The sequence below is a fragment of the Pseudomonas sp. CC11G genome, from assembly GCF_056174845.1.
Window position 1 is genome coordinate 56,443 of sequence record NZ_JBWBZC010000018.1, and the last position, 57,053, is coordinate 113,495.

The 57,053-nt window shown below is 61.9% G+C and carries 44 protein-coding genes and 9 pseudogenes (2 of these 53 only partly in view); 36 read left to right on the top strand and 17 right to left on the bottom strand.

The window, feature by feature from the left end:
* Positions 1 to 393: the 5' end (the start) of a LysR substrate-binding domain-containing protein gene (locus AC0V2S_RS19705; protein WP_475511198.1), read on the bottom strand. 456 nt of this gene lie to the left of the window's left edge; the window shows 393 of its 849 coding nt (coding positions 1–393); the start codon lies at positions 391 to 393; its stop codon lies beyond the left edge, outside the window.
* Positions 394 to 527: 134 nt separating this feature from the next.
* On the opposite strand from AC0V2S_RS19705, the gene AC0V2S_RS19710 reads away from it, so the two are divergent.
* From AC0V2S_RS19710 to hrpA, 6 genes and pseudogenes are all read left to right on the top strand, one after another.
* Positions 528 to 1,577: an agmatine deiminase family protein gene (locus AC0V2S_RS19710; RefSeq protein WP_475511199.1), complete on the top strand. Its 1,050-nt coding sequence runs from the start codon at positions 528 to 530 to the stop codon at positions 1,575 to 1,577.
* Positions 1,574 to 2,482, top strand: a complete 909-nt coding sequence (aguB, locus tag AC0V2S_RS19715; RefSeq protein WP_475511200.1) for an N-carbamoylputrescine amidase — start codon at positions 1,574 to 1,576, stop codon at positions 2,480 to 2,482. The genes AC0V2S_RS19710 and aguB overlap by 4 nt, the downstream gene beginning before the upstream one ends.
* 2 nt (positions 2,483 to 2,484) lie before the next feature.
* Positions 2,485 to 3,570 (top strand): extracellular solute-binding protein, encoded by a 1,086-nt coding sequence (locus tag AC0V2S_RS19720; RefSeq protein WP_475511201.1) that lies wholly within the window; start codon positions 2,485 to 2,487, stop codon positions 3,568 to 3,570.
* 17 nt (positions 3,571 to 3,587) lie between these two features.
* Positions 3,588 to 4,711: pseudogene (locus tag AC0V2S_RS19725) on the top strand (agmatine deiminase family protein).
* A gap of 149 nt (positions 4,712 to 4,860) precedes the next feature.
* Positions 4,861 to 6,177 carry a hypothetical protein gene (locus tag AC0V2S_RS19730; protein ID WP_475511202.1) on the top strand — a complete coding sequence of 439 codons (1,317 nt, stop codon included), beginning with the start codon at positions 4,861 to 4,863 and terminating at the stop codon, positions 6,175 to 6,177.
* Positions 6,178 to 6,319: 142 nt separating this feature from the next.
* Positions 6,320 to 10,354, top strand: coding sequence for an ATP-dependent RNA helicase HrpA (gene hrpA / locus AC0V2S_RS19735; RefSeq protein WP_475511203.1), 4,035 nt, complete (start codon positions 6,320 to 6,322; stop codon positions 10,352 to 10,354).
* Here hrpA and AC0V2S_RS19740 read toward each other — a convergent pair.
* On the bottom strand, positions 10,351 to 10,746 hold the full coding sequence (locus AC0V2S_RS19740; protein ID WP_475511204.1) for a winged helix-turn-helix transcriptional regulator: 396 nt from the start codon (positions 10,744 to 10,746) through the stop codon (positions 10,351 to 10,353). The two genes, hrpA and AC0V2S_RS19740, sit on opposite strands and share 4 nt — an antisense overlap.
* A 137-nt stretch (positions 10,747 to 10,883) precedes the next feature.
* Here AC0V2S_RS19740 and gstA point away from each other — a divergent pair, with 137 nt between their 5' ends.
* A complete protein-coding gene (gene gstA, locus AC0V2S_RS19745) occupies positions 10,884 to 11,489 on the top strand; it encodes a glutathione transferase GstA (RefSeq protein ID WP_475511205.1) in 606 nt (201 codons plus the stop codon).
* A gap of 166 nt (positions 11,490 to 11,655) precedes the next feature.
* On the opposite strand, the pseudogene AC0V2S_RS19750 reads toward gstA, so the two are convergent.
* Both AC0V2S_RS19750 and mnmC read right to left on the bottom strand, forming a co-directional pair.
* Positions 11,656 to 13,202: pseudogene (locus tag AC0V2S_RS19750) on the bottom strand (sensor domain-containing diguanylate cyclase); the annotation flags it as partial.
* A 33-nt stretch (positions 13,203 to 13,235) separates the two neighbouring features.
* Positions 13,236 to 15,236 (bottom strand): bifunctional tRNA (5-methylaminomethyl-2-thiouridine)(34)-methyltransferase MnmC2/FAD-dependent 5-carboxymethylaminomethyl-2-thiouridine(34) oxidoreductase MnmC1, encoded by a 2,001-nt coding sequence (gene mnmC / locus AC0V2S_RS19755; RefSeq protein ID WP_475511206.1) that lies wholly within the window; start codon positions 15,234 to 15,236, stop codon positions 13,236 to 13,238.
* A 115-nt stretch (positions 15,237 to 15,351) separates the two neighbouring features.
* Here mnmC and pap point away from each other — a divergent pair, with 115 nt between their 5' ends.
* Both pap and AC0V2S_RS19765 read left to right on the top strand, forming a co-directional pair.
* On the top strand, positions 15,352 to 16,839 hold the full coding sequence (gene pap / locus AC0V2S_RS19760) for a polyphosphate:AMP phosphotransferase (RefSeq protein WP_475511207.1): 1,488 nt from the start codon (positions 15,352 to 15,354) through the stop codon (positions 16,837 to 16,839).
* A 131-nt stretch (positions 16,840 to 16,970) separates the two neighbouring features.
* A complete protein-coding gene (locus AC0V2S_RS19765; RefSeq protein WP_475511208.1) occupies positions 16,971 to 18,155 on the top strand; it encodes a thiolase family protein in 1,185 nt (394 codons plus the stop codon).
* Positions 18,156 to 18,274: 119 nt separating this feature from the next.
* Here AC0V2S_RS19765 and AC0V2S_RS19770 read toward each other — a convergent pair whose 3' ends face one another.
* Positions 18,275 to 18,511, bottom strand: coding sequence for a DUF6316 family protein (locus tag AC0V2S_RS19770; RefSeq protein ID WP_475511209.1), 237 nt, complete (start codon positions 18,509 to 18,511; stop codon positions 18,275 to 18,277).
* A 266-nt stretch (positions 18,512 to 18,777) separates the two neighbouring features.
* Here AC0V2S_RS19770 and AC0V2S_RS19775 point away from each other — a divergent pair, with 266 nt between their 5' ends.
* Positions 18,778 to 19,737: a DMT family transporter gene (locus tag AC0V2S_RS19775; protein WP_475511210.1), complete on the top strand. Its 960-nt coding sequence runs from the start codon at positions 18,778 to 18,780 to the stop codon at positions 19,735 to 19,737.
* Between the two features lie 43 nt (positions 19,738 to 19,780).
* On the opposite strand, the gene AC0V2S_RS19780 is transcribed toward AC0V2S_RS19775, so the two are convergent.
* From AC0V2S_RS19780 to AC0V2S_RS19790, 3 genes are all read right to left on the bottom strand, one after another.
* On the bottom strand, positions 19,781 to 20,401 hold the full coding sequence (locus tag AC0V2S_RS19780) for an NAD(P)H-dependent oxidoreductase (protein WP_475511211.1): 621 nt from the start codon (positions 20,399 to 20,401) through the stop codon (positions 19,781 to 19,783).
* Positions 20,394 to 21,788 (bottom strand): class II fumarate hydratase, encoded by a 1,395-nt coding sequence (locus AC0V2S_RS19785; RefSeq protein WP_475511212.1) that lies wholly within the window; start codon positions 21,786 to 21,788, stop codon positions 20,394 to 20,396. The genes AC0V2S_RS19780 and AC0V2S_RS19785 overlap by 8 nt, the downstream gene beginning before the upstream one ends.
* Positions 21,789 to 21,886: 98 nt before the next feature.
* Entirely contained in the window at positions 21,887 to 22,900 is a 1,014-nt protein-coding gene (locus AC0V2S_RS19790) for a DUF2804 domain-containing protein (RefSeq protein ID WP_475511213.1), read from the bottom strand.
* 321 nt (positions 22,901 to 23,221) lie between these two features.
* Between AC0V2S_RS19790 and AC0V2S_RS19795 the strand changes: the two genes are divergently transcribed.
* The 5 genes and pseudogenes from AC0V2S_RS19795 (at position 23,222) to AC0V2S_RS19815 (ending at position 27,769) form a co-directional block, all read left to right on the top strand.
* Positions 23,222 to 23,752: a DUF2059 domain-containing protein gene (locus tag AC0V2S_RS19795; protein ID WP_475511214.1), complete on the top strand. Its 531-nt coding sequence runs from the start codon at positions 23,222 to 23,224 to the stop codon at positions 23,750 to 23,752.
* Between the two features lie 12 nt (positions 23,753 to 23,764).
* Entirely contained in the window at positions 23,765 to 24,058 is a 294-nt protein-coding gene (locus AC0V2S_RS19800; protein WP_475511215.1) for a BolA family protein, read from the top strand.
* A 311-nt stretch (positions 24,059 to 24,369) separates the two neighbouring features.
* Positions 24,370 to 25,308 carry an oxygen-dependent tRNA uridine(34) hydroxylase TrhO gene (trhO, locus tag AC0V2S_RS19805; RefSeq protein ID WP_475511216.1) on the top strand — a complete coding sequence of 313 codons (939 nt, stop codon included), beginning with the start codon at positions 24,370 to 24,372 and terminating at the stop codon, positions 25,306 to 25,308.
* Between the two features lie 55 nt (positions 25,309 to 25,363).
* On the top strand, positions 25,364 to 25,999 hold the full coding sequence (locus AC0V2S_RS19810) for a DsbA family protein (RefSeq protein ID WP_475511217.1): 636 nt from the start codon (positions 25,364 to 25,366) through the stop codon (positions 25,997 to 25,999).
* Positions 25,992 to 27,769 (top strand): annotated as a pseudogene (locus AC0V2S_RS19815) (ABC transporter ATP-binding protein). The gene AC0V2S_RS19810 and the pseudogene AC0V2S_RS19815 overlap by 8 nt, the downstream one beginning before the upstream one ends.
* Positions 27,770 to 27,881: 112 nt before the next feature.
* Here AC0V2S_RS19815 and AC0V2S_RS19820 read toward each other — a convergent pair.
* Positions 27,882 to 28,754, bottom strand: coding sequence for a pseudouridine synthase (locus AC0V2S_RS19820; RefSeq protein ID WP_475511218.1), 873 nt, complete (start codon positions 28,752 to 28,754; stop codon positions 27,882 to 27,884).
* Positions 28,755 to 28,844: 90 nt separating this feature from the next.
* On the bottom strand, positions 28,845 to 29,843 hold the full coding sequence (locus AC0V2S_RS19825) for an AraC family transcriptional regulator (protein WP_475511219.1): 999 nt from the start codon (positions 29,841 to 29,843) through the stop codon (positions 28,845 to 28,847).
* A 361-nt stretch (positions 29,844 to 30,204) separates the two neighbouring features.
* Between AC0V2S_RS19825 and AC0V2S_RS19830 the strand changes: the two are divergent.
* The 10 genes and pseudogenes from AC0V2S_RS19830 (at position 30,205) to greB (ending at position 39,806) form a co-directional block, all read left to right on the top strand.
* Positions 30,205 to 31,508, top strand: a pseudogene (locus tag AC0V2S_RS19830) (dicarboxylate/amino acid:cation symporter).
* A 338-nt stretch (positions 31,509 to 31,846) separates the two neighbouring features.
* Positions 31,847 to 32,596: a GntR family transcriptional regulator gene (locus AC0V2S_RS19835; RefSeq protein WP_475511220.1), complete on the top strand. Its 750-nt coding sequence runs from the start codon at positions 31,847 to 31,849 to the stop codon at positions 32,594 to 32,596.
* Positions 32,593 to 34,329: a fumarate reductase/succinate dehydrogenase flavoprotein subunit gene (locus AC0V2S_RS19840; RefSeq protein ID WP_475511221.1), complete on the top strand. Its 1,737-nt coding sequence runs from the start codon at positions 32,593 to 32,595 to the stop codon at positions 34,327 to 34,329. The genes AC0V2S_RS19835 and AC0V2S_RS19840 overlap by 4 nt, the downstream gene beginning before the upstream one ends.
* 49 nt (positions 34,330 to 34,378) lie before the next feature.
* A complete protein-coding gene (locus AC0V2S_RS19845; protein WP_108096737.1) occupies positions 34,379 to 34,624 on the top strand; it encodes a 4Fe-4S dicluster domain-containing protein in 246 nt (81 codons plus the stop codon).
* A gap of 245 nt (positions 34,625 to 34,869) precedes the next feature.
* On the top strand, positions 34,870 to 36,282 hold the full coding sequence (locus AC0V2S_RS19850) for an ABC transporter substrate-binding protein (RefSeq protein WP_475511222.1): 1,413 nt from the start codon (positions 34,870 to 34,872) through the stop codon (positions 36,280 to 36,282).
* Between the two features lie 132 nt (positions 36,283 to 36,414).
* On the top strand, positions 36,415 to 37,179 hold the full coding sequence (locus AC0V2S_RS19855; protein ID WP_475511244.1) for an ABC transporter permease: 765 nt from the start codon (positions 36,415 to 36,417) through the stop codon (positions 37,177 to 37,179).
* Between the two features lie 31 nt (positions 37,180 to 37,210).
* A complete protein-coding gene (locus AC0V2S_RS19860) occupies positions 37,211 to 38,029 on the top strand; it encodes an ABC transporter ATP-binding protein (RefSeq protein ID WP_475511245.1) in 819 nt (272 codons plus the stop codon).
* Positions 38,026 to 39,003, top strand: coding sequence for a HEAT repeat domain-containing protein (locus tag AC0V2S_RS19865; protein WP_475511223.1), 978 nt, complete (start codon positions 38,026 to 38,028; stop codon positions 39,001 to 39,003). Before AC0V2S_RS19860 ends, AC0V2S_RS19865 begins: the two co-directional genes overlap by 4 nt.
* The gene (locus AC0V2S_RS19870; RefSeq protein WP_475511224.1) at positions 39,003 to 39,290 is read left to right on the top strand and encodes a DUF971 domain-containing protein; all 288 of its coding nucleotides are present in this window, start codon (positions 39,003 to 39,005) and stop codon (positions 39,288 to 39,290) included. Before AC0V2S_RS19865 ends, AC0V2S_RS19870 begins: the two co-directional genes overlap by 1 nt.
* A gap of 36 nt (positions 39,291 to 39,326) precedes the next feature.
* Entirely contained in the window at positions 39,327 to 39,806 is a 480-nt protein-coding gene (gene greB, locus AC0V2S_RS19875; RefSeq protein ID WP_475511225.1) for a transcription elongation factor GreB, read from the top strand.
* A 105-nt stretch (positions 39,807 to 39,911) separates the two neighbouring features.
* Here the strand turns inward: greB and AC0V2S_RS19880 are convergent.
* Positions 39,912 to 42,415, bottom strand: a pseudogene (locus AC0V2S_RS19880) (ABC transporter permease).
* Positions 42,415 to 43,098: an ABC transporter ATP-binding protein gene (locus AC0V2S_RS19885; RefSeq protein ID WP_475511226.1), complete on the bottom strand. Its 684-nt coding sequence runs from the start codon at positions 43,096 to 43,098 to the stop codon at positions 42,415 to 42,417. Before AC0V2S_RS19885 ends, AC0V2S_RS19880 begins: the two are co-directional and overlap by 1 nt.
* A 10-nt stretch (positions 43,099 to 43,108) precedes the next feature.
* Between AC0V2S_RS19885 and AC0V2S_RS19890 the strand changes: the two genes are divergently transcribed.
* From AC0V2S_RS19890 to AC0V2S_RS19900, 3 genes are all read left to right on the top strand, one after another.
* Positions 43,109 to 43,714, top strand: a complete 606-nt coding sequence (locus tag AC0V2S_RS19890) for an arylesterase (protein ID WP_475511227.1) — start codon at positions 43,109 to 43,111, stop codon at positions 43,712 to 43,714.
* A 58-nt stretch (positions 43,715 to 43,772) separates the two neighbouring features.
* Positions 43,773 to 44,054, top strand: a complete 282-nt coding sequence (locus tag AC0V2S_RS19895; RefSeq protein ID WP_475511228.1) for a hypothetical protein — start codon at positions 43,773 to 43,775, stop codon at positions 44,052 to 44,054.
* 77 nt (positions 44,055 to 44,131) lie between these two features.
* Positions 44,132 to 45,091 (top strand): L,D-transpeptidase family protein, encoded by a 960-nt coding sequence (locus AC0V2S_RS19900; RefSeq protein ID WP_475511229.1) that lies wholly within the window; start codon positions 44,132 to 44,134, stop codon positions 45,089 to 45,091.
* A gap of 268 nt (positions 45,092 to 45,359) precedes the next feature.
* On the opposite strand, the gene AC0V2S_RS19905 is transcribed toward AC0V2S_RS19900, so the two are convergent.
* A complete protein-coding gene (locus AC0V2S_RS19905) occupies positions 45,360 to 45,611 on the bottom strand; it encodes an Lpp/OprI family alanine-zipper lipoprotein (protein WP_122450457.1) in 252 nt (83 codons plus the stop codon).
* A gap of 450 nt (positions 45,612 to 46,061) precedes the next feature.
* On the opposite strand from AC0V2S_RS19905, the gene AC0V2S_RS19910 reads away from it, so the two are divergent.
* Complete coding sequence (locus tag AC0V2S_RS19910; protein ID WP_475511230.1) at positions 46,062 to 47,327, top strand: hypothetical protein; 1,266 nt, start codon at positions 46,062 to 46,064, stop codon at positions 47,325 to 47,327.
* Positions 47,328 to 47,346: 19 nt separating this feature from the next.
* Complete coding sequence (locus tag AC0V2S_RS19915) at positions 47,347 to 47,616, top strand: GNAT family N-acetyltransferase (RefSeq protein ID WP_108096718.1); 270 nt, start codon at positions 47,347 to 47,349, stop codon at positions 47,614 to 47,616.
* Between the two features lie 59 nt (positions 47,617 to 47,675).
* Here AC0V2S_RS19915 and AC0V2S_RS19920 read toward each other — a convergent pair whose 3' ends face one another.
* Positions 47,676 to 48,749: a 3-deoxy-7-phosphoheptulonate synthase gene (locus AC0V2S_RS19920; RefSeq protein ID WP_475511231.1), complete on the bottom strand. Its 1,074-nt coding sequence runs from the start codon at positions 48,747 to 48,749 to the stop codon at positions 47,676 to 47,678.
* Between the two features lie 172 nt (positions 48,750 to 48,921).
* The gene (locus AC0V2S_RS19925; protein ID WP_475511232.1) at positions 48,922 to 49,344 is read right to left on the bottom strand and encodes a PilZ domain-containing protein; all 423 of its coding nucleotides are present in this window, start codon (positions 49,342 to 49,344) and stop codon (positions 48,922 to 48,924) included.
* A 34-nt stretch (positions 49,345 to 49,378) separates the two neighbouring features.
* Between AC0V2S_RS19925 and AC0V2S_RS19930 the strand changes: the two are divergent.
* From AC0V2S_RS19930 to cysB, 5 genes and pseudogenes are all read left to right on the top strand, one after another.
* Positions 49,379 to 49,737, top strand: a pseudogene (locus AC0V2S_RS19930) (YbbN family protein).
* Complete coding sequence (locus tag AC0V2S_RS19935) at positions 49,737 to 50,705, top strand: putative 2-dehydropantoate 2-reductase (RefSeq protein WP_475511233.1); 969 nt, start codon at positions 49,737 to 49,739, stop codon at positions 50,703 to 50,705. The pseudogene AC0V2S_RS19930 and the gene AC0V2S_RS19935 overlap by 1 nt, the downstream one beginning before the upstream one ends.
* A 7-nt stretch (positions 50,706 to 50,712) precedes the next feature.
* The gene (locus AC0V2S_RS19940; RefSeq protein ID WP_475511234.1) at positions 50,713 to 51,618 is read left to right on the top strand and encodes a 5'-nucleotidase; all 906 of its coding nucleotides are present in this window, start codon (positions 50,713 to 50,715) and stop codon (positions 51,616 to 51,618) included.
* Positions 51,619 to 51,731: 113 nt separating this feature from the next.
* Positions 51,732 to 52,235, top strand: coding sequence for a universal stress protein (locus AC0V2S_RS19945; protein ID WP_475511235.1), 504 nt, complete (start codon positions 51,732 to 51,734; stop codon positions 52,233 to 52,235).
* Between the two features lie 124 nt (positions 52,236 to 52,359).
* A pseudogene (gene cysB / locus AC0V2S_RS19950) lies at positions 52,360 to 53,333 on the top strand (HTH-type transcriptional regulator CysB).
* A gap of 60 nt (positions 53,334 to 53,393) precedes the next feature.
* On the opposite strand, the pseudogene AC0V2S_RS19955 reads toward cysB, so the two are convergent.
* Positions 53,394 to 55,426, bottom strand: a pseudogene (locus AC0V2S_RS19955) (methyl-accepting chemotaxis protein).
* A gap of 322 nt (positions 55,427 to 55,748) precedes the next feature.
* On the opposite strand from AC0V2S_RS19955, the gene AC0V2S_RS19960 reads away from it, so the two are divergent.
* Positions 55,749 to 56,207 (top strand): GNAT family N-acetyltransferase, encoded by a 459-nt coding sequence (locus AC0V2S_RS19960; protein WP_475511236.1) that lies wholly within the window; start codon positions 55,749 to 55,751, stop codon positions 56,205 to 56,207.
* On the opposite strand, the pseudogene AC0V2S_RS19965 reads toward AC0V2S_RS19960, so the two are convergent.
* A pseudogene (locus AC0V2S_RS19965) lies at positions 56,208 to 57,053 on the bottom strand (TRAP transporter substrate-binding protein); it runs 152 nt beyond the window's last position.

A 57,053-nucleotide genomic window follows, 5' to 3' on the forward strand; every position in this document is an offset into this window, starting at 1 on the left:
ATCGGTGGTGAACAACCACAGATCCACCTCCGGATGCTGCTGGCGAAAATCCGCCAAACGCGGCAGCAACCAATGTCGGGCAAACGCCGGCGTGGTGTTCACCACCAGCTGATTGGGTTTGCGGTATTGCTCCAGACGGCGAATGCCGACGGCCAGTTGCTGCAGCAGCGACTGCGTAGTGCTGAGCAAATCATGCCCGGCATCGGTGAGCGCCACGCTGCGCCCATTGCGGAAAAACAGCGGCTGCTCAAGGAAGCTTTCCAGGCTGCGAATCTGCTGGCTGATCGCCGATTGGGTGAGGTGCAACTCGTCCGCCGCCTTGTGAAAACTGCCCAGGCGGGCGGCGGCTTCAAAGCCTCGCAAAGCGTTCAGCGGCGGCCAATGTTTAAGCATGATCGATAAGCTCCGCTAATCATAAGTGCGCAAAATCTATCGTTTGTTGCGGATTTTTTACAAGCCTAGCATGCATGCCATCCCCGTTAAGGCGGGTTTCAGTGATTACAAATACTTAACTGAAGAGGCAGGTTATGCACAGCAGCGATGCACAACAAACAGGTTGGTTTATGCCGGCAGAGTGGGCGCCACATGCCGCCACCTGGATGGTTTGGCCACATAACAAGGCGCTGTGGGAAGCGGGTTGGCAGGTAAGTCTGGAGCAGGTGCAAAGCGACTTCGCCGGGGTGGCCAATGCCATTGCCCGGTTCGAGCCGGTAAAGATGGTGGTCGACCCCTCGGCCCTGCAAAGTGCGCGTTTGCTCTGCGGCCCCGGCGTGGAATTGGTCCCGCTGGCGGTGAACGACAGCTGGTTCCGCGACTCCGGCCCCAGCTTTGTCTGCCACCCCACACTCGGCCTGGCAGGCGTGAGCTGGCGCTTCAATTCGTGGGGCGGCAAATCGGCCCATGACCTCGATGAAAGCGTCGCCCGCCGGGTACTCAACGGCCTGGGCCTGGACTGCTTCGGCACGCCGCTCAGCAACGAAGGCGGCGCCATTCACGTCGACGGCGACGGCACGCTGATCACCACCGAGTCGGTGCTGCTCAACCCCAACCGCAACCCGGGCGCGACCAAAAAAGACATCGAAGAAGTCTTTACGCGTCTGCTCGGCGTACGCAAAGTCATCTGGCTGCCGGGCGACCCCGACTACGTCACCGGCGATATGACCGACGGCCACGTCGACGGCGTGTGCGCCTTCGCCAAACCTGGCGCGCTGCTGGTGGACGCCACCCGAGACAGCACGTCCACCTACGCCAAGGTCGCCAAGGAAAACCACCGGGCCCTGGAGCTGGCCACCGACGCCCGTGGCCGGCATTTCGAGATGCTCGAACTGTTCGAAGCCAGCGACGCGGTAGACCCGGATGCCGAGGTGTTCTGCGCCTCGTATACCAACTTCTACCTGGCCAACGGCGCGGTGATCATGCCGGCCTACGGCATTGAGGCCGATCAGGTGGCGGCGCACACCCTGGCCCAGGCTTTCCCCGGTCGTGAAGTGGTGCCGGTGCGTATCAACCACCTGGCCCATGGCGGCGGTGGCGTGCACTGCATTACCCAGCAGCAACCTGCGTGGACGAAGTCATGAGCCTGCTGACCGTCGCCACCACGCAAATGGCCTGCAGCTGGGACTTGCCGGCCAACCTCGACCAGGCCGAAAGCCTGGTGCGCGAGGCGGCTTCCGCCGGCGCGCAGGTTGTCCTGCTGCAAGAGTTGTTTGCCACGCCGTACTTCTGCATCGAACAGCAGCATCAGCACCTGGAACTCGCCGAGGCCTATGGCACCAGCCGGTTGCTCAGCCGCTTTGCCGCGCTGGCCAAGGAGTTGGGTGTGGTGTTGCCGATTAGCTGGTTCGAAAAGGCCGGCAACGCCTACTTCAACTCCATGGTCATGGCTGACGCCAACGGCCGCCTGCTCGGCGTGTACCGCAAAACCCATATTCCCAATGCCGTGGGGTATCAGGAGAAGGAGTACTTCAGCCCCGGCGACACCGGTTTCCGCGTCTGGGATACCGCCTTCGGCCGCCTCGGCGTGGGTATCTGCTGGGACCAGTGGTTCCCGGAAACCGCACGCTGCCTGGCGTTGCAAGGCGCCGAAGTGCTGCTGTTTCCCACCGCCATCGGTTCGGAACCGGGTGCGGCGGCGTTGGATTCGCGCGATCACTGGCAGCTCACCATGCGCGGTCACGCGGCGGCCAACATCCTGCCGGTAGTCGCGGCCAACCGTATCGGCACTGAAGTTGCGCGCAGCGATGCAGGGCTGAGCATGACCTTCTACGGCTCCTCGTTTATCACCGACCACAAAGGCCAGTTGCTCTGCGAAGCGGGGCGTGAGGAGCGGGCCGTGTTGCTGCAACAGCTGGACCTCGCCGCCATGGCCGACGAGCGCCGCGCCTGGGGCATCTACCGCGACCGCCGGCCCGAAATGTACGGCGCGCTGCTCAGCCTCGACGGCCACACCACTCACCCCCGCTGGACCCACCAAGGAAACTGATCATGCGAATTCGTACCGCTGTGCTTGGCCTTGCCCTGTGTTTGAGTGTCGGCGCCGCTCAGGCCGAAGAGAAAACCCTGCGCCTGTTCAACTGGGCCGACTACTTTGCCGAAGACACCCTGAAAGCCTTTACCGCGGAGACCGGCATTCAGGTGGTGTACGACCAGATGGACAGCAGCGAGGTGTTGGAGGCTAAGTTGATGGCCGGGCACAGCGGCTACGACCTGGTATTCCCTGGTGACACCGTGGCCGAACGGCTGATGCGCGCCGGCAGCCTGCAAACCCTGGATAAAAGCAAAATTGCCGCCCTGGCCGATCTCGAGCCAGGCCTGCAGAAACTGCACGACCAATACCCGCGCGCCAAGGACGCCACCGTGCCCTACACCTGGGGCACCATCGGCCTGACCTATAACGCCGCGGCCATCGAAAAACGTATGCCCGGCGCGCCGGTAAACAGCCTGGATATGCTGTTCAAACCGGAGCTGGCCGCCAAGTTCGCCGACTGCGGTATTTCGCTGATCGACTCGCCCGATGAAGTGCTCGCCGTGGTGCTCAACTACCTCGGCCGCGAGCCGCGCAGTGGCAAGCCCGAAGACCTGAAAGCGGCCACCGACCTGCTGCTCAAACTGCGCCCCTATATCCGCAAATTTCAATCGCAGCCGGTGACCGAATTGGTCAATGGCGACCTGTGCCTGGCCCTCGGTTACAGCGGCGATGTGATTCAGGCGCAACGCACCTCCGCGGCTGCCGGCAAAGCTGCCGACTTCCAATACCGCGTACCGCGTGAAGGCACCACCATCTGGATGGACACCATGGCCATCCCCGCCGGCGCCGCCCACCCCGAGTACGCCTACGCCTTTATCAACTTCGTGATGCGCCCGGCCAATATGGCTGCCATCAGCAATTTCACCGGCTACCCGACTTCCAACGCCAAGGCGCGGCCCCTGGTGGAAGCACAGCTGCGCGACAACCCGGATATCTACCTGCAACCGGCCACCTATGACCGCCTGATCGCCGGCAAAGACATTCCGCAAAAAGACATGCGTGCGCGTATGCGCGCCTGGACCCAATTCAAGACGGCGCAATAAGCGCAAGGAGCAGCGACATGGCAACACGTCGAGACTTCATCAAGCAGCTAAGCGCCGTCGCCGGCCTCGGCATGGCCAGTTCGATGGGCGTAGGCCTGGGCCTGCGGGCGACCCCGGTACGGGCGGCCGGCGACTGGTTTATGCCGGAAGAAAGCCTGCCGCAACAACGTGCCTTCGTAGCCTTTGGCGCGCAGTCGGCGATCTGGGATGACTGGACTGCCGATGTGCAGGACTGCATAGCCCGTATTGCCAAGGCCATCGCCCAGTTTCAGCCCGTGACCGTGCTGTGTCGCAGCAGCGAACTGGCCCTGGCCAAACGTAAATGCGGCACCACCAATATGCGGTTTCTCACCACCGCGCTCGACGACGTGTGGATCCGCGATAGCGGCGCCAACTTCGCCATCGACGAGGAGGGCGGGCTGTACGCCATCGACTTCAACTTCAGCGGCTGGGGCGGCAAACAACAGCATGGCAACGATGCGCAGGTGGCGTCATTTATGAGCAGCAACGCCAACGCCACGTACGTGCGCAGCCAACTGACCGGCGAGGGCGGTGGCATTGAAGTGGACGGCAATGGCACGGCGATCATGACCGAGAGCTGCTGGGTGAGCAGCAATCGCAACCCCGGCTGGAGCAAGGCCCAGGTGGATGCCGAACTGAAGGCCATGCTGGGCTTGCGCAAAATCATCTGGTTGCCGGGTATCAAGGGTAAGGACATCACCGATGCCCACGTCGATTTCTACGCCCGTTTCGTCAAACCCGGCGTGGTGGTCGCCAACCTCGACAACGACCCGGCCTCCTACGACTACGCAGTAACTCGTACCCACCTGGAGATTCTAAAAAAGCCACCGATGCTGTCGGCAAGCGCCTGCAGATTCATACGTTGTCGCCGCCGCGTACGCTGCGCAGCAACAAGTTCACCCGCAACAACGCCGATTTTGCGCCGGGCTATATCAACTACCTGCCGGTAAACGGCGGCCTCATCGTCCCGCAATTCGGCGATAGCGCGGCCGATGCCACGGCCAAGGCGCTGCTGGAAAAACTGTATCCGGGGAGGCAGGTGGTGCAGCTGAACATTGATGCGGTGGCGGCGGGGGGAGGCGGTATTCACTGTGTGACGCAGCAGCAACCGGTGGTGTGAGCGGCAAGTTTGGCGCCAGCCGCTGTGTGTAGGAGATGTTCCCTGTGTTGCGGGCATTTTTCCCCGGAAACGCCAGCCTTAGGTGACAGCCCGCAACGACCCAGTTGTTCAAACTTGCTGCCTTAATCTCGTTACCGCACAGGTTTGTTATGGAACGTTCCCTTTCTACGTTGAATGCAGTGGTTGGGTTTTTTCTGGGTTGGCGTTGTTTTTCACGATGGGGGGGCGGCAGCTTCCGCTTCAATTCGGTGTTGCTGGTCGTGGTCCTGGCAGGCGGCGTTTTAGCATCGCCCGCGGCCATGGCGAGATGCGGGTGGATGGGACTTACTGGGACTCCCGCCTTAGACGATTTCCAGTTTTTACTCGCCGGAAAAAAGTTTATGGCGAACAAACACTGGATAGAAGATCCCCGTGCGCCCTTTCCAATAGGCACCTTGATGGGGGCGTGGGAATCCACAATAACGTTCACGCTCTGCAACGACCTCAAGGACTTGGCCAATCAAAACGTGTACTTGGTGTACGAGCCTCCCGCAAACGCCAGCCCGCGGGGTGCAGGGTATCGGATGCCGACGAGCAATCCTGCGGTGGTCATAGACCTGGAATTTTCCGCTGGTATCCCCTATCCGCCACGACCGGGCAGCATCATTTTGTCGAGATCGGCCAGTACCGTGAACCAACTAGGAGCGCTGGGGGGGGTGTTTCCCGGTTACCCGGTGAAACTGACGATGGTTAAAATCGGAAATTTTTCCAACGCCAACATCCCGATCGAGGGCCCCAACGATATGGGCGTATTCAAGTACTACGGCGTACAGAACGGCACGGAGGCTGTCTTTCGCCAGCGGTCGAGCATGCCGCCCTACTACGGTGTGGGCCCGCCGGATGTGGGCGCCTATGTGGGTCAGGCCTACACGCCGTATTGCAGTTTCATCCTGGCGGGGAGTTTTAACTTTTCGGTTGTAACGTTAACGCCGGTGAACACAGGTGCGTTCAAGGGGGTTGGGCCAGCGGACCATCCGGCAAAGATGGAGGGGTTTGGGTTTCAGTGCAGGGGCACGAGTACGACGCAACCGGAAATCTACTTCGAGGCCACTTACCCCTTGGGTGACGGGAGCACTGGCGTAGGCATGGAATCAGCCACAAGCGATGTGGGTGTGCAGATTTTATTCAATGATGTTCCGGTTCGGCTGGGGTCAGCATTTGCACAGCACGTGCCGACAGTTATGACTCCCGTGCGCGACCTTATTGTTGGCCTCGGCCCGGCGGCCTCTCCCCACGGCTCTCTTTGTCTGCCCAATTCCAATTGCGACGCGGATATGGCGAGCACCGACTGGTTCAAAACCGAGGCGGCATGGGAGCGTGGGCCCATCACCGCCCCGGTTACCCTCAAGTACTATCAAACCACCCCGAATAAGCCCAAGCCTGGCACGCTCAGAGTGCCCTTTACGATCACCGTCAACGTTCAATGAAGTATCCCGGTTAGCCACGGGCTAACTCGGTAATCAGACGACGCCATTGCCGGGACGGGCCGGGGGCGGTAACGCAAAAGCCGGGCGGGGCGAAAATCTGCGACAATCCGCCCCCGCCTTTTTTACGATTGCCCGCCCGCCAATGACCGATGCCACGCCCACCTTCGATGCCTTGCTGAACAACCTCGACCAGGCGCTGCTCGCCGATCGCCATCGTCTGCGACGTCAGTTGCACGAGTTGCGCAAGGCCGGACATGCCGATGACGCCAAGCTCGCGCAGTGGCTGGAGCGTTTTCAGCAGAGTTGCGCAAAAGTGGAAGCACGCCGGCTTAGCGTGCCGCCGATGCGCTATGACGACAGCCTGCCGATTGCCGCCAAGCGCGACGAAATCAAGGCGGCGCTGGCCAAGCATCAGGTGCTGATCATTGCCGGCGAAACCGGCTCGGGCAAAACCACCCAGTTGCCGAAGATCTGCCTGGAAATCGGTCGGGGCCTGCACGGCCTGATCGGCCACACCCAACCACGGCGCTTGGCGGCGCGCAGCGTGGCGACCCGGGTGGCGGAAGAGATCGGCACGCCCCTGGGCGAGCTCGTGGGTTATCAGGTGCGGTTTGAAGACCAAAGCAAAGACAGCTCGCTGATCAAACTGATGACCGACGGCATTCTGCTGGCCGAAACCCAGCACGACCGTTACCTGGAAAAGTACGACACGCTGATCGTCGACGAAGCCCACGAGCGCAGCCTGAACATCGACTTCCTGCTCGGCTACCTGAAAACCCTGCTGCCGCGCCGCCCCGACCTGAAGGTGATCATCACCTCGGCCACCATCGACCTTGAACGGTTCTCCAAGCACTTCGATAACGCGCCGATTGTGGAAGTGTCGGGCCGCACGTTCCCGGTAGAAACCTGGTACCGGCCGCTGGTATCGGAAGTGGACGAAGAGGGCGAGAGCCTGGTGGACGACCTCAGTGTCGACCAGGGCATTCTCGCTACCCTGGATGAGATCGAGGCGTTCGAACGCAGCGAAGGAAAACGCCCCGGCGACGTGTTGGTGTTCTTGCCCGGCGAGCGCGAAATTCGCGACTGCGCTGAACTGCTGCGCAAAGCCAATCTGCGCTTTACCGAAGTGCTGCCGCTGTATGCACGGCTTACTCCGAGCGAGCAGCAGAAGATTTTCGCGCCCATGGCCGGGCGCAAGATTGTGCTGGCCACCAACGTCGCGGAAACCTCGCTGACGGTGCCGGGCATTCGTTACGTGATCGACAGCGGCACCGCGCGCATCAGCCGCTACAGCTACCGCGCCAAAGTGCAGCGCTTGCCCATCGAGGCGGTATCCCAGGCCAGCGCCAACCAGCGTAAAGGCCGCTGCGGGCGGGTGGAGCCGGGCATCTGCGTGCGCCTGTACAGCGAAGAAGATTTCCTCGCCCGGCCGGCGTTTACCGACCCGGAAATTCTGCGCACCAACCTCGCAGCGGTGATTTTGCAGATGCTCCATCTGCGCCTGGGCGAGATCGACGCGTTTCCCTTTATCGAACCGCCGGATGGCAAGGCGATCAGCGACGGCTTCAACCTGCTGCAAGAGCTCTCGGCAGTTAACCGCGAAAGCCAGCTGACGCCGATTGGCCGGCAACTGGCGCGCCTGCCGATTGACCCGCGTCTGGGCCGTATGGTGCTGGAAGCGGCCAAGCTCGGCAGCCTGGACGAGATTCTGATCGTCGCCAGCGCCCTCTCGGTGCAAGACCCCCGCGAGCGGCCGATGGACCGCCAGCAAGCGGCCGACCAGGCCCATGCGCAATGGAAGGACGTGGACTCGGACTTCGCCGCCCTGATCAACCTATGGCGCGGCTTTGAAGAAAAGCGTCAGGAGCTGGGCTCCAACCCGCTGCGCAACTGGTGCCGGAAAAACTTCCTCAACTACCTGCGCCTGCGCGAATGGCGCGATGCGCACCGTCAGTTAGTGCTGATTACCCGTGAACTAAAACTCGCGCCAGACTCGGCCCGTAGGAGCGAGCTTGCTCGCGAAGCCGATTCCAAGACGAGCACCGATGCAGCCATTCGCGAGCAAGCTCGCTCCCACGACAAACAGAACCCCGAAGCGCTGGAAGCGGCGCAACGCGCCAAAGACTACGCCGCCGTACACAAAGCCATCCTCTGCGGCCTGCTCAGCCAGATCGGCCAGAAAACCGAAGACGGCGACTACCTCGGCGCCCGCCAGCGGCGTTTCTGGATTCACCCCTCAAGCGTCATCGGCCGCAAAAAACCGCAGTGGGTCATGGCGGCCGAGCTGATGGAAACCACCAAGCTGTTCGCCCGCCAGGTGGCCAAAATCGAGCCTGACTGGATCGAGCCGCTGGCTGGCCACCTGATCAAGAAAAACCACTTCGAACCGCATTGGGAAAAACGCCGCGGACAAGTGGTGGCGTTCGAGCAGATCACCCTGTACGGCATGATTGTGGTCGGCCGCCGGCCGGTACATTTCGGTCCGATCGAGCCGGTGGTGTCGCGCGAATTGTTTATCCGCGAAGGCCTGGTGCGCGGCGAAATCCAATCGCGCGCCAAGTGTCTCAAGGCCAACGAAGAGTTGCTGGAGCTCTTCGACGAGCTGGAAGCCAAGGCCCGCCGCCGCGATATTCTGGCCGACGAAGAAACCCTGTTCGGCTTCTACGATGCGCGCCTGCCGGCGGACATCTACCAGACCGCCACCTTCGACAGCTGGTACAAAACCGAAAGCGCGAAAAACCCGCAGCTGCTGATCATGCGCGAGGAAGACATCCTCGCCCGCGACGCCACGGAAGTGACCAAAGCGCAGTATCCGGATCAACTGCAACTGGGTGATTTGCGCCTGCCGCTTACCTATCACTTCGAACCCAACCATCCACGCGACGGCGTCACTCTGCGCGTGCCGGCGCCGCTGTTGCCGCAGATTCCGGCTGAGCGTTTGCAGTGGCTGGTGCCGGGGTTGCTGGAAGCCAAATGCATCGCGCTGATTCGCGAGCTGCCCAAGGCACTGCGCAAAAACTTTGTGCCGGTGCCGGACTTCGTCAAAGCCGCCTTGGCGCGGATTACGTTCGGCCAGGGTTCGCTGGTGCAGGCGCTCGGTAGCGAGTTGCAACGCATGACCGGCGTGCGCGTATCCGAAGAAGCTTGGGCGGAGGCTGAACAGCAGCTGGAAAACCACCTGAAGATGAACCTGGAAGTGGTCGATGCCGAAGGCAAGTTGCTCGGCGAAGGCCGCGACCTGGCCGAACAGACCGCACGCTTTGCCGAAGCCAGCCAGGCCGCGCTGGCCATGGTAAAAACCGACAAGCAGCAGAAACCGGTGGAAGCCAAAGTGTTTGCGCCCGTGGCGCAGACCACGCAACAGAACATCGCCGGCCTGTCGATGACGGTGTACCCAGCGTTGGTGGAAGAGGGCGGCACCGTCAAGGAAGGCCGCTTTGCTACCGCCGCTGAGGCCGAGTTTCAGCACCGCCGTGCTTTGCAACGCCTGCTGCTGCAACAACTCAACGAGCCGGCCAAATTCCTGCGTGGCAAGTTACCGGGGCTTACTGACCTGGGCCTGTTGCACCGCGACCTCGGCCGGGTAGAAGCGCTGGTGGAAGATATTCTGCTGGCCAGCCTCGACAGCTGCATTCTCGAAGGCGAAGACCCGCTGCCGCGCGACGGCGTTGGCCTGCTGGCCCTGGCCGAGAAAAAACGCGGCGCCTGGACCGAACACGCCGAACGCCTGGCCCGCCTGACCCTGGAAATTCTCAAGCTCTGGCACGGCCTGCAAAAACGCTTCAAGGGCAAGATCGACCTGGCTCAGGCCGTGGCCCTTAACGACATCAAGGCGCAGCTGGGCAATCTGGTGTACCCGGGTTTCGTTCGTGAAACCCCGGCCGAATGGCTCAAGGAAGTGCCGCGCTACTTGAAAGCCATCGAGCAGCGCTTCGACAAGCTGGGTGCGCAATTGCAGAAAGACCGGGTGTGGAGCGGCGAACTGGCAGGCCTTTGGGCGCAGTACCAGGCCCGCGCCGACAAGCATGCGCAGGAAGGCAAACGCGACCCGCAGCTGGTGCTGTATCGCTGGATGCTGGAGGAGTACCGCGTGTCGCTGTTCGCCCAGCAGTTGGGCACCAAGCTGGCGGTTTCCGATAAGCGCCTGAACAAGCAGTGGAGTGCGGTGGAGGCTTAGGCCTCCGCCACTTTGTCCTCAAACGCCAGCTGCGCCTGATTCAACTCCTCGATATTGCGCTCCACCCAGTGGTCGAGCGCGCGAATCGGCTCGCTTAGCGACAAGCCCAAGGCCGTCAGCGAGTACTCCACCCGCGGCGGCACCTCGGCATAAGCCTGGCGCGTAACCAGGCCGAAACGCTCCAGGCGGCGCAGCGTCTGAATCAGCATCTTCTCCGAAATACCGCCCACCTGGCGCCGCAGCTCGGCCGTGCGGTGGGTGCCGTGAGCCAGGGTGTGGATCAGCAGCAGTGCCCATTTGTCGGCCAATACATCGAGCACATAGCGCGCCGGGCAGGTAACGCTGAATACATTGCCGGCGCGGCAGGCGGCGTGGTCGTGCTGATCGAGCATAGGGGAGGTTCCAGATTGTTCAGGGATATCAACTGCATACTTACCAAAAGGTAGGTACTTGTGTGTTGGAAAGCAATCGCTAAGCTCAGTGCTCGCGTGTGTTGCGCGCTCCTGCCAACGTTATTCAAGGACTGCTTATGAAACTGTATTTCTCCTCCGGCGCTTGCTCTTTGGCTCCCCATATCGCCCTTCTGGAAGCCGGCCTGGCGTTCGAGACCGAGAAGGTCGATTTGAAAGCCAAGCTCACCGCCAGCGGCGCCGACTTCACCGCCATCAACAGCAAAGGCTACGTGCCGGCGCTGGTGCTGGATAACGGCCAGCTGCTGACCGAAGGCGCTGCCGTGCTGCAATACATCGCCGACCAGAACCCGGCCGCCAACCTGGCGCCTGCCGCCGGCACCCAGGCGCGTTATCAGCTGCAAGAGTGGCTGACGTTTATCTCGTCGGAGATTCACAAACCGATGGGCTCGATGTTCAACCCGGCGCAATCGGCCGACTGGAAAGCCGCCGTCACCGCCACCCTGACCAAACGCCTGGACTGGCTGACCACCCAACTGGACGGCAAGGATTACCTGCTGAACAACCAGTTCAGCGTGGCCGACGCCTACCTGTTCACTGTCCTCAACTGGGCCAATTTTGTCGGTTTCTCCCTGGCGCCCTGGCCGGTGATGCAGGCGTTTTCTGCACGTGTTGCCGCGCGGCCGAAGGTGGTCGAGGCGTTGAAGGCTGAAGGCCTGGTTTGAATTGATGGGTAAGTATTCCGCCGATTTCTTCGCGTTATCGCCAGAATAATTACCGGAGCTACGTACCGCGCCGAGCCACCGTCACGCTCTGCGCCTGGTACGCGCAGGCCTGATTGCGGCCCTGGCTCTTGGCCAGATACAGCGCGGTATCGGCCTGTTTCACCAGGGCGGCAACATCATCGTTTTCCGCTTGCTGCGGGTAGGCCACGGCCACGCCCAGGCTGACGGTGACCACGTCGAGCGGGCTGCCGAGGTGCTCAAGGGCGAGGTCGAACACGGCTTGGCGAATGCCTTCGGCAATTTCCATGCTGTTGGCTTCGTTGGAACCGGCAGTAGCAGCAACATTTCTTCGCCGCCGTAGCGGGCCGGCAGGTCTTCGGCGCGGCGCGCGTAGGAGGTCAGCACCTTGGCCACGGCTTGAATGGCGGCATCGCCAGCGACATGTCCGTAGCGGTCGTTGTAGAGCTTGAAGAAGTCGATATCGAGCATGATCACGCCCAAAGGCGCATGGGTGCGGCGTACGCGGCCGAGCTCTTGAGGCAGCACGTCGTCGAGGCGGCGGCGGTTGGCGAGGCCGGTGAGGGCATCTTCCAGAGAGAACTTCTGCAGCGCTCGGTGGGCGTTGCGCAGTTCCTGGTCGGCCGCTTCGCTGCGCGATATCTGCTTTAGCAGCACGTGGGCGAACGCCATCATGCTCAACGCAATCAGCGCCAGCACCACGCCGGCCACGATCAGTTGCCGCCACCAGGGCAGACGAATGGCCTCTGCGGAAATACCGGAAATCGCCACCAACGGAAAGTCGCCAAACCGCTGAAAACTGTACATGCGCTCTTTGCCGTCTACCGAGGATTCAATCAGCGCCGTGCCGTTGTCTTGCAGGGGCAGCAGGTCTTTGAAGATCGGCCCGTGGGCGATGCTCGTACCGACCACGTCGGCGGAAAAAGGACGGCGTACGAGGATCGTGCCGTCAGCGTAGGCGAGCGTAAAAGCGTCCTCCTTGCTGGTGCGGAACTTGGCGTAGAAATCATTGAAGTAGGCGACTTTCAAGGTGGCCAGAGCCACCCCGGCAAACGTGCCGTCAGGGTCATTTATGCGCCGCGACACCGGGATGATCAGCTCGCCAGTGGAGCGGCTGGTGATGACCTTGCCGATATGCACACTGCGATCGTCGTGCGTGCGGTGGTAAATGAAGTATTCGCGATCGGCGTTGTTGGCATTGGGCGGGATGGAGTCTTTGTCGGTGACCAGCCACTCGCCGGTGCGGCCGTAAATAAACAGGCCGTGGAGCTGCGGCAGGATGGTCATCTGCCGTTTCAGGTACAGCTGCATACGGGCGGCATTCAGCTTATCCAGCTCTTCCCATTCGCTGCGCTCAACCACGCCGACCAGTAGCGTATCGGCTTGCAGAATGGCGCCGCGCACGTGTGCTTCGGTGGCGCGGGTAAGGTTGGTGGCGGCTTGCCGGGCCTGGAAAAAAGCTTGTCGATAGGATTGGTACAACTGCCAGCCTTCAAGGGCCAGCACCACGCTCAAGCCGAAACACACCAGCCCATAGGTGAGGCGGCGTAGCCGGTCGATATGCAGTGTCTGCGTGCGATCCATGGCACGTATTCGCCTGTTCAAGGGGCTAGGTGGGTTTAGCGTAGACCAAACCGACCCACCGAAATTCAAACCTCGAGGCTCAAGCCTCTCTCTCAGCGGTAGGCGATCCATAGTGGGAGAGCCTTCAGCCTCAATGCTTTTGAACTACCCGCGAACCAATTTGCGCAGGGCAAACCGATTGGGGTGGCAGGCTTCAGCCACATCACGCGGCAATGGCAACGGTTCATTGTTCAGCCAGGCAGCAAGCAGTTCGGCGGCCAGCGGCGCGGTGATAAGGCCCCGGGAGCCGTGGCCGCTGTTTACATATAAACCGGGCAGCCAGGGGCAGGGCGTGGCGGGGCTTTGCCGGGCGTCTTTGCGCAGTACGGCGTAGGCGTCGGCGAAGGCCTCGGCATCGGCTACCGGACCGACGATAGGCAAATAGTCCGGGCTAGTGCAGCGAAAGGCGGCACGGCCGGCCAGCTCGGCGACCGGCAGCGTATCGGCATTCAGTCGCTGCGCCAGATCTGTGGAAATCTCGTTAAGCAGCTGCAGATTGCTGGCGTGCTCGGCGGCCGTGAGGGTCAGGTCGTCGCTGTGGAAATCGAAGCTGGCGCCCAGCGTGTGCTCGCCATTACGCGGCGGCGCCACATAGCCTTCGGCGCAAACCACGGTGCGCAATGCGCTGCTCGCCGCGGTTTGCGGCAGGCGGGTGATTTGCCCGCGAATGCGCTTGAGCGGCAGCTGGGCGGCAGGCGCAAAACGGCGCACGTCGGCGGCGCCGGCCAACACCACAACGCTGGCGCTGGCCAACAGCTGCGCACCGTCCCAGGCTTGCCACTGGCCGTTTTCGTGGCGCAGATCCAGCGCGTGCTGGTGCAACTGCAGACGCACATTGGCGTGGTCGGCCAGCACACGGCACAACGCCGGTGGATGCACCCAGCCGCCTTGCGGGTAGAACAGTCCACCGCTGGCCAGGGCGATGCCGGCCTGTTGCTCCGCTTCTGCCTGCGTCAGCGAATGCAGCAGTTCGGCGGGGAAGGCTGCGGCCAACTGCGCCTGACGCGCTTCTTCCTTGTCGTCGAAGGCCAGTTGCAGCACGCCGCAGGCATCCCAGTCCTGCCCGCGTTGCAGTTGCTGAATCTGCCGACGGGTATGGCCGAAGCCGGCGACGATCAGGCGCGACAGGCTGGTGCCATGGGCCGAGAGCTTGAGGTACAGCACGCCTTGCGGATTGCCCGAGCCTTCCTGGGCGATATCGCCATGGCGCTCCAACAGCGCCACCTGCCAACCCCGCGCGGCCAAGCTGGCGGCAGTGGCGCAACCGGCCAACCCGGCACCGATGACGAGCGCAGTACGCGGCCCGGCAATCGGGGCCGGGCGGGCATACCACGCCTTGCTGCGGGGCTGGGCCGGTGCGTCTTCCAGGCCAATAAAGTGGCCTTTGAGCACTTCCCACTTATGCCCCAGCCCCTCCACACGCTTGAGTTTGAAACCAACGGCTTTCAAGGCGCGGCGCACCACGCCGGCGGTGGTAAAGGTGCCGAGGGTCGTGCGCGGCGTGGACAGTCGCGCCAGTTCGTTGAACAGTTCCGGCGACCACATTTCCGGGTTTTTTGCCGGGGCAAAACCGTCGAGAAACCAGGCGTCGATTTCTGCGTCCAGCTGCGGCAGCAGCTCCATCACATCGCCGATCAGCAGGGTCAGCACCACGCGCCCGCCGTCGAACAGCAGACGCTGAAAGCCCGGATGCAACGCGACATATTGATCGAGCAGCGGGGCGGCAAACGGTTGCAACTCTGGCCACAACGCCAGCGCCCGTTGCAGGTCGGCGTGGCTCAGCGGGTGCTTTTCCACGCTGACAAAGTGCAACTGCGCGCCCGGCACCGCGGTGCGGGCAAACAACTCCCACGCACAGAGAAAATTCAGCCCTGTGCCAAACCCGGTTTCGCCGATCAGCAGCTTGCCGTCCGCTGGCAACGCGGCGAAGCGGGCCGGCAGGTCGTTGTTGTCGAGAAACACGTAGCGCGGTTCGGTCAGCCCCAGGCTGTTGGAAAAGTACACATCGCCGTAGGCGCGCGAATGCGGCTGGCCAAGGTCGTCCCAGTCCAACTCGGCGGTTTGCGTGGGGACGTTCAGGGGGCTGTTTGATGGAGTGTCGGACATGGTCGGTTCTGGCGCGGCAAGGGGCGCATTCTAGCCGATCCTGCTCGAGCGCATGGCTAGCACGGCGCAATCCGCTAGGCTGTGCCAATCACCTTTGGGAATAGAGCGAGGTTGTATGTTTGAGTCCGCCGAAATTGGTCATGCCATCGACAAGGAAGATTACGACGCCGCGATACCGGTACTGCGCGAGGCACTGCTGGACGCCCAGTTCGAACTGCAACAGCAGGCGCGCTTTCCGGTGATTGTGCTGATCAATGGCATCGAGGGCGCCGGCAAGGGCGAGACCATCAAGCTGCTCAACGAATGGATGGACCCCCGACTGATCCAGGTGAGCACCTTCGACCAGCAAACCGATGAAGAACTGGCGCATCCGCCGGCCTGGCGCTATTGGCGGCAACTGCCGCCGAAGGGGCGGATGGGCATCTTTTTCGGCAACTGGTACAGCCAGATGATCCAGGGCCGTGTCGATGGTCATTTCAAGGATGCCGTGCTGGATCAGGCCATCATCGGCGCCGAAAACCTCGAACGTATGTTGTGCGACGAGGGCGCGCTGATCTTCAAGTTCTGGTTTCACCTGTCCAAGAAACAGATGAAAACCCGCCTGAAAAATCTCAAGGACGACCCCGAGCGCAGCTGGCGCCTCAGCCCGCTGGACTGGGAACAGACCGAAACCTACGACCGCTTCGTGCGCTTTGGCGAGCGCGTGCTGCATCGCACCAGCCGCGACTACGCGCCGTGGTACGTGGTGGAAGGTGCTGATGAGAACTACCGCAACCTCACCGTGGCGAAGATTCTGCTCGAAGGTCTGCAAGTTGCGCTGAAAGTCGAGAAGCCCGAGAAACGGCACCCCCATGCCGGCCCCGCGTCGGTCAGCATCGACAACCGCAGCCTGCTCGGTAGCCTCGACCTCAGCCAGCGTCTGGACAAAGACAGCTACCAGAAACAATTGGCCAGCGAGCAGGCGCGCCTGGCCGGCCTGGTGCGCGACAAGCGCTTTCGCAAGCATTCGCTGGTGACCGTATTCGAAGGCAACGACGCAGCCGGCAAAGGCGGCGCGATTCGCCGTGTGGCCGCCGCCCTCGACCCGCGCCAATACCGCATTGTGCCGATTGCAGCGCCCACCGAAGAAGAACGCGCCCAGCCGTACTTGTGGCGCTTCTGGCGGCATATTCCGGCGCGCGGCAAGTTCACTGTGTTCGATCGCTCCTGGTATGGCCGCGTGCTGGTGGAGAGGGTCGAAGGCTTCTGCACCCCGGCCGACTGGTTGCGCGCCTACGGCGAAATCAACGACTTCGAAGAGCAACTAACCCGTGCTGGCGTGGTGGTGGTGAAGTTCTGGCTGTCGATTGACTCCGAAACCCAGTTGGAGCGCTTCAAGGAGCGCGAACAGATCGCCTTCAAACGCTTCAAGATCACCGAAGAGGACTGGCGCAATCGCGATAAATGGCCGCAATACGCCACCGCCGTGGAAGACATGGTCGACCGCACCAGCACCGAGCTCGCGCCCTGGACGCTGGTGGAAGCCAACGACAAACGTTTTGCCCGGGTGAAAGTGCTGCGCACCATCAACGACGCCCTCGAACGCGTGCTGAACAAGGAGTGACTGGCAAATCAGGCCGGGATCAAGGCGCATACACGGGATGAATAATCATCGCCCTGCCGCTTGGGGCGGTTTTATCCTAGCGCCCAGTTGCACTTAAGCCCTGATCTTCCAAATACAACATGAGGTGCGTGATGCGTGAAGTAGTGATCGTCGACAGCGTGCGGACTGGCCTGGCCAAGTCCTTTCGCGGCAAGTTCAACCTGACCCGTCCAGACGACATGGCTGCGCATTGCGTCAATGCCCTGCTGGAACGCAACAAGATCGACCCGGCCTCCGTGGAAGACTGCATCGTGGGTGCCGGTTCCAACGAAGGCGCGCAAGGCTACAACATCGGCCGAAACGTGGCCGTGCTGTCGGGCCTGGGCACTCAGGTTGCGGGCATGACCCTCAACCGTTTCTGCTCCTCGGGCCTGCAGGCCATCGCCATCGCCGCCAACCAGATTGCCTCCGGTTGCAGCGACATCATCGTGGCTGGCGGCGTTGAGTCGATCACCCTGACGATGAAAAGCGTCAACACCGACAACCTGATCAACCCGGTTCTGAAAGCCAACGTACCCGGCATCTACTACCCGATGGGCCAGACCGCTGAAATCGTCGCCCGTCGCTACAACGTGACCCGCGAACAGCAGGACGCCTACGCCCTGCAAAGCCAGCAGCGCACCGCTCGTGCCCAGGCCGAAGGCCTGTTCGACGACGAAATCGTGCCGATGGCCGTTAAATACCAGGTGGAAGATAAAGCCACTGGCGAGAAAACCATCGTTGAAGGCGTTGTGGATCGCGACGACTGCAACCGCGCCGACACCACCCTGGCCAGCCTGCAAGGCCTGAAGCCAGTGTTCGCTGAAGACGGTTCGGTAACTGCCGGCAACGCTTCGCAGCTGTCCGACGGTGCTTCCATGACCCTGGTGATGAGCCTGGATAAAGCCAAGGAGCTGGGCCTGGAGCCACTGGCTTATTTCCGTGGTTTCACCGTTGCCGGTTGCGAGCCTGACGAAATGGGCATCGGCCCGGTGTACTCGGTGCCAAAACTGCTGAAAGCCCGTGGCCTGGAAGTTGAAGACATCGACCTGTGGGAACTGAACGAAGCCTTCGCTTCCCAGTGCCTGTATGCCCGTGACTTCCTGAAAATCGACAACGAGAAATACAACGTAAACGGCGGCTCGATCTCGATCGGTCACCCGTTCGGCATGACCGGCTCGCGCCAGGTTGGCCATCTGGTGCGCGAGCTGCGTCGCCAGGGCAAGCGCTACGGCATCGTCACCATGTGTGTCGGTGGTGGTATGGGCGCTACCGGTTTATTTGAAGTCTACAAATAAGCTGTTTGCCGCAATTAAAGAAACCGCGCCTAGGCGCGGTTTTTTTATGGGCTATCGCTAATCAGGCCCCCTCGCCCGCTTGCGGGAGAGGGCGGGGGGAGAGGGCAGGGCAGCCCCAATTAATGGCCGATCACACCCTGCCGCTCGGCAAAGGTATGGCTTTCAATAATGTCGTCGCCCTGCATCTGCCGGCGCACGTACATGGCAATTTCCCGCTCGGCATCCACCCGGGTGAAATACGGGCCTTCGAGCGTGCCCTCGCGGGTGGCAAAAAAGTACTGGCCATTTACCGCACTCACCCGTTCGCTACGGTAATGAGTGGCGGCTGCTGCGTCCTGCGTGCGTTGACTGAACATGGGGTGAGCTCCATAGGCGAGTAGGCTGTTTTTGAGTCTAATCACCGCGGCCAGGAATGTACTGGTTTTCGATAGATGGTCGTTAAATCGCCGTAGATCGCCACTCGATGTCGGAACTTAAGCTTATTTGACGTCAAGCCCCTGACGTTATCCTCTTGCCCGTACAGTTACGCGGGCCAACTGTTGCTGTGTTTGTGCCGGGCCTGCTGCCTAGAATGCTGCCTTTGCCAGCAATTGCTGCGCGTACCTGCTTGATTGAGGCTGCCATGCACATCACTTCCGGCCGTTGGGTTTACGGCCTGATGCTCGCTTTGCTCACCGCGGTGTTATGGGGCGTACTGCCCATTCAACTGAAGGAAGTGCTGGAGGTAATGGACCCCATCACTGTCACCTGGTATCGCCTGATCGTTTCCGGTTCGCTGCTGTTGGTGTATCTGACGCTCACCCGGCGTTTGCCGGATTTCCGCCTGCTCGGCGGCAACGGCCGGGTGCTGCTGGTGGTGGCCGTGCTGGGGCTGATCGGCAACTACGTGCTGTACCTGTTCGGCCTGAAGGTGCTGAGCCCGGGCACCACGCAGTTGGTGATTCAGGTGGCGCCGATTCTGTTTCTGCTGGGCAGCGTGTGGCTGTTTCATGAGCGGTTCAGTCTGGGGCAGGCGCTGGGCCTGGCGGTGCTGATTTTCGGCTTTGGCCTGTTCTTCAACCAGCGCCTGCATGAGCTGCTGACCTCGCTGGGCACCTATACCGTCGGCGTGCTGACGGTGCTGTTGGCGGCCTTTGTCTGGACCTTCTACGGCCTGGCGCAAAAGCAGCTGCTGACGCGCTGGAACTCCATGCAAGTGATGATGGTGATCTACCTCGCCTGCGCCGCCTTGCTCACGCCTTGGGCGCACCCGGCGCAGGTGCTGCAACTGAGTACGCTGCAGTTCTGGCTATTGGTGGCGTGCTGCCTGAATACGCTGGTGGCGTATGGCGCCTTTGCCGAAGCGTTGGCGCATTGGGAGGGTTCACGGGTGAGCGCGACGTTGGCGATTACGCCCTTGGTGACCTTTGGCTCGGTGGCGCTGGCCGCGCAGCTGTGGCCCGACCATGTGCACCCGGAGCAGATCAATGGGCTGGCCTATATCGGCGCGGTGTTGGTGGTGTTGGGGTCGGCGGTGACGGCGATTGGGCCATCGTTGATGGCCAATGTCAGAGCGAGAAGACAGGCCCGTAAGGTGAGTTAACGTAGGGCGAATATCCGCGTAGCGGATATCCGCCGATACGCGGTCAAACGTTCGAACCCAGCAATTCCGCCTTACGCAACCACGCCTGCCGCTGCGTTTCAGTGGACGGCCGAATCGGTGAAAACTGCGCCAGGCGCCGGGTTTTGATGCCGCAGAAACCGAGAATGGTGCGGGTCATTTGCCGGTGTGCCGGCGCGCCGTAAATCCAGCGGAAGTACCAGGGCGGGGTGTCCAGGGTCACCAGCAAATCTGCGGTGCGCCCGGTCAGCAGCTTGTCCCACAGCTGCGAGCGGTTGCGGTATTTGAAGGCGAAGCCAGGCAGAAAGGTGCGGTCGAAAAAGCCTTTGAGCAGCGCCGGAATGCCGCCCCACCAGACCGGATAAACGAACACCAGGTGTTCGGCCCAGTGGATCTGCCGCTGGGCTTCGAGCAGGTCGGGCTCCAGGTTCTGGCTCTGGTCGTAGCCGTCGCGCAGGATCGGGTCGAACTGCATTTGCGCAAGAATCAGCTGCCGCACCACATGGCCCTGGCCACGGGCTCCGACGGTGTAAGCCTCGGCCAGGGCATTGCAGAAACTACTGGCCTTGGGCGTGCCCAGTACCAGCAGAATGCGTTTGCCGTCGCCCTCCAGTGGCGTGGCCCCACTCTTTACCTCATCACTCATGGCTGCCGGCCTCGAGCATGCTTTCGGGTCGCACCCATTCGTCAAACTCCTGGTTGCTGACAAAGCCCAGTTCAAGGGCGGCTTCGCGCAGGGTGGTGCCCTCGCTGTAGGCCTTTTTGGCGATTTGCGCCGACTTGTCGTAGCCGATATGCGGATTCAGCGCCGTCACCAGCATCAGCCCGCGCTCCAGGTGCGCCGCCATTTGTGCGGCGTCCGGCTCCATGCCGTCGACGCAATGCTTCTGGAAGTTGCGGCAGCCGTCGGCCAGCAGGCGAATGGACTGCAGCAGGTTATGGATGATCACCGGCTTGAACACATTGAGCTGCAAATGGCCCTGGCTCGCGGCGAAGGTGATGGTGGTGTCGTTGCCCATCACCTGGCAGGCCAGCATGGATAGCGCTTCGCACTGGGTCGGGTTGACCTTGCCGGGCATGATCGAGCTGCCCGGCTCATTGGCCGGCAGGCGCACTTCGGCAAAACCTGCACGTGGGCCGGAGCCCAGCAGGCGTAGGTCGTTGGCGATTTTCATCAGGGCCACGGCCAGGGTTTTCAGCGCGCCGGCCAGGGTCACCAGCGGCTCATGGCCGGCCAGGGCGGCGAACTTGTTCGGTGCTGATACCAGCGGCAAGCCCGACAAGGCGGTCAGCTCGGCGGCGATGGCTTCGGCAAACCCTTGCGGCGAGTTCAGCCCGGTGCCGACAGCGGTGCCACCTTGGGCCAACTCGCACACGGCGGGGAGGGCGCCGCGCAGGGCGCGTTCGGCGTAGCCCAGCTGGGCGACAAAGGCCGACAGTTCCTGGCCGAAGGTAACCGGAGTGGCGTCCATCATATGGGTGCGGCCAGTCTTCACCAGGCTCATATGCCGCGCCGCTTGCTCTGCCAGCCCGCCCGACAGCTCGGCAATCGCTGGCAGCAAGTCGTGCAACACGGCCTGTGCGGTGGCGATATGCATGGCGGTTGGGAAGGCGTCGTTGGAACTCTGCGAGCGGTTGACGTGATCGTTCGGGTGAACCGGCACCTTGCCGCCGCGGCCCTTACCGGCCAGCTCGTTGGCGCGCCCGGCAATCACTTCGTTGACGTTCATATTGCTTTGCGTGCCGCTGCCGGTTTGCCACACCACGAGGGGGAACTGGTCGTCGTGCTTGCCGGCCAGCACTTCATCGGCGGCCTGTTCAACGAGGCGGGCGATGTCGGGCGGCAGGTCGCCAATGCGGTCGTTGACCCGTGCGGCGGCTTTCTTGATTAGCGCCAGGGCATGCAATACGGCCAGCGGCATGCGTTCCTGGCCGATGGCGAAGTTGATCAGTGAACGTTGCGTCTGTGCGCCCCAATAGGCCTGCTCAGGAACGTCGATGGCGCCGATGCTGTCGGTTTCGATGCGATTCATGGTTCTTCTCCGCGGACTGTTCCGGCAGTTTAGGCGCTATGCCGGCGAGCTGGTTCCATGCGCAACGGATAAATCGTTACGGCACTTCACCGAACGATTTACCAACGGGCGTTGGTGGTTCCCAGCCAGCCGAGGGCGCCGTTTACCGGCACGCGCTCGCCTTTGGGGCCGCGCAGCACGCCGTCGAACTGGCCGAACCACTGGCGGGTTTCGGCGTAGAACGGGCCGACTTTGGGGCGCGCAATATGCTGTTGGCGCGGGGTGAAAATCAGCGCCAGGCGTTCGTCTTCGCTGTTCAGCTGCCACGGCGCGGACGGGTTTTGCGGGTTGCCGGTAATGGTGACGGGGCTGGTGACATGCAGCAATTCACCGCCAAACCACAGGGCGTTTTCGGAGAGGCCGCTGTTGTCGGTCCAGCCGGAACCGAAGTTGCCGGCAATGCCGCCGGGCGCGGCGAAGGCGGCGCGGGTCCAGTGGGTGTTCATCGGCCATACGCCACGGCCGAAATCCAGCGCGGCAAAGCTCTGGCCGGGTTCGCAGCGGTAGTGGGTGTCACCCAGTTGCACGTCGCCGGAAACCGGCAGGCTCATATGCCGCGAGGTGGCGTGGAAACCGCCGTGGGTAAACGGCACCACCAGGTTGACCGAGTCGAGGTGACTGGGGCGCTGCACATCGAGCGCCACTTGCAGCGCCTGACCGCCGATATCCGGTACGGTGGCGACCAAGCGGGCGCGACCGGGGTGCTCGTCCACGCGAATTTGCAGGCGCTGGTGCTGAAACAGATGACCTTGCAGCGGCGTATCCGGCAGCTTGCAGCCACGGGAGAAAGGTCGCAGCTGCGTGTGGGCCACGGCATGGCCGGTGTGCAGATCAAGGAAGTACGCGGCGCCGTAGCCCAGGTAGTCGAGGTCGGCGACGGTGAGGGAGAGCATCCAGTCCGGCGTGGTGATGCACCAATGATTCCAGCGCTTACGGCGCCCGAAGTTACCGGGCATGGCGCAATGAATATGGGGGCGGGTCGACCAGCCAACGGCCATTGGCAGCAGCTGACCCTTGGCATCACATAAAGGAAGCCAGGGATCGGTAGCGAAGGCGGGGCTGAGGTTGCTCATCGAACACGTCCGTGTGTTGCTGAAGGGGGAGGCTGGCTTGCGCCGGTGGGGTGCTGGTTTTACAGCACTTTGCCACTATGGTCGGTCAAGTTGCCAAAATGTTGGCGCGAAGGATGCACCTGCACGGGGTTGCCCTGCAAGGGGTGATGCCGCGATGACGGACCAACGGAGCGGCCTTTAGCGGTGTAAGGAATTTCCCCAATCCTGCCCGCGGTGCAACCGCTGCGCTTGAGCGCAGTCCAACCAACGCGCAGAATGCCCAGCCTCTGGGATTCGCCTTTTACCTGTAGTTGTCACTCTTACTCATACCAAGGAAACACCATGACCCCGATTCGTACCCTTTGCACTGCCGCCTTTATGATCTGCCTCAGCGGCCAAGTATTCGCCGACGCCGCCAGCCACGCTGCCAACGCTGAAACCTTCCTGAAACTGGCCCACGCCGACAAGCTCACCGCACCTATCTACGCCCAGGTTGACCAACTGTTCGCCCAGCGCTTCGCCCAGGCCCAAGCGCCCGAGTCGAAAAAAGCCCTGATGGAAACCTACCAGGCCAAAGCTAAAGCTTCCCTGGACAAAGCCGTGGCCTGGGACAAACTCAAGCCCGACATGGTCAAGCTCTACACCACCAACTTCAGCGAGCAGGAACTCAAAGACCTGATCGCCTTCTACCAGTCGCCACTGGGCAAGAAAGTGCAGGAAACCATGCCGCGCGTAACCGCTCAGTCGGCCCAGATGGCTCAAGCCAAACTGGAAGCCGCCGTTCCGGAAGTGAACAAGCTGCTGGAAGACATGACCAAAGAACTGACCCCGGCCGCCGCGAAAGCAGCACCAGCACCAGCCAAAAAGCCGTAAGCGGAGCACTCCATGAGCATGCGTGAACGCATTCAAACCACCCTGACGGCCCTTGAGCCCGAGTTCATCGATGTGCAGGACGAAAGTCATATGCACAGCCGAGGCCTGGAAACCCACTTCAAGGCCGTGGTGGTCACCCCGGTTTTTGCCGGCCTGAATGCGGTGAAGCGCCATCAGAAGGTCTACGCCACCCTTGGCGAACTGATGGGGCAAATGCATGCGCTGGCGCTGCACACTTACACCCCGGAAGAATGGGCCGCCACTGGCGCCGCCCCGGCCTCGCCGACCTGCGCGGGCGGGCATTAAGCCGCCGCGCTGCCTTCCGGTAATAAGAAGCCGCCGCTTGAGAGATCAAGCGGCGGCTTTTTTGTTTCCGATGTTTTTGATTTTTCGCGGGGGCAGCGCCGCTCGAGAGTTTCGGGGCTAAGGCCAGGCCAGGCGCCCCGCAGCTTTGAAGCGCAGCGTGCTGCAGTACGTGAGCATTCAAAGCGAGGACGCAACGCAGCATGGCCGACGACCCGAAACTCGCATAAAATGCGCGCCGCGCCAGCCGGCGCCATTTTTACCAAAGCCCCCGGTCCGCCCTTTACGCGGGCGACCACCTGGAGAAATACCCCATGACTCAGACTATCGTCGTGGCGGCGCTCTATAAGTTCGTTACCCTGAACGACTACGAAGCGCTGCGCGAACCGCTGTTGCAAGCCATGCTCGATAACGGCATCAAAGGCACCCTGCTCATCGCCCTCGAAGGCATCAACGGCACCGTGTCCGGTACCCGCGAAGGTATCGACGGCCTGCTGGCCTGGCTCAAGCTCGATGCGCGCTTCAACGATATCGACCACAAAGAGTCGTACTGCGACGAGCAGCCGTTCTACCGCACCAAGGTCAAACTGAAAAAAGAGATCGTCACCCTCGGCGTGCCGGGCGTAGACCCCAACCTCAAAGTGGGCACCTACGTTGAGCCGCAAGACTGGAACGCGCTGATCTCCGACCCCGAAGTGCTGCTGATCGACACCCGCAACGACTACGAAGTGGCCATCGGCACCTTCGAAGGCGCGCAAGATCCTAAAACCAAAAGTTTCCGCGACTTTCCCGCCTATATCGAAGCCAACTTCGATCCGGCCAAGCACAAGAAAGTGGCGATGTTCTGCACCGGCGGCATCCGCTGTGAAAAAGCCTCTAGCTTTATGCTCGGCCAAGGTTTTGATGAGGTATTCCACCTCAAGGGCGGCATTCTCAAGTACCTCGAAGAAGTGCCGCAGGAAGAAACCCTGTGGAAGGGCGACTGCTTTGTGTTCGACAACCGCGTCACCGTGCGCCACGACCTGAGCGAGGGCGAGTACGACCAATGCCACGCCTGCCGCATCCCGATTTCCATTGCCGACCGCGAATCGCCGCACTACGTGCCGGGCGTCAGCTGCCCGCATTGCTGGAACAGCCTGAGCGAGAAAACCCGTGCCGGCGCCCGTGAGCGGCAAAAGCAGATCGAGCTGGCCAAAGCCCGCAACCAACCCCATCCTCTGGGCTATAACCCACGGGACAAAACCCGCGACTGATCTCGCGGTGTTACACCTTTTATTCCCCTCGCTGTCCTGGCCATGGAGCCTAAGCATGCAAGCGCGTCTGATCTATGTGATGGACCCGATGTGTTCCTGGTGCTGGGGCTTTGCGCCAGTGTTCGATGCCCTGGCGCAGCAGGCGCAGGCCGCAGGTGTCAGTAGCCACCTGGTTGCCGGCGGTTTGCGCGCCGGCACCGCGGCGGCGCTGGAGCCAACCACCAAGCGCTATATCCTCGAACACTGGCAGGCGGTGCACGACAGCACCGGCCAGGCGTTCACCTTCGAAGGCGCGCTGGCCGATGGCTTCGTCTACGACACCGAGCCGGCCTGCCGGGCTCTGGTGGCGGCGCGCAGTCTGGATGCCGACAGCGTCTGGCCGCTGGTGAAGCTGATTCAAGAGGCGTTTTACGTCGGCGGTCGCGACGTGACCCAGGCCGCCGTGCTGGTTGAGCTGGCCGAGCAGGCCGGCCTGCCGCGCATCGAATTTGCCGCCGCCTTCGACAGCGCCACGGAACTGGCCGCCACCGCCGCTGATTTCGAATGGGTGCAAAACCTCGGTATCGCCGGCTTTCCCACCGTGTTGGCCGAGCACAACGGGCAACTCGCGCTGCTCACCAATGGCTACCAGCCGCTGGAACAATTGGCCCCGCTGCTTGCGCGCTGGCTGGAGCACAGTGCCAATGCTTGATCAGTTGAGCTGGAAAGAAATCCGTCGTCTGGCCCTGCGCCACAAAAAATCGTTGGTGCTGGCCAACCTGGTCGCGGTATTCGCGGTGTTGTGCAGTGTGCCCATTCCCTTGCTGCTGCCGCTGCTGGTGGACGAAGTGCTGCTCAAGCAGGGCGATGCGGCGCTCAAGGTGATGAACCACTTCCTGCCGGCCAATTGGCAAACCGCGGTTGGCTATATCGGCTTGATGGTGGCGTTGACGCTGATGCTGCGCGCCAGCGCACTGGTGTTCAACGTGTTACAGGCGCGGCTGTTTGCGCGGCTGTCGAAAGACATCGTGTACCGCATTCGCGTGCGCCTGATCGAGCGCCTCAAGCGAATTTCCCTCGGCGAATACGAAAGCCTGGGCAGTGGCACGGTTACCACGCACCTGGTCACCGACCTCGACACCCTGGACAAATTCGTCGGCGAAACCCTCAGCCGCTTTCTGGTGGCCATGCTCACCCTGACTGGCACCGCGGGCATTCTGCTGTGGATGCACTGGAAGCTGGCGCTGCTGATTCTGCTGTTCAACCCGGTGGTGGTGTACGCCACGGTGCAACTGGGCAAGCGGGTTAAAAACCTCAAAAAGCTGGAAAACGACAGCACCTCGCGCTTTACCCAGGCGCTGACCGAAACCCTGGAAGCCATTCAGGAAGTGCGGGCCGGCAACCGTCAGGGTTATTTCCTCGGCCGCCTCGGTATGCGCGCCAAGGAAGTGCGCGACTACGCCGTGGCCTCGCAATGGAAAAGCGATGCCTCCAGCCGTGCCAGTGGTCTGCTGTTCCAGTTCGGCATCGATATCTTCCGTGCGGCGGCGATGCTCACCGTGCTGTTCTCCGACCTCTCCATCGGCCAGATGCTCGCGGTGTTCAGTTACCTGTGGTTCATGATCGGCCCGGTCGAGCAACTGCTGAACCTGCAATACGCCTACTACGCTGCCGGCGGTGCGCTCACCCGCATCAACCAGCTGCTGGCGCGCGCCGACGAGCCGCAATACGCCGGTGGCGCCAACCCGTTTATTGGTCAGCCGACCGTGGGCGTGGACGTGCGTAACCTGAGCTTCGCCTACAACGAAGAGCCAGTGCTCGATGGCCTCAATCTGAGCATCTCCCCGGCGAAAAAGTCGCCATTGTCGGCGCCAGCGGCGGCGGCAAAAGCACGCTTGTGCAGCTGCTGTTGGGGCTCTATACCGCCCAGGCCGGCACCATTCGGTTTGGCGGCAACAGCCTGGAAGAGATCGGCCTGGAAACCGTGCGCGAGCACGTGGCCGTAGTGCTGCAACACCCGGCGCTGTTCAACGACACGGTGCGCGCCAACCTGACCATGGGCCGCGAGCGCGGCGACGACGCCTGCTGGCGCGCCCTGGAAATCGCCCAGTTGGCCCACACCATTCACGCGTTGCCGGCGGGGCTGGACAGCATTGTCGGCCGCTCGGGCGTGCGGTTGTCGGGCGGGCAGCGCCAGCGCCTGGCGATTGCGCGGATGGTGCTGGCCGAGCCGAGCGTGGTGATTCTCGACGAAGCCACATCAGCGCTGGATGCCGCTACCGAGTACGCGTTGCACCAGGCCCTTGGCCAGTTCCTGAAAGGCCGCACCACGCTGATCGTCGCCCACCGGCTTTCAGCGGTTAAGCAGGCGGATCGGGTATTGGTGTTCGACGGCGGCAAGATTGCCGAGGATGGCGGGCATCAGGAGTTGATTGCCGAGGGTGGGTTGTATGCCAAGTTGTATGGGCATTTGCAGCACTAGTTTGCCGGGAGATTCTGGATCCCTGCCTGCGCAGGGATGACGTAGGTTTTTGTATATATCTCCGTCATCCCCGCGTAGGCGGGGATCCAGGCGCGGCGATCAACCTGACGGGCTACCAGTCCAATTTCAGCTGACTATGAAACTCCCGCTCAACCCCACTGAGCGGGTCGTTAAACCGCAGGCTTTGCGCCAGCAGCTTTAGCGGTTTGCTGTAGTCATCCACCGCGTCTTTTTCCAACTGTGGATAAAACGGGTCGTTGCAAATCCCCGCACCGAGCGCGGCCATGTGCAGGCGCAGCTGGTGCTTTTTGCCGGTCACCGGGTAAAGCCCGTACCGCCATAACTCGCCATTACATTCGCGAACATCCATCAGCGTTTCGCTGTTGGGCGCGCCGTCGCCTTCCTTCATCAAAAAGAACGGCTCGCCGGCCACCATGCGGCTTTTATGCAGGTGGGGAAACTCCACGTTCGGCAGCGCGGGGGCGATGGCTTCGTAGGTTTTGTGCATGGTCCGCTCGGCAAACATGCGCTGGTACGCGGCGCGGGTGTGCGGCTGTACGGAGAACAGCACCAGGCCGGCGGTGAGGCGGTCGATGCGGTGCAGCGGCACCAGATCGTGGCTGCCGAAGCGTTTGCTCAAACGGGCCAGCAGGGTTTGTTCCACGTACTCGCCGGCCGGGGTAACCGAAAGAAAATGCGGCTTGTCAGCGACGATCAAATGCTCGTCGGCATACAGCACGGTTTCCTCGAAAGGCACCGGCGTCTCGTTGGGCACTTCGCGGAAGTAGTGAATGCGCAGGCCTTGTTTATACGGGTGCGTGGGGCCGATGGGTTGCTCGTGTTCGTCCAGCACTTTGCCGCGCGCCATGCGCTCCAGCCACGTCTCCCGGCTGATGGCCGAAAAGTGCGCACACAGGCAATCCAGCACCGTGGCCCAGGGGCCGGCGGGGAGATAGAGGGTGCTGCGGCGGGTGGGGAGGGGCATGGTGGTGGACCGGGAAAAGAGGCGGGGATTCTACGCCGTAGGTTGGGTTGAGCCAAAGGCGAAGCCCAACATGTCGGTCCCGAGTGGAGATCAATTCTCCTGCGCGCGATACGCCCCAGGCGTCAGCCCCGTCCACTTTTTGAATGCCCGATGAAACGCCGACGGCTCGGAAAACCCCAACTGCTCGGCAATATCCTGAATCGGCAGGTTGTCGCGCCCCAGGTGGTAAATCGCCAGGTCGCGGCGCAGGTTGTCTTTGAGTTCCTGAAAGCTCGACCCCTCTTCGCGCAAATGCCGGCGCAAGGTCTGCGGGCTCATATGCAGTTGCTGCGCGACCGCTTCCAAGTCTGGCCAGCTGGCGCAGTCGCGACCGAGCAGGCGGCGGATCTGGCTGATCAAACTGTCGCCGCCATCGGGGCGGGCCAGCAGGTCGGCGGGGGAGTGTTCGAGAAAATGTTTGAGCGTGCGTTCGTCCTGCAGCAACGGCATTGCCAGGTAGCGCGCCTGAAACAGCAGGCTGGTGCTGCCGGCCGAAAAGCGCCGGGCGTTGGGGAACAGCAGATCGTATTCGGCGCTGTGGGCAGGCTCCACATGGCGAAACGTGGCTTCCTGCAAACGAATGCGCTGGCCGATCAGCCAACTGGCCAGGCGATGCCAGATCACCAGCAGGCTCTCCACCAGAAAGTGGTCGGGGTCGATCATCGTCGAGTCGTCCACGGTCAGCCGCGCCCAGTCGCCTTCGCGGGTCAGGGTAATTTTCGGCGCCTCGTCGAACAGGCTATAGAACAGGGTGCCGCGCAGCAGGGCCTTTTCCAGGGTGTGGCAGTGGATCAGCGCGTAACACATCATCGCGAACGTGCCGGGCTTGCTACGGGTGCGGCCAAAACCCATGTACTCGTCAGCGAGCCGTTCCCACAGCAACTGCATCAGCCGGGCGAACTGCTCCGGCGCCACCCGCGCGCGCGGTTCATCCAGCAGCGCCGGCTGAATATTCACCTCACGCAGAATGGCCGAGCAGTCCACGCCCTGACGTTCGGCGCCACGCAAGGCGGCGCGGACGAAATGGCTGGCAATGGTGCGTTCACGCATGGGTAGGCTCGGGCAGAAAAAGGCTGGTCGATGGTAAGCAGGGTGGTGGGCGGGAACAAGCTTCCCGACCTCGGGCTATGCTTTTTCTAGGCGGGTTCCTGCACAAGCGTGGGGGATATCCGCCAGTGCCTGGCGGAAACCCGCCAAATTAAGCGCCGTTTTGCTCGGGGTTTGTTTTCAAGCTGCTGTATTTAAAGGGATTTATACGAATTTATAAGGATGGCATGACCTCTGCAATAAGCGCTGCAGGCCTGCACAACACGCAGGCTGGCCAACAACAAATCCCTCCGGTTAAGGAGGGTTAGCGCACAGGCAGCGCGCGCATCCGGAATGATGCCGTGCGGTCGTTGAGGAACATGCCATGACCCGCAAACCGTTCTACAAAATTCTCTATGTTCAGGTGCTGATTGCCATCGCCATCGGCGTATTGCTTGGCCACTTCTACCCAGACACTGCCGTCACCCTCAAGCCGCTCGGCGACGGGTTCGTCAAACTGATCAAAATGATCATCGCCCCCATCATCTTCTGCACCGTGGTCACCGGTATTGCCGGTATGCAGAGCATGAAGGCCGTCGGTAAACCGGCGGGTACGCGCTGCTCTACTTCGAAATCGTCTCCACCATCGCCCTGCTGATCGGCCTGTTCGTGGTCAATATCGTGCAGCCAGGTGCTGGCATGCATATCGACCCGGCTTCCCTGGATACCTCGGGTATCGCCGCTTACGCCGATGCCGGCGCCAAGCAGAGCACCATCGAGTTCATCATGAACGTGATTCCGGCCACCGTGGTCGGTGCGTTTGCCGGTGGCGACATCCTGCAAGTGCTGTTCTTCTCGGTACTGTTCGGCTACGCCCTGCACCGCGCCGGTGACTACGGTCGCCCGGTGTTCGAATTCATCGAGCGCATCTCCCAGGTGTTCTTCGGCATTATCGGCGTGATCATGAAAGTCGCCCCGCTGGGTGCCCTCGGCGCCATGGCCTTCACCATTGGTAAATACGGTGTCGGTTCGCTGGTGCAGCTGGGTTATCTGATGGCGTGCTTCTACGTCACCTGCTTGCTGTTCGTGCTCGTGGTGCTCGGCGGTATCGCCCGTTTCCATGGCTTTAGCATCCTCAAGTTCGTGCGCTATATCCGTGAAGAACTGCTGATCGTGCTCGGTACGTCGTCGTCGGAAACCGCGCTGCCGCGCATGATCGACAAGATGCAGAAACTGGGTGTGAACAAGTCGGTGGTGGGTCTGGTGATTCCAACCGGCTACTCGTTCAACCTCGACGGCACCTCGATCTACCTGACCATGGCCGCCGTGTTTATCGCCCAAGCCACCGACACCCACATGGACATCTCCCACCAGATCGCCCTGATTCTGGTGCTGCTGATTGCCTCCAAAGGTGCAGCAGGCGTGACCGGTAGCGGCTTTATCGTACTGGCCGCCACCCTGTCCGCCGTCGGCCACCTGCCGGTTGCCGGTCTGGCGCTGATTCTGGGTATTGACCGCTTTATGTCTGAAGCGCGCGCGCTGACCAACCTGGTCGGTAACGGCGTGGCGACCATCGTGGTTGGCAAATGGTGTGGCCAGGTCGACAACGAAACGCTGCAGCGTGAGTTGAACCAGGGCGCCACAACGGATGTAGTCGTAGAAGGCGAGAGCAAACCCGCCCACGGCTAAATCCGGCTTACCGTTTTACTGCCCCTTCACGAGAGGGGAAGCTTCTCAGCCCGTCCTCGACGGGCTTTTTTTGCTCGCTCGAAAAGCCAAAGCCCCTCTCCCCAGCCCTCTCCCGCGAGCGGGAGAGGGGGCTTGAACGAGTAGCAAGGGAGTATCTCGATTGGATTCCCCTCTCCCGCTTGCGGGAGAGGGGCTAGGGGAGAGGGCTGGGCGACACTCGATTTCCTGCCATTTTCCGTTCATATGCATATGCCATAAAAATCCTTGCCGCCTCGCCCTTATGCTCCTATCTTCTCGTCACAACTTGTTATAACAAGTAACGCTTCGCGAGAAATGAAATGGCTGAATTGATCCCGCTGTCCCCAGTCCCGCTCTACACCCAGCTCAAAGACGTGCTGCGCGCCCGCATCCTCGACGGCACCTACCCGGCCCTCAGCCGCATGCCGTCGGAAAGCGAGCTGGGCACCGCTTTTGCCGTCAGCCGCATCACCGTGCGCCAGGCGCTGGGCGATCTGCAGAAAGAAGGGCTGATTTTCAAGATTCACGGCAAGGGCACCTTCGTGGCCAAGCCCAAAGCGTTCCAGAACGTCAGCACCCTGCAGGGCCTGGCCGAGTCGATGCGGCAGATGGGTTACGAGGTGATCAACCGCCTGATCAGCGTAAAGCACATCCCGGCTTCGCCGCGGGTTGCCGAAACCTTGCAGCTAGAGGAGGGCGCGCCGGTCACCGAGATCAAGCGTGTGCGCCTGGTGAACCGTGAGCCCATTTCCCTGGAAGTGACCTACGTGCCCGCGCACCTCGGTCAGCGCCTGGAAAAGGCCGATCTGGTCACCCGCGACATCTTTCTGATTCTGGAAAACGACTGCGGCATTGCTCTGGGCCATGCGGACCTGGCCATCGACGCCATCCTCGCCGATGCCGACCTCACCCGCGCGCTGGAAGTGGAAGAGGGCGCGCCGATCATGCGCATCGAACGCCTGACCCACGACGATGCCGGCACCCCGCTGGATTTCGAATACCTCTACTACCGCGGCGATGCCTTCCAGTACCGCCTGCGCAGTGACCGTCACAAGGGCCGCCACGTATGAGCCAGTACCCAACCATCGAACGCGAGTACGACATCGTCATCATCGGCGGCGGCACCGCCGGCCCCATGGCGGCGATCAAGGCCAAAGAGCGCAACAAAAACCTGCGCGTGCTGCTGCTGGACAAAGCCAACGTGAAACGCAGCGGCGCTATCAGCATGGGCATGGACGGCCTCAACAACGCCATCATTCCCGGCCACGCCACGCCCGAGCAGTACACCAAGGAAATCACCGTGGCCAACGACGGCATCGTCAATCAGGCCGCCGTGTACGCCTACGCCACCCACAGTTTCGAAACCATCGAGCAGCTCGACCGCTGGGGGGTGAAGTTCGAAAAGGACGAAACCGGCGACTACGCGGTAAAGAAAGTGCATCACATGGGCGCCTACGTGCTGCCGATGCCCGAAGGCCACGACATCAAGAAAGTGCTGTACCGCCAACTCAAACGCGCCCGGGTAGAAATCACCAACCGGGTAATCGCCACCCGCTTGCTGACCGACGCCGAAGGCACGGTAAACGGCGTGATGGGTTTTGACAGCCGCACCGCCGACTTCCATGTGATCAAGGCCAAGGCCGTGATCCTCTGCTGCGGCGCCGCCGGCCGCCTGGGTTTGCCGGCGTCCGGTTACCTGATGGGCACCTACGAGAACCCGACCAACGCCGGCGACGGTTACGCCATGGCGTACCACGCCGGTGCCGAACTGGCGAACCTCGAGTGCTTTCAGATCAACCCGCTCATCAAGGACTACAACGGCCCGGCCTGCGCCTACGTCACCGGCCCGCTCGGCGGCTACACCGCCAACAACAAGGGCGAGCGCTTTATCGAGTGCGACTACTGGAGCGGCCAGATGATGTGGGAGTTCCACCAGGAACTCGAAAGCGGCAACGGCCCGGTGTTTCTCAAACTTGACCACCTGGCCGAGGAAACCATCCAGAACATCGAAGAAATTCTGCACAGCAACGAGCGCCCCAGCCGTGGCCAGTTCCACGCCAACCGCGGCACCGACTACCGGCAGAGCATGGTGGAGATGCATATCTCCGAGATCGGCTTCTGCTCCGGGCACAGCGCCTCGGGCGTATGGGTGAACGAAAAAGCCGAGACCTCGGTAAAGGGTCTGTACTCGGCCGGCGACATGGCCGCCGTACCGCACAACTACATGCTCGGCGCCTTCACCTACGGCTGGTTTGCCGGCACCAACTCCGCCGACTACGTGGCTGAGCGTGATTTCACCGAGCTGGACGCCGAGCAGATCGAACGCGAACGCGCCCGCGTGTATGCGCCGCTGCTGCGCGAACACGGCCTGCCGCCGGCACAGGTGGAATACAAGCTCCGGCGCTTTGTGAACGACTATCTGCAGCCGCCGAAAGTGACCAAGAAAATGCAGTTGGGCCTGGACCGGTTTGCCGCCATCGAACAAGACCTGGACCAGCTCAAAGCCAACAACGCCCATGAGCTGATGCGCGCCCTGGAAGTCAGCGTGATTCGTGACTGCGCCGAGATGGCCGCGCGTGCCTCGCTGTTTCGCACCGAAAGCCGCTGGGGCCTGTACCACCACCGTGTGGATCACCCCATGCGTAACGACGCCGAGTGGTTTGTGCATTGCCACCTGCACAAAGGCGCGGACGGGCAGATGACCAGCTTCAAGAAGCCGGTGGAACCGTACCTGATCGCCCTGGATGACGAAGAGCAGCAGGCCTACAACCGCCTGCGGGTAAAGGCCGAAGCGGCCGCCTGATTTTCAGAACAGAAAACGAGAGAGCCAGAGGCTCCGAGGACACCGTGTCATGGCCTATCAGCCCCAGGAAATCTTCTTCCGTAGCAACGCGCCGGTCACCATCGACGAAGACAAATGCATCGCCGAAAAAGGCTGCACGGTCTGCGTCGAGGTCTGCCCCATGGACCTTCTGGCCATTAACCCGGCCACCCAGAAAGCCTATATGGCGTTCGACGAGTGCTGGTACTGCATGCCTTGTGAAAAGGACTGCCCGACCGGGGCGGTGAAGGTCGAAATTCCGTATTTGCTGCGTTGACGCACGACCCAACTAAAAACACCCGTCGTCCCAGCGAAGGCTGGGACCCAGAATTTCGGATGTTACGCAGAGCGGCGTACGACGCGAGATTCTGGATCCCCGCCTGCGCGGGGATGACGGTGGAGTTCGAAAAATTACCGCCATCCGCCAAACACGGACGCCTTGCTTGCACCACCCCCTCGTTTCCCACCACCAAAACCGTGGCGGAGACGATTCAAATAACCATGATTCGAGGGGATTTACCCATGCACTTGCGCACCAAACTCGCCGGCCTCGCGCTGGCCATCGGCCTGGCTTCCACCCAGGCCCAAGCCGAAACCATCCGCATCGCCATCGGCACCCAGGACACCACCATCAACTGCGCCACCGGCGGCCTGTTGATTCGTGAACTGGGCCTGCTGGACAAATACCTGCCGCACGACGGCAAGTACAAAGACGCCAAGTACGAAGTGGAGTGGAAGAACTTCACCAGCGGCGCGCCGCTGACTAACGAAATGGTCGCCGGCAAACTGGACTTCGGCGCCATGGCCGACTTCCCCGGCTCTTTCAACGGCGTGGCATTCCGCGATGCCGGCAAGCAAAGCCTGTTTATCAGCGTGCTCTCGGGCAGCACCACCGGTAGCGGCAACGGCATCGTGGTGCCGGCCGCGTCTTCAGTGCAGTCGCTGGCGCAGTTGAAGGGCAAGACCATCTCGGTGCCGTTCGCCTCCACCGCCCACGGCATGCTGCTGCGCGCCGTCGCCGCGCAAGGCTGGGACCCGGAGAAAGACGTGAAGATCATCGCCCAGGCGCCGGAAATTGCCGGCTCGGCGCTGCGCAGCAACCGCATCGATGCCCACGCCGACTTCGTGCCGTTCGCCGAGTTGTTCCCCAACCGTGGCTTCGCCCGCAAGATTTACGACGGCTCGCAAGCCAATGCGCCGACCTTCCACGGCGCCCTGGTGGCCGGCGACTACGCGAAGAAATACCCGGAAATTGTCACCGCTTACCTGCGCGCCAGCCTGGAAGCAGACCAGTTGATTGCCGCTGAACCGGAGAAATACAGCGAGCTGATCGAGAAGGTCACCGGCGTTGAAGCCGAAGTGAATTACCTGTTCCACGGCCCGCTTGGCCTGCAAACCCGTGACCTGACCTGGAAGCCGGAATACCGCAAGGCCGTGGCCACCGCCATCGACACCCTCAAGCTGCTGAAGAAGACCGACAAGGGCCTGGACGTCGACCAGTTTGTGGACGACCAGTACATCCGCGCCGCCTTCAAGCAGTCCGGTCTGGACTACGACAAAGCCCTGGCCAACTACGCGCCGGCACCGCTCAAGGCCAATGACGCCATCACCGGCAAACCGATCACCGACTTCAAGCGCCTGGCGCAGATCTGGGTTCGCGGTGAAGAAAAAGTGCGCCACTACAGCTCGCCGGAAGAAGCGCTGAAAGCGTTGGCTGACCTGGAAAAAGAAGGCAAAGACATCCGCGCCATCTATGCCCAGGCCGCCGACAGCGGCATCAAGTTGCTGGCCAGCCAGGCGTGGTTTGTGCGCAACAGCAAGGGGGAGTTGAGTGCTTTTCTGCTCAAGGACCAGGCGCAGCAATTTGCCTCGGCGAATGGCGGCACGGCGTTGGATTTTGCCAGTGTCAATCAGCAGGCCGTGGTGGGGCTTTGATGTGATTGCCTGATGGATCACCGCGCCTGGATCCCTGCCTGCGCAGGGATGACGGGGGTTTTGGTAACGAACACCGTCATCCCCGCGCAGGCGGGGATCCAGAATCGTGCAGGAGTACGCAATGACCCGTTTATACCGCTGGCCCCTGCGCTGACCTCGCTCGCCCTCTGCCTGCTTTTCTGGCAAGTAGCGGCCAGCCAGCGTCTGGACTTCGGCCTGCTCACCTTCACCTACGTGCCCACCCCAAGCTCGGTAGCCCAGGCCGCCGTCGCTCTGGTGGAAAGCAGCAAACTCTGGGCGCACCTGTCCAGCAGCCTGTTGCGGGTGTTCGCTGGCTACGTTACGGCGGCGCTGTTCGGCGTACTGCTGGGCGTGGCCATCGGCCGCTGGAAATGGGCCGAAGACACACTCTTGCCGCCGCTGGAAGTGCTGCGTCCGATTCCGGCCGTAGCCTGGATTCCCTTGGCAATCCTGATGTTTCCCTCGTCGGAACTGTCGATGGTGTTTATCACCTTCACCGGCGCGCTGTTCCCGGTGTTGCTCAACACCGTGCATGGCGTGGAAGGCGTCGACCCACGGTTGATCGCTTCGGCGCGCAGCCTCGGCGCCGGGCGTTGGGCGATTCTGCGTGAGGTGGTGTTGCCGGGCGCCGCGCCGAGCATCGTCACGGGCCTGGCCATCGGCATGGGCACCTCGTGGTTCTGCCTGGTGACGGCGGAGATGATCTCCGGGCAGTTCGGCATCGGCTACTACACGTGGGAGTCGTACACCATTCAGAACTACCCGGACATCATCGTCGGCATGCTGCTGATCGGCGTGCTGGGCATGGGCAGCAGTGCCCTGGTCAAACACCTCGGCGGCCTGCTGACGCCCTGGTACCGGGGAGCCAGCCGATGAGCAGCCAGGAACATTTCTATCGGCCGGGCGTATCGACGTCGAGCGCCTGACCATCCGCCTTGGCGAAGGCGCGCAGGCATTCGAGGCCGTGCAGGCATTGGATTTCAACATTGCTGCCGGCGAGTTCGTGTGCATTCTCGGCCCGTCCGGTTGCGGCAAGTCGACCCTACTGGGCGCCCTGGCTGGCCATCTGCAACCCAGTGCCGGGGTGCTGAAGGTAGATGGTGAAGTGGTGGACGGACCATCACCGGCGCGCGGCATGGTGTTTCAGCATCACACGCTGCTGCCGTGGCGCAGCGTGCTGGATAACGTTGCTTTCGGCTTGAAGATGCAGGGCCTGAACAAGGCCGCGCGGCAACAGCAGGCGCGGGAGTTTCTCGGTCTGGTGGGGCTGCAGGATTTCGCCACGCGTTGGCCCAATCAGCTGTCCGGCGGCATGCAACAGCGCGCGGAAATCGCCCGGGTGCTGATCAATCGCCCGCGTCTGTTACTGATGGACGAACCCTTCGGCGCTCTCGACGCGCAAACGCGCGGGCGCATGCAGGAACTGTTGCTGGAAATCTGGGGACGCATCCGCACCACCGTGGTGTTCGTCACCCACGATATCGACGAGGCGTTGTTTCTCGCCGACCGCATTCTGGTGATGAGCCCGCGCCCCGGCCGTTTTATCGAAGACCTGCGCCTGGACTTCGCCCGCCCGCGCCGCGCCGAGCTGCTCACCAGCCCGGCCTTTACCCACCTCAAACGCCATTGCCTGGAACTGCTGCGCCACGAAGAAGGACGCGAGCTGCCACGCCTGACCCCGCTGGGTTTGCCCAGCGATCACCCGCCATTGCGAATAGCCCTATGACCGATCTCACGACTGATCTCTTCACAGAAAATGCCGACATCCTCGACCTGCAACCGCGCCTGCAAAGCAGCGACAGCGGCGTGCGGCGTATCGCCCTGATTGACCTGGCCGACCTCGAAGAGCCGGACGGTTTGCCCTGGCTGATCCATGCCCTGAGCCAAGACAACGCCGCCGAAGTACGCAGCGAAGCCGCCCGGTTGCTCGAAGGCTGGGAGGAAGAAGACGTGGTCGGCGCCCTGTGCGCCGCCCTGGCCGACGCCGATGACGCGGTGCGGGCTGCCGCCGCGCAAAGCCTCAGCGAACTGAAAACTGCCGAAGCCGGGCGAGTGATTCTGCCGTGGGCGGCGCATGCCGATGCGTTCGTGCGGGCCAGCGCGTTGCGGGCCCTGCGTGAACTGCGCTTGGCCGACAGCGCGCCGGTGGCCTTGCTGGCGCTGAACGACAGCGATGCCTTTGTGCGCCGCGAAGCCGTGGGCATTCTTGGCTGGCTCAAGCAGCACACCGCGCTGGCGCAACTGGCACGTTTGGCCAGCGACGATCAGGACGCCGAAGTGCGCCGCGCCGCCACCGGCGCCTTGGGCTTGGCGCGCGATGCCAGCGTGCTGCCGGCGCTGCAGGCCGCGCTGCAAGACCCGGCCTGGCAAGTACGTGAAGAGGCGGCGACTACCTTGGGTAAAGTCGGCCTCGCTGCCGCCGGCCCCATCGTGCTGACAGCCCTGCAAGACGACTACTGGCAAGTACGCCTGCGCGCCGCCCGCGCCCTGGGCAAGCTGCGCTTTGCCGGCGCCCTGGCGGCACTGATCGAGGTGCTGGGCCACAGCATCAGCAACCTGCGTAAAGAAGCCGCGCTGGCGCTGGGCGAGCTGGCCGATGTCAGCGCGCTGCCAGCGCTGCAGGCCGCCGAACACGACAGCGACCCGGAAGTGCGCAAAGCCGTGCGTATCGCCATCGCCCAATTGCAGGCGGTGCACTGATGGACGCCCCGGTAGCCCTGCGCAATCGCAAGCAGGAGCGGCAGTTGCAGATCGAGTGGGCGACGGGCGACGCCATCGAACTCAGCCACGCGCGCCTGCGCGGCGCCTGCCCGTGCTCGGGGTGCCGGGCCGGGCGGTTGGGCGGGCGGATTGCGCTGGTCGATGACAGGGTGCAGATCACCGCCATTCATCCGCAGGGTTATGGCGTGCAGTTGGTGTTCAGCGACGGCCATGAGCGCGGCATTTATCCCTGGGAGTATCTGCACCAGCTGCAGGGTGTGCGTTAAGATCGCGCGTCTTAACGTCACTCGGTACACCCTAGCGTGAGCACGCAAATCATCACCGTCGAAGGCCATGAAGCGCTAAAGCAGGAGCTCGACTACCTGTGGCGGGTCAAACGCCCGGACACCACGCAGAAAGTCACCTGGGCCGCCTCGCTGGGTGACCGCAGCGAAAACGCCGACTACCAGTACAACAAGAAACTGCTGCGCGAAATCGACCGCCGCGTGCGCTATCTGCGCAAGCGCCTGGAAGACATGCGTGTGGTGGCGTACTCGCCGGAGCAGGAGGGCAAGGTGTACTTCGGCGCGTGGGTGGAAATCGAGAATGACGAGGGCGTTACCAAGCGTTTTCGCGTGGTCGGCTACGACGAAATCCACGGCCGCAACGACTACATCTCCATCGACTCGCCGATGGCGCGGGCGCTGTTGAAGAAAGAAGTGGGCGATGAATTTATGGTGGATACGCCCGAGGGCGAGAAGTGGTGGTGGGTGAATACCATCGAGTACGTGAAGCCCGAATAACTCGGTGTTGACCCCCTGTAGGAGCGAGCTTGCTCGCGAACCTGCGCAACACCATGATCGGCGTGTGCAGCATTCGCGAGCAAGCTCGCTCCTACGAGTAAGGCGTCAGCCTTCTCTGAGCACCGTAAGCGGGCTCGCATTCAACGCGCGGCGCGTGCCGATCACCCCGGCGCTGCCCACCAGCAACGCGCCGATCAGCGGCAACACCAGCAACCACCAGTGCGGCGCCCAGACCATGTCGAAGGCAAAGCGGTAGAGCAGAAAACTCACCAGCTCACTGCCCAGCGCCGCCAGCAAACCACTGGCCACACCCAACACACCGAACTCGGCCAGCCGCGCCCGTTGCAGCACCTTGCGCTCGGCACCCAATGCCCGTAGCAGCGCGCCCTGACGAATGCGTTCGTCCAGGGTGGCCTGCAGGCCGGCGAACAACACGGTAAGCCCGGCCGCCAGTACGAACAGCAGCACGTACTCCACCGCCAACGTCACCTGCGCGAGGATGCTGCGCAGCTGCGCCAGAATGGCTTCGATCTGCAGCAGCGTTACCGCCGGAAAGGCACGGGACAGTTCCACCAACTGCTGCTCTTGCTGCGGCGGCAGGTAGAAGCTGGTCAGGTAGGTGACGGGCAGATCTTGCAGGGTGCCTGGCTCGAAGATCATGTAGAAGTTGGGCTGGAAGGTGTCCCAGTCCACTTCGCGCAGGCTGGTGACCAGCGCTTCACGGTCAAGCCCACCGACGTTGAATTTCAGCCGGTCACCGAGTTTCACCTTGAGGCTTTCGGCTAGTTTGCTTTCGATGGATACGCCCGGCAGCTCGGCGTTTTTATCCGCCCCCCACCAACTGCCGGCCACCAGCTTGTTGCTCACCGGCATATCGGCGGCCCAGGTCAGGCTCAGGTCGCGGCGTACGGCGCGGTCGCCGGTGGAGTCTTTGCTCACCACTTCTTTTACCGCCTGGCCGTTGATGGCCGTCAGACGGCCCGGCACCACCGGGTACAGCGGGGCAGGGTGGGGCGACAGTTTGGTCAGTTGGGCGGCGAAGGCGTCTTTGTCGGCCGGCAGCACATTGAGGGCGAAGTAGTTCGGGGCGTCTTTGGGCAATTGCTGTTGCCAGTTATCCAGCAACTCGCCGCGCAGCAGCGCGATCAGCGCCATGGACAGCAGAATCAAGCCGAACGCCAACGACTGCCCGGCCGCTGCCAGCGGGTGACGCAGCAACTGGCCAAGGCCCAGGCGCATCGGCAATGGCGCGCCGGCCAGCAGACGGCGCAGGCCTTGCAGGCTGAGCACCAATGCGCCGCCGAGTACCAACGCTGCTACAAGACCGCCGCCGAGCAGGGCGAGGGTGAGCGGCAGGTCGAGGCTCAGGCGCCACATAATCAGGGTCAGCGCACCGAGCGCCGCGCCGTACACCAGCCAGGAGCTGGGTGGCACGGGCATCAGGTCGCGACGCAGCACGCGCAATGGCGGCACGCGGCCCAACGCCGCCAGCGGTGGCAAGGCAAAGCCGGCGAGGGCGACCAGGCCGGTGGCAATCCCGGCCACGGCCGGCATCACGCCGCCGCTAGGCACGGTCGCCGGCAGCAGGCCGCCGAGTAGATAGAACAAGCCCAACTGCCCAAGCCAACCGAGCAGTGCGCCGAGGCCGCTGGCGACGATGCCAAGCATGGCCAGTTGCAGGGTAAATACGGTGAGCGCCTCGCGGCGCGACAGGCCCAGGCAACGCAGCAGAGCGCTGGCGTCGAACCGTTTGGCGGCAAAGCGGGCGGCACACAGGGCCACTGCTACGCCGGCGAGCAGCACGGCCGCCAGGCTGGACAGGTTCAGGTAACGCTCGGCGCGCCCAAGCGCACCGCCTACCTGACGATTGCCGTCGCGCGCGCCTTCGATTTTCTGGTTCGGCGCGAGCGTCGGTTTGAGGGCCTGGCGATAGCTTTCCAGATTCTCGGCACTGCCGGTCCACAGTTCGGCATAACGCACCCGGCTGCCGGGCTGGACGACGCCGGTGGCGGGTAGGTCGTCGAGGTTCATCAGCAGGCGCGGGGTGAGGCTGTAGAAGTCGCCGGCGCGGTCTGGCTCATAAGTGAGCACGCGGCTCAGCCGCAAGGTTTTGGCGCCGACATCGACGCTATCGCCGACCTTCACATTCAGCGCGACCAGTAGCCGCGCTTCTACCCAGGCTTCCCCCGGTTGCGGCCGCCGCCGGTGGTTTCTTCGCCATAGGGGGCGAGGGCGCTTTTCAGCTGACCGCGTAGTGGATAGGTACTGCTGACGGCTTTTACGCTGGCCAGTTGAATGCCTTCATCGCCGGCAATCACGCTGGAGAATTCGACCAGTTGCGCATGGTGCAGATGCTGTTGGTTGCCGGCGTCCAGTTGCGCCTGGCTGGCCGGTGAACTGCCGGTCAGCAGCATGTCAGCGCCGAGAAACTCGGTCGCGCGCAATTGCATCGCCGCGTTCAGGCGAGCGCTGAAAAAGCCGATGGCGGTACTGGCGGCCACGGCAATCAGCAGGGCAAAAAACAGCACGCGCAACTCGCCGGCGCGGGTGTCGCGGCGCAGTTGGCGAGCGGCGAGGTTCAGCAGACGAGTGAAGGGGAGGCCGGTCATCAGGCGGGTTCGCCTTGCACGATATGCCCGGCTTCCAGGCGGATGCGCCGGTGGCAGCGTTGCGCCAGGCGCTCGTCATGGGTGACCAGCACCAAGGTGGCGCCGCGCTCCTGGTTGATTTCAAACAGCAGGTCGCTGATGTGCTCGCCGGTGTGGGTGTCGAGGTTGCCGGTGGGCTCGTCGGCAAACAGCACCGCCGGCTCGGCGGCGAAGGCACGGGCGATGGCGACACGTTGCTGTTCGCCGCCGGAGAGCTGGCGGGGCGTGTGGGTCAGGCGTTTGCCCAGGCCGACGCGTTCGAGCAGCGCACGGGCACGCTCGCGGGCATCGCGGTGGCCTTCAAGCTCCAGCGGCAGCATCACGTTTTCCAGAGCGTTCAAGCTGTCGAGCAACTGGAACGACTGGAACACAAAGCCCACATGCTCGGCCCGCACGCGGGCGCGCTGGTCTTCGTCGAGGGTGTTGAGGATGTGGCCGGCGAGGGTGATTTGGCCTTGGCTGGGCAAGTCCAGGCCGGCCAGTAAACCGAGTAGAGTGGATTTCCCCGAACCGGAGGTGCCGACGATGGCGAGGCTGTCGCCGCGGGCGAGGTCGAGGGAGAGATCGTGCAGGATGGTCAAATCGCCTTCCGCGCTAGGAACCACTTTGCTAAGGTTCCGCGCAGTAAGAATGCTCGCAGTCATGGAGATTCCAATGCGTACATGGTGGGTAACCAGTGCCCTGGTCGTAATGCTTTGGGCACAAGGGGCGGTGGCAAGCACGGTGCTGGTCGTCGGCGATAGTATCAGCGCCGGTTTGGGCCTGGAAACCAGCCAAGGCTGGGTCAACTTGTTGCAAAAGCGCCTGGAAGAGGGCGGTTTTGCGCAGAAAGTGGTGAATGCGTCCATCAGCGGCGACACCAGCGCCGGAGGCCTCGCGCGGCTGCCGGCGCTGCTTGCAGAGCATAAGCCGGCCTTGGTGATCATCGAGTTGGGCGGCAACGATGGCCTGCGTGGTCAGGCGCCCGCGCAATTGCAACAAAACCTTGCGTCGATGGTGGAACAGTCGCAAAAGGCCGGGGCCAAGGTGCTGGTGCTCGGTATGCGGTTGCCGCCCAACTACGGCGAGCGCTACAACAAGGCGTTTGCGGCGGCGTTCAGCAATCTGGCCAGCGAGAAACAGGTGCCACTGGTGCCGTTCTTCCTGGAGGGGGTTGGTGGAGTGCCGGAGTTGATGCAGGCGGATGGGATTCACCCGACTGCGGCAGCACAAACCAAGCTGCTCGATAACGCCTGGCCTACCGTCAAACCTTTACTCTGAGGGAGCTTTTTTATGCGCCATCTTTCGGCTAAGGTGGCGCCGTCTCCAGGAGCCTTCAATGCCGCGCCCCGCTTGGTCCTTACACGCGTATCAACTGATCGAACCAGACGAGCAGCTCGACCTGTTCGCCTGCCGTGAAGTGCGCGTGCACCTGGTGGCCCGGCAACTCGAATTGAGCGGCTATGCCGACCGTACCCTGTGCGGTGGTTTGCTGCCGGCCCAGCCCAAATGGGTGAATTTCGATAAACCGCAACTGCGTGACAAACGCCTCTGCCCGGCCTGCTTTGCCACCTTGCAAGCCCAGCGCGAGGGCGACCGGCCGCAGTGGCCGGGCTACTAGGCCCCTCCCGGCCTGGGTTGCGCGCGTGTACAATCGCCTTCTTTTACCTATTCGCTAAATCAGCCAAGGATCACCGGATGTTGTCGCGCGCTCCTGCAGTCGCCCGTTCCCTGTCACTCGCCGCCTTGTTTGCGGTCGGCCCTGCCGCAGCGCTGGAATTCCCGCTGCCGCCACCGGGCGAAGACATCATTGGCCAGGTTCAGGTCATCACCGCCAAGTACGAAGACACCTTCGCCGACATCGGCGTGGCGAACGATCTGGGCTACCTGGAAATGGTCGCGGCCAACCCGGGCGTCGACCCATGGCTGCCAGGCGCCGGCACGCAGATCATTCTGCCAACCCGGTTTGTGCTGCCGCCGGGCCCGCGCGAAGGCATTGTGATTAATCTGGCCGAGTACCGCATGTACTACTTCCCGAAAGGGGAGAACGTGGTGCACACCTACCCGCTGGGTATCGGTCGTGAAGGCTGGGGCTCGCCGATCAACCTGACCACCATCACCGCCAAAACCCCGAATCCTGCCTGGTACCCGCCAGCCTCCATCCGCGCCGAACACGCCGCCGATGGCGACCCGCTGCCGACCGTCGTCCCGCCAGGGCCGGACAACCCGCTGGGGCCGTTCAAGTTCAGCCTCGGTTTGCCGGGTTACCTGATTCACGGCTCGAACAAGAAATTCGGCATTGGTATGCGCGTCAGCCACGGTTGCTTCCGCATGCTGAACAACAACGTGCTGGAACTGGCGAAGATGGTGCCGGTGGGTACCAAGGTGCGCATCCTCAACGACCCGTACAAGTTCGGCGTGAGTGGCGGCAAGGTCTACCTCGAAGCCCACACCCCGCTGGACGACAACGGCAACCCGTCGGTCGTCGACAAACACACCGCCGTGATCAACGCGCTGCTCAAGCGCGAAGACCTGACCAACAGCGTCAGCCTGGACTGGGAAGTGGTGCGTGATGTGGTCGCCGCCGAAGATGGTCTGCCGGTCGAAATCGCGGTACCGGGTACCGTAATGGCCAATACGGCGCCAGTAGTGCAGTAAGCCTTACCCATACAAAAAAGCCCGCTGCCGGTTAACCCGCAGCGGGCTTTTTTGTTTTGATCTTCCCATCTATGCCATCACGCCGCTCGAGATCGAGCGAGCTAGAGCGAGGCAAGGCAAAAATGCTTTTTAAAGCGCAGTGGGCTGTAGCCCATGAGCATTTAAAAAGCATTTTTAACGCCGCCCCGCCGACGCGCAGCCGATCGTTGCCAAACGACACCCAAAAAAAAGCCGGATCGCTAGGACCCGGCTTATAGCGCGAAGGCTATTACTTGCGGCTGGCTTTTTCCAGCATACGAGCGGCGCGCTCGTTGGCTTCGTCAGCAGTTTGCTGAGCCTTCTGAGCAGCGGCCAGAGCCTCGTCAGCTTTGCGGTAAGCTTCGTCAGCACGAGCTTGAGCGCGAGCTGCTGCGTCTTCAGTAGCAGTCAGGCGAGCTTCGGTTTCTTTGGTGGTGCTGCTGCAACCGGTAGCCAGAACGGCAGCCAGAGCCAGAGCAGACAGTTTCAGAACGTTGTTCATCGTGTTCCCCTTAAGGTGCATTTTTTTCCATAAAGCAACTGCCCCGAGCTCGAGGTATTTGCCGGTCTACATACTACTCATTACTTGTAGTAAGTAAACGGACCGAGCGCCAGCGTTCCATATTTTTTTGGTGAAAATGAGCGGTATGTAAGCAAGTGGTAATAAGCCTGGATGAAAAATATCCAGTTGCGCCCAGGGCTTGTGCATTTACGACATTCAGCCACCCCGGGGTAGCGGTAGTTGCCTGCTACACACTTGCGCGACTAATTCGGCTATTAGCCGCGTAACTTTCAAGCACAAATAGCCGATTTCGAGTTGCACTTCACACGCCTTAATACCCCTGGCGTTAGCGGTGAAATCCCCCAGTAGCTGGCACTTTGCCGGCCTGTTAAGCTGCGGCAATCCAGACCTAGCGCATCGTGCGTGTCGTTGAATTACAAGGACGTCGTCGTGACCAAGATTTTGAAATGGGGTTTGCTCTCGGCGCTTGCCATTGCAGTGTTAATCAAGCTGTCACTGTGGTTATCGGTGCGTTCAATCATGAACGATGCCATCGCCCAGTTATCGCCCATTATGGATATCAGCTACGGCGGCATTACCTCTTCTTTCGACGGCCGAGTGGGTCTGGAAAAACTCGTTATCCGCGTGCCAGCCCTGGGTGACAGCGTGCGCGTCGAGCATGCGCAATTGAAGTTCAATGGCTTGGGCGAGTTGTTGCGCTTCAAGGAAAGTCTGGCCCAGGGCAAGTTCCCCGAGCAACTGGCGCTGAACTTGAAAGGCTTGGCGCTGGATGTGCACGGCCCCTTTATGCAACAGCTCTACGACGCGCCAACCGAGCGCAGCCTGTTTACCGCCATGAGTGAAGTGAACTGCGGCAAGGTACGTTTTATCGGTACTACCGAGCTACTGGATATGGGCTACCGCACCTTTGAAAGCGATGCGGAAATCTCCTATCTGTTTTCGCCGGCACAAAAGACGCTGCACTTTTCCATGACCTCCGATACCCACGATATGGGTGAATTGAAGGTCAGCATGGCCCTGGCCAATATGTCGGATAAACCCGGCGATATGCGCGCGCATCCACCGGAGTTGTCGTTGGTAACGGTTGAAATCAATGACAACCAATACCAGCGCAAAGTGCAGGAGTACTGCGCCGGCAAGCTGAGCCTGACCACCGAGGCGTACCTGAAAACGGCGGTGGAGCAGTTCGACAAGGTGTTGCGCAGCCAGCGTATTGCCCTGGATGCGCCGGTGCTCGAGGCCTATGGCCGTTACCTCAAAGACCCGCAATCGCTGCGCCTGGAGCTCAATCCGAACGAGGGCATCAGCTGGGAGGGTCTACAATTTTTCGAGCCCAAGGATGTGCTCGGCATGCTGCATCCTGCGTTGCTGATCAATGGCGAGCTGGTCACGCCGCTGGGGTTTGCCTGGTTTGACCCCAATGCGCTGAAGCACACATTGGCCAATGACTTGGTCGTTGCAGAAAGAGTTGAGTCAAATGCGCCGACGCCGCAATATGACTTCGTTGATGTGGCCAGCCTGCCCAAATATGCTGGCAAGCGTTTGCAGTTCGTTACCCATGACGGTACTTATTATCAGGGTGTGCTGCACAAGGTGGAGAACGGCAAAGCCTATCTGAGTGTCCAATTTGGCATCGGGTCTGCGGAGATGTTTCTGCGCTTGGATAAGATCGATAAGGTAAGGGTCATGTTCTAAGGCCCGTTGAGGAGTTGTGATGAGCGAGGCGCTGTCTATCAACCATGACCAGGCAGGTCATCAATTCGAGACCACTGTGGACGGTGACCGTGCTTACCTTGCCTATATGGACCTGGGTAAGCAGACGCTCGATATCTACCGCACGTTTGTGCCCAACTCACTGCGTGGTCGTGGCATTGCTGCTGCACTGACCGAGCGGGCGCTGGAATACGCCGAACGCATGGGCTACACCGTGATTCCATCGTGCTCCTACGTGGAGCGCTATATGGAACGCCGCGATCGGCACTGATCGCACGCACAAAAAAACGCCGGGCTAAGCCCGGCGTTTTTGTTTGCGCCTTACGCCACTTAACGTTGGCGGTTAGGCAGCACAGCCTTGAGCTTGCTGTGCATGCCCAGCAGGGTTTTCTCGGTGGTGTCCCAGTCGATGCAGGCATCGGTGACCGACACGCCGTACTTCAGCGCATTGAGGTCTTTAGGGATCGACTGGTTGCCCCAGCCCAGATGACTTTCCACCATCAGACCAACGATGGACTGGTTGCCCTCGAGAATCTGGTTGGCCACGTTCTCCATCACCAGCGGTTGCAGCGCCGGGTCTTTGTTGGAGTTGGCGTGGCTGCAGTCGACCATGATGTTCGGGCGAATGCCGGCTTTGTTCAGCTCTTGCTCGCAGACGGCCACGCTCACCGAATCGTAGTTCGGCTTGCCGTTACCGCCGCGCAGCACCACGTGACCGTAGGCGTTGCCTTTGGTGGTGACGATCGACACGCCACCTTCCTGGTTGATACCCAGGAAACGGTGCGGGCTGGACACCGACTGCAGGGCGTTGATGGCTACCGTCAGGCCGCCATCGGTGCCGTTCTTGAAGCCGACCGCCGAGGACAGGCCCGAAGCCATTTCCCGGTGGGTTTGCGATTCAGTGGTACGCGCGCCAATGGCCGACCAGCTGATCAGGTCCTGCAGGTATTGCGGGGAGATCGGGTCGAGCGCTTCGGTAGCGGTCGGCAGGCCCATTTCGGCCAAGTCGAGCAGCAGCTGGCGACCGATATGCAGACCGTCCTGAATCTTGAAAGAGTCGTCCAGGTACGGGTCGTTGATCAGGCCTTTCCAGCCGACGGTAGTACGAGGCTTTTCAAAATAAACGCGCATGACCAGATACAGCGTGTCCGACACCTCGGCAGCCAGCACCTTAAGGCGCTCGGCATACTCGTGGGCAGCCTTGATGTCGTGGATAGAGCAGGGGCCGACTACCACGAACAGGCGGTGGTCCTTGCCGTCGAGAATATTGCGGATCACCTGACGGCCCTGCACGACGGTGTGCAGCGCGGCTTCAGTCAGCGGGATTTCACGCTTGAGCTGGTCGGGGGTGATCAGGGTGTCGTTGGAGGCGACGTTAAGGTCGTCGATCGGTAAATCAGCCATCGTGCTACTCGTTAGTCAGTCGTCAGTCAGATCACGGGTGTTGGCCGCCAGCCATCTCCGAGCGACGGAGCGCAGCGTTGAGCGTAACGGGGTGGGAACCTTAGCGCGTACGGCCGGCCTCGACAATGGGGCGTTAGTGCATAAAAGGCCGAATCTGGCGGGATAGCGGGCCTTATTGCAGGCCGCTGAAGGAGGAAAAGCTGGCGGCGTGTTCGGCAATCCATTCTTTGGCGATGGCTTCCACCGGCAGTGGCTGGCCCAGTTCCTGTTCGCGCAGATGGCGGTAGTGCTCGATCTGGCAAACCTGTTCCACCATTCGCGCGCGAAATAGTGTTTCTTCATCAATAAAGGCGATGCCCACCAGGTAGTCTTCCGGCAGTTTCCTGCACCAGGCCACTACACCGGTGTAGCGGGCCTGCTCGCCGAGCAGCGGAATGCGCAGCTCCACGGCAGTACCCCGGCGAAAACCTTTGGGGGAATTGCAGGCCACGCCACCGAGGCTGATATTGTGCAACCGCTGGCGGGGCAGGAAGGCGTGCTTGCGCTGGACTAGCTCAACTGGCATATCACTGGGATGACGCAAAAACTGTCGCATTACGGCAAAACTCCACTACATCGGATGATGGCTTATGGACATCACTGCTAGCAGTATAGCCAGGCAATCCGAGCTGACGGATTTTGATGCCGATCGCTTATTGCTCGACTGGCCTGGCACTTCGCTTGTGGTATTTACCAGCATAGGTTGTGCCAGTTGCCGCTGGGCGCGCCGCGAGCTCCCGGAAATGGGGCTGCCGGTGGCCCGCCTGGGCTGGATCGATGCCGCCAATAACGGCGGGTTGGTCGAACGTTATGAGGTTTTTCATTTGCCTGCGCTGTTTGTCGTGCGCGATGGTCAATTTTCGGCGCGATCTCTGCGCGCCTGAGTCTTGCTGAGCTGAGCGCCGCCATTGACGCGGCCTTGGCCCGTACACCCGAGGAGCTTCCCTGATGTCTGCAACTCACTCTCCACATAGCGGGCCGCGTATCGGCATCATTGGTACTGGCGCAATTGGTGGGTTTTACGGGCTGATGCTGGCCCGGGCCGGTTTCGACGTGCATTTCCTGCTGCGCAGCGAATATGCGGCAGTGGCTGAGCGCGGTCTGCAGCTCAACAGCGCCGTGCATGGTGCACTGACGCTGGCAAACGTTCAGGCATATTGCAATGCCGCCGACATTCCGGCCTGCGACTGGCTGCTGGTTGGCGCCAAAAGCACCAGCAATGCCGATCTGGCGCCCCTGATCGCCAAAGCGGCGGCGCCCAATGCCAAGGTGGTGCTGCTGCAGAACGGCCTGGCGGTGGAAGAGGGCTTGCGGCCGTTGCTGCCAGAGTCCCTGCATTTGCTCGGTGGCCTTTGCTATATCTGCGTGCATCGTTCCGGCCCTGGCATCATCGAACACCAATCGCTGGGCGGCGTGAACCTCGGTTATCACAGCGGCCCGGCCATTGACGCCGCGGCCCAGCTGGCGATATCCGAAGAGGGCGCGGCGCTGTTCAAAGCGGCGGGGCTCGACTCCACTGCCATGCCCAATCTGGCCCAGGCACGCTGGCAGAAGCTGGTGTGGAACGTGCCGTATAACGGCCTGTCAGTAGTACTCAATGCCGGCACCACGGCGCTGATGAAGCATGGTGAAACCCGTGCGCTGATCCTCGCCATCATGAAGGAAGTGATTCAAGGCGCGGCGGCCTGCGGTTACGCCATTCCCGAGGTGTTCGCCGACAAGCTGCTGGCCTCCACCGACCGCATGCCCGACTACCTGCCGAGCATGTACCACGACTTCGTGGAAAAACGCCCGCTGGAGCTGCAGTACATCTACGCCGAGCCATTGGCCGCCGCCGAACGCGCCGGTGTAGACCTGCCGCGCATTCGCGCCCTGGCGCAACAGCTGGCCTTTATCGATTCACGCAATCTGGGGTGAGGTGCTTATGAGCAAGGGACTGGCAGACAAACTGGTATTGGCGATTTCCTCGCGGGCGCTGTTCGACCTGCGCGAAAGCCATAGCATCTATGAAAGCGAAGGCGTGGAAGCCTACCGCCAATACCAGATCGAGCACGAGGAAGAGATCCTTGCGCCGGGCGACGCCTTTCCCCTGGTCGAGAAGCTTCTGGCCCTGAACACCACCCTCGGCCAGCAACGGGTCGAGGTCATTCTGGTCTCGCGCAACAGCGCCGACACCGGGTTGCGGGTGTTCAACTCCATTCAGCACTACGGCCTGGGCATTTCCCGCGCCGCCTTTGTCGGCGGCCGCAGCCCGGACCCGTACCTCGCCGCCTTCGGTTGCCACCTCTTTTTATCGACCCACGCCGAAGACGTACGCAGCGCCCTGCGCGCCGGCTTTGGCGCGGCCACCATTCTCTCCGGCGGCGCCCGGCGCGCGGCCAGCAACGAGCTGCGCATTGCTTTCGACGGTGACGCGGTGCTGTTTTCCGATGAGTCCGAGCGCGTTTACCAGTCCGGCGGCCTGGTGGCGTTCCAGGCCCACGAGCGCGAGTCGGCCCGCGAGCTGCTCGGTGGCGGGCCGTTCAAGCCGTTTCTGGCGGCGCTGCACAGCCTGCAACAGGAATTCCCGCAAGAGAGCTGTCCGATTCGCACCGCGTTGGTCACCGCCCGTTCGGCGCCGGCCCATGAACGGGTGATTCGTACGTTGCGCGAGTGGAACATCCGACTGGATGAGAGCTACTTCCTCGGCGGCCTGGAGAAAACCGCCATTCTGGAAACCTTTGGCGCCGATGTGTTTTTCGACGACCAGGCTGGTCACTGCGAAAAAAGCCGCGAAGTGGTCGCCACTGGCCACGTGCCCCACGGCATCAGCAACGAGCCGCAGCTCTAGTCTCCCGGCCCTTTTAACTGCCCGTTCGTCTTGGACTGCTAACAGCGGCTGGATTTATAGCCATCGCTGCTAAGCTCAAAGCCAGGCCGTTATGAATGCAGTTAGGAGGCCGCATGATTCGCTCAATTCTTTACGCCACCGATTTAGGCCTGTACGCCCCATACGTGTTGCAGCATGCCCTGGCCATGACCCGCGCCTTCAAGGCCGATCTTTACGTGGTGCATGCGGTAGAACCCATGGGGTTGTTCGCCGAATCGGTACTGAAAACCTACCTGGATGAAGCGGTACTGACGGAAATTCGCACCAATGGCCTGAGCGGGGTGCTGGCCAGCATTGAGCAGCGGGTGTTCGAAGGTTTTCGCGACGAGATGGGGGACGCTCAGCACGACATGGAGCTGGTGCGCGCCGTGCGCGTGGTGCAGGGCGACCCGCCGCAAGTGATTTTGGCCGAGGCGCAGCGTTTCAATGTCGACCTGCTGGTGGTCGGCAGCCACAGCAGCCACAGCGCGGCGCAGGATATTCCGTTGGGGCGCACCGCCACCCGGCTGGTGCAATTGGCGGAGGTGCCGGTGTACCTGGTGCCCATGCTGCAACACCGTACTCGGGCAGAGACTTGAGCGCGGCTAAGTGAAAGGCGGCATATGCAAAGAAATAGTCTAGATTTAGCCTTCTAACCTCTACTATGGTTATATAACGCCTTTGGCGTCATCTGCGTCGCCTTTTCAGCTTTGAGGGATATTTATGAAGCTCCAGCAACTGCGCTACATCTGGGAAGTCGCGCACCACGATCTCAACGTGTCCGCCACGGCGCAGAGCCTGTACACCTCGCAGCCCGGCATCAGCAAACAGATCCGCCTGCTGGAAGACGAGCTGGGCGTCGAGGTTTTCGCCCGCAGCGGCAAACACCTCACCCGTGTCACCCCCGCTGGCGAACGCATCATCACCACTGCCGGCGAAATTCTGCGCAAGGTCGAGAGCATCAAGCAGATCGCCCAGGAATTCTCCAACGAGAAAAAAGGCACGCTCTCCATTGCCACCACCCACACCCAGGCGCGTTACGCCTTGCCGTCGGTGATCAGCAACTTTATCAAGCAGTACCCGGACGTTGCCCTGCACATGCACCAGGGCTCGCCGACGCAAATCGCCGAAATGGCGGCCGACGGCACCGTAGACTTCGCCATCGCCACCGAAGGTCTGGAGCTGTTCAACGACCTCATCATGATGCCGTGCTACACGTGGAACCGCTGCGTGGTAGTGCCCCAGGGCCACGCCCTGACCAAGCTTCCCAAGCTCACTCTGGAAGCGTTGGCTGAATACCCGATCGTGACCTACGTCTTCGGTTTTACCGGCCGTTCGAAACTCGACGAAGCCTTCAGCCACCGCGGCCTGACACCGAAAGTGGTGTTTACCGCCGCCGACGCCGACGTAATCAAAACCTACGTTCGCCTGGGCCTGGGTGTGGGCATCGTGGCCAAGATGGCGGTGGACGCCAAGCTCGATCCGGACCTGGTGGTGCTCGATGCCAGCGAGCTGTTCGAGCCAAGCGTGACCAAGATCGGCTTCCGTCGCGGCACCTTCCTGCGTGGCTTTATGTGCGACTTTATCGAGAAGTTCGCCCCGCCCTGACCCGCGAAGTAATGGCCAAGGCTGTGCAGTGCCATAACAAAGTGGAGCTGGAAGAGTTGTTCCACGGCGTGGAATTGCCGGTGCATTGATCGCAATCAGCAACATAAAAGGCGCCCCAGCGGGCGCCTTTTTATTGCCTGAAAAACCCGTTAACCAAGGCTGAACCGCGCCGTGTTGTCGTTCAATGCGCGGCGCCTCGGCTTAGCCGATCAGCCGCCTTGGTTTACCGCACGGGCGCCACGAGTAGTAAACGAATCGCCGCCTGTCCACCTGCTGAATGCTGCGCTGACTTCATCGGCCGTGGTGGCCTGTTCTTCCCGGCCGGTGGCGATTTGCGCCAGCGTGTCGCTGACCCCCTGAACGGCGTGGCAATTTTGCCCAGGCTGACACCCAGCCCCGGTCACGGCGCTGGCGTCGCTTTGCGCCTGGCCGCAGCCGCTTCCATCAGATCCACGGCCTGGCGCACGGTGCTGCGCGCAGGCTTTCCACGGTGTTGGCAATTTGCAGCGTCGAAGCCTGGGTCCGTTGCGACAGGCTGCGCACTTCATCGGCTACCACGGCAAAACCGCGGCCTTGATCGCCGGCACGGGCGGCTTCAATGGCCGCGTTAAGCGCCAACAGGTTGGTTTGCTCGGCGATGCCGCGAATGCTGTCGACCACCGATTGAATCTGTTGCCCTTGCTCGCTCACCCGGCCTAGCGCTTCGGCGGTTTCGCTCAGGCGCTGGTTGAGTTCCTGAATGCTGGCGGTGGTGCGCTCGCTGTCGCGGTTGCTGGCTTCGGCAATGGCGCGGGTTTGCTGCACGCTGGCCGAGGCCATTTCGCAGCTTCTGGACACGCCCAGCGAGGTGGCCGCCAGTTGCGTGGCGGCGGTGGCAATCTGGCTGATCTGGTGTTGCTGCGCTTCCACTTCGCCGAGGGTGTCGGTGGACTGTGAGTTAAGGGTGATGACGGCGTCGCTGAGTTGGTACGTCTCGTGGTTGACGCCGAGCAGGCTGGTGCGCAACTGCACTACGGCCACGTTCAACGCGGTGCTGATGGCGGCCAGTTCGTCGCGCCCATGCACGGCCACCTCTACGCACAAATCGCCGTCACGCAGCGATTGAGCGAGGGTCGTGATGCCACTGGCGCTGCGCCGAATGGAGCTCTGCAGGCACACAAACAGGTACACGGCCGCGAGCAGCAGAATGCCAAAACCGACCATCACCGGAATGGCCTGGGCGATGGCGCGGTCGTGGTAGAAGTCCAGGCGCGCATCCAAGGCGTTCAGCGATTGCAGGCGCAGGTCGTTGAGGGTTTGCAGCAGGTTGTCCATGGTGCGCTGGAAGGCCGGGCCTTTCAGGGTGATGGTGTCGCCGAACAGGCCGTCGTCGAGGGCTTTGAGCTCGGTGTTCAGTTGCTGCTGGGTGGCGGCATATTGCGTCGCCCAGCCAGTCAGTTCGGCCGGCAGTTTCGCTTGCAGGGTGGCGCCGGTTTTATCCAGCTGCGCCCGGGCATCGTTGATGCGCCCGCGCAGGTCGCGCAGTTGCAGGCGGCTTTGCAGGCTGAACTGGCCGGCGGCCACCGACGCTTCACCGAGGCTGGCCAGGCGGCCGATCCGTTCGAGCAGATCCGGGCCTGTTGGGTGGCGATCTGCATCAGCAGGTAGCCTTCTACCGAGGGGTCCAGGGTCAGGCCGTTGGCCATGGCGATCTGGTCACGCAGGCTTTGCAAGTTGGCTTTCATCGCCGTGAAGCGGTCCAGCGCATCGGGCCACCACCCCACGGTGCGCAGGCTCGCCGACTCCAGTTGCGGCACGCCGGCTTGCAGGTCTTGCAAGGTTTTTTGCACCTCGTCGCTGGCGCCTTCGGCGGTCAGCACGCTCGTCAGGTTGTCGAAAGCGGTGCGCAACACCGGCATGGCGGCGTCCAGCTTGGCAATGGCTTGCTGGGCTTCCGGGCCCGCGTGCGCGCGGTGTCCACGGCTTTCCAGCGCGCGGCGAGGTTGCGTTGGCTGGCCAGCTGGCTGTCGACGGCATCGAGCGCCAGCAGTTGGCGTACGCCGCTGTGCTCTTTGGCGATGACCGCCATTTTCGCGAGGTAGGTCTGGCCCACCATCCACAGGCTGCCGGCCAGGGGCAGGGCGAACAGCAGAAACAACAGTTGAAACTTGCGGGCAAAGCCAAAGCGGCTTAGAAGACGGATCCCTGGGATAACACGGACTGCATGAACGACGACTCCTCAAAGATCTTGCCAGCGTTCCGTTGTACAGAACGCTGTTGTGGCTGCCGGTGCTGGCAATGAGCCATTTTGGTAGCAAGTTCTGGACCGCGCTCGTTTTAGAGGCGACGCGTGGTTGCTAGGCGTCGTCTGCGGGGCTTCGTGGCGTCGAATTGGTGCGTGTGCGCACTGACGGGGCGGGCTGCTGCACTGGTTTGTGTCACGCAACGACCCGCCAGCCCGGTAGAGTGTTTCGCACCGTGCGAGCGGCGCTAAAGCGGCTCGCCTTTCCAGATAAGGAATTCCCGTGGCGCATTTGCTTTGGCTGCCTGACCACATGGAACACAGCACCACCATGGCCACCTGGCTGTACGAGCAGTTTCATTACGAATATGCCGAGCAGACGTTGAGCGAGTGGCAGGCCGAATTTGCCGCAGGACAACACAACGGCGACTGGCCCAGTCTGGTGGCGGTGGAGAACGGCCAATTGCTCGGCGGCGCGGCGTTGGCCAAAGAGGATTTGCCCGGCCGTGATGACCTGGGGCCGTGGCTGGCGTGTGTGTTTGTGACGCCCGAGGCGCGCGGTCAGGGCATTGCCGAACGGCTGGTGGAAGGTATTTGCGAGCGGGCGCAACAGCAGGGTGTGGCGCGGTTGTATCTGCATACCCAGGACCGCGCGGCGTATTACGCCAAGCGCGGTTGGGTGTTGGTCGAGCAGTTCCAACGCTGGGACAAACCCCAGTCGCTGATGGCGCGAGACCTGTAGTTACTTACGGTTTACCGCGCGCGCCGCGTGCAATACGTCGGCGCCGATCTCGCCTTCGAACTGCTTCCACACCGGCAACATCGCCTCACGCCAGGCCGCTTGTTCGGCCGGGGTCAGGGTGATGATCTTTGCTTTGCCGTCCTTTACCAGTTGCTCGTAATCGCGCTGGTTGTTGGCTTCGGCGGTGGTGTTAACCGACTCGGTCACTTCGTCCAGAATGGTTTCCAGCTCGGTGCGGATCTGGAACGGAATGCTGGTCCAGAACTTACTGTTGGTGACCACCATATAGCTGAGCACGCCATGGTTGGTAACGGTCACGTAGGGCTGCACCTTCTCGAATTTCTGCGACACAAAGTTCGACCACGGGTTTTCGGTGCCCTGTACGGTGCCGCTTTCCAGGGCCTTGTAGGTGTCGGCAAACGGCAGCTTCACGGTGGTGGCGCCGAGCGCGGCGAACTGCGCTTCCAGCACGCTCGAAGCTTGAATACGGAAGGCCAGACCTTTGGCATCGGCCGGGGTACGCAGCGGCTTGTTGGCCGAGAGCTGCTTCATGCCGTTGGTCCAGAAGCCCAGGCCGTAGATATTGCTGCTGTTCATCGAACGCAGCAGTTCGCGGCTTTTTTCGCGTTTGAGGAAACGGTCGACGGCGGCCTGGTCGGTGAACAGGAACGGCAGGTCAAACACCTGCAAACGCTTGGTGTATTTGTCGAACTTGGAGAGCGACGGCGCCAGCATCTGCACGCGGCCATCAGCCAGGGCGGCCAGCTCGTCGGCGTCGCCGAACAGGCTGGAGTTGGCGTACACCTCAACCTTCACCTTGCCAGCCAGGCGTTCTTCCACCAGTTT

Excerpts from the sequence above, each read along its gene's own strand:
- AC0V2S_RS19710 (WP_475511199.1), top strand. The coding sequence starts at position 528 with ATGCACAGCAGCGATGCACAACAAACAGGTTGGTTTATGCCGGCAGAG.
- aguB (WP_475511200.1), top strand. The coding sequence starts at position 1,574 with ATGAGCCTGCTGACCGTCGCCACCACGCAAATGGCCTGCAGCTGGGAC.
- AC0V2S_RS19720 (WP_475511201.1), top strand. The coding sequence starts at position 2,485 with ATGCGAATTCGTACCGCTGTGCTTGGCCTTGCCCTGTGTTTGAGTGTC.
- AC0V2S_RS19730 (WP_475511202.1), top strand. The coding sequence starts at position 4,861 with ATGGAACGTTCCCTTTCTACGTTGAATGCAGTGGTTGGGTTTTTTCTG.
- hrpA (WP_475511203.1), top strand. The coding sequence starts at position 6,320 with ATGACCGATGCCACGCCCACCTTCGATGCCTTGCTGAACAACCTCGAC.
- AC0V2S_RS19740 (WP_475511204.1), bottom strand. The coding sequence starts at position 10,746 with ATGCTCGATCAGCACGACCACGCCGCCTGCCGCGCCGGCAATGTATTC.
- gstA (WP_475511205.1), top strand. The coding sequence starts at position 10,884 with ATGAAACTGTATTTCTCCTCCGGCGCTTGCTCTTTGGCTCCCCATATC.
- mnmC (WP_475511206.1), bottom strand. The coding sequence starts at position 15,236 with ATGTCCGACACTCCATCAAACAGCCCCCTGAACGTCCCCACGCAAACC.
- pap (WP_475511207.1), top strand. The coding sequence starts at position 15,352 with ATGTTTGAGTCCGCCGAAATTGGTCATGCCATCGACAAGGAAGATTAC.
- AC0V2S_RS19765 (WP_475511208.1), top strand. The coding sequence starts at position 16,971 with ATGCGTGAAGTAGTGATCGTCGACAGCGTGCGGACTGGCCTGGCCAAG.
- AC0V2S_RS19770 (WP_475511209.1), bottom strand. The coding sequence starts at position 18,511 with ATGTTCAGTCAACGCACGCAGGACGCAGCAGCCGCCACTCATTACCGT.
- AC0V2S_RS19775 (WP_475511210.1), top strand. The coding sequence starts at position 18,778 with ATGCACATCACTTCCGGCCGTTGGGTTTACGGCCTGATGCTCGCTTTG.
- AC0V2S_RS19780 (WP_475511211.1), bottom strand. The coding sequence starts at position 20,401 with ATGAGTGATGAGGTAAAGAGTGGGGCCACGCCACTGGAGGGCGACGGC.
- AC0V2S_RS19785 (WP_475511212.1), bottom strand. The coding sequence starts at position 21,788 with ATGAATCGCATCGAAACCGACAGCATCGGCGCCATCGACGTTCCTGAG.
- AC0V2S_RS19790 (WP_475511213.1), bottom strand. The coding sequence starts at position 22,900 with ATGAGCAACCTCAGCCCCGCCTTCGCTACCGATCCCTGGCTTCCTTTA.
- AC0V2S_RS19795 (WP_475511214.1), top strand. The coding sequence starts at position 23,222 with ATGACCCCGATTCGTACCCTTTGCACTGCCGCCTTTATGATCTGCCTC.
- AC0V2S_RS19800 (WP_475511215.1), top strand. The coding sequence starts at position 23,765 with ATGAGCATGCGTGAACGCATTCAAACCACCCTGACGGCCCTTGAGCCC.
- trhO (WP_475511216.1), top strand. The coding sequence starts at position 24,370 with ATGACTCAGACTATCGTCGTGGCGGCGCTCTATAAGTTCGTTACCCTG.
- AC0V2S_RS19810 (WP_475511217.1), top strand. The coding sequence starts at position 25,364 with ATGCAAGCGCGTCTGATCTATGTGATGGACCCGATGTGTTCCTGGTGC.
- AC0V2S_RS19820 (WP_475511218.1), bottom strand. The coding sequence starts at position 28,754 with ATGCCCCTCCCCACCCGCCGCAGCACCCTCTATCTCCCCGCCGGCCCC.
- AC0V2S_RS19825 (WP_475511219.1), bottom strand. The coding sequence starts at position 29,843 with ATGCGTGAACGCACCATTGCCAGCCATTTCGTCCGCGCCGCCTTGCGT.
- AC0V2S_RS19835 (WP_475511220.1), top strand. The coding sequence starts at position 31,847 with ATGGCTGAATTGATCCCGCTGTCCCCAGTCCCGCTCTACACCCAGCTC.
- AC0V2S_RS19840 (WP_475511221.1), top strand. The coding sequence starts at position 32,593 with ATGAGCCAGTACCCAACCATCGAACGCGAGTACGACATCGTCATCATC.
- AC0V2S_RS19845 (WP_108096737.1), top strand. The coding sequence starts at position 34,379 with ATGGCCTATCAGCCCCAGGAAATCTTCTTCCGTAGCAACGCGCCGGTC.
- AC0V2S_RS19850 (WP_475511222.1), top strand. The coding sequence starts at position 34,870 with ATGCACTTGCGCACCAAACTCGCCGGCCTCGCGCTGGCCATCGGCCTG.
- AC0V2S_RS19865 (WP_475511223.1), top strand. The coding sequence starts at position 38,026 with ATGACCGATCTCACGACTGATCTCTTCACAGAAAATGCCGACATCCTC.
- AC0V2S_RS19870 (WP_475511224.1), top strand. The coding sequence starts at position 39,003 with ATGGACGCCCCGGTAGCCCTGCGCAATCGCAAGCAGGAGCGGCAGTTG.
- AC0V2S_RS19885 (WP_475511226.1), bottom strand. The coding sequence starts at position 43,098 with ATGACTGCGAGCATTCTTACTGCGCGGAACCTTAGCAAAGTGGTTCCT.
- AC0V2S_RS19890 (WP_475511227.1), top strand. The coding sequence starts at position 43,109 with ATGCGTACATGGTGGGTAACCAGTGCCCTGGTCGTAATGCTTTGGGCA.
- AC0V2S_RS19895 (WP_475511228.1), top strand. The coding sequence starts at position 43,773 with ATGCCGCGCCCCGCTTGGTCCTTACACGCGTATCAACTGATCGAACCA.
- AC0V2S_RS19900 (WP_475511229.1), top strand. The coding sequence starts at position 44,132 with ATGTTGTCGCGCGCTCCTGCAGTCGCCCGTTCCCTGTCACTCGCCGCC.
- AC0V2S_RS19905 (WP_122450457.1), bottom strand. The coding sequence starts at position 45,611 with ATGAACAACGTTCTGAAACTGTCTGCTCTGGCTCTGGCTGCCGTTCTG.
- AC0V2S_RS19915 (WP_108096718.1), top strand. The coding sequence starts at position 47,347 with ATGAGCGAGGCGCTGTCTATCAACCATGACCAGGCAGGTCATCAATTC.
- AC0V2S_RS19920 (WP_475511231.1), bottom strand. The coding sequence starts at position 48,749 with ATGGCTGATTTACCGATCGACGACCTTAACGTCGCCTCCAACGACACC.
- AC0V2S_RS19925 (WP_475511232.1), bottom strand. The coding sequence starts at position 49,344 with ATGCGACAGTTTTTGCGTCATCCCAGTGATATGCCAGTTGAGCTAGTC.
- AC0V2S_RS19935 (WP_475511233.1), top strand. The coding sequence starts at position 49,737 with ATGTCTGCAACTCACTCTCCACATAGCGGGCCGCGTATCGGCATCATT.
- AC0V2S_RS19940 (WP_475511234.1), top strand. The coding sequence starts at position 50,713 with ATGAGCAAGGGACTGGCAGACAAACTGGTATTGGCGATTTCCTCGCGG.
- AC0V2S_RS19945 (WP_475511235.1), top strand. The coding sequence starts at position 51,732 with ATGATTCGCTCAATTCTTTACGCCACCGATTTAGGCCTGTACGCCCCA.